The 56,405-nt window shown below is 64.5% G+C and carries 54 protein-coding genes and 1 tRNA gene (1 of these 55 running past the window's edge); 45 read left to right on the top strand and 10 right to left on the bottom strand.

Going from position 1 to position 56,405, the window contains the following annotated elements; all coding sequences use genetic code 11:
- The 9 genes from IE158_RS02730 to IE158_RS02690 all read left to right on the top strand — a co-directional run.
- Positions 1–248 carry the 3' portion of a hypothetical protein gene (locus IE158_RS02730; RefSeq protein WP_189642147.1) on the top strand. Its footprint begins 130 nt before the window's first position, so 248 of the gene's 378 nt are visible here — the last part of the coding sequence; its start codon lies beyond the left edge, outside the window; it ends in the stop codon at positions 246–248.
- A gap of 76 nt (positions 249–324) precedes the next feature.
- Positions 325–401 (top strand) — tRNA-Met (locus IE158_RS02725).
- Between the two features lie 120 nt (positions 402–521).
- Positions 522–1,070, top strand: a complete 549-nt coding sequence (gene msrA, locus IE158_RS02720) for a peptide-methionine (S)-S-oxide reductase MsrA (protein ID WP_189642146.1) — start codon at positions 522–524, stop codon at positions 1,068–1,070.
- A 170-nt stretch (positions 1,071–1,240) separates the two neighbouring features.
- Positions 1,241–1,900: an aspartate/glutamate racemase family protein gene (locus IE158_RS02715; RefSeq protein WP_189642145.1), complete on the top strand. Its 660-nt coding sequence runs from the start codon at positions 1,241–1,243 to the stop codon at positions 1,898–1,900.
- 221 nt (positions 1,901–2,121) lie between these two features.
- Complete coding sequence (gene pyrR, locus IE158_RS02710) at positions 2,122–2,736, top strand: bifunctional pyr operon transcriptional regulator/uracil phosphoribosyltransferase PyrR (protein ID WP_189642144.1); 615 nt, start codon at positions 2,122–2,124, stop codon at positions 2,734–2,736.
- Positions 2,733–3,674, top strand: coding sequence for an aspartate carbamoyltransferase catalytic subunit (locus IE158_RS02705; RefSeq protein ID WP_189642143.1), 942 nt, complete (start codon positions 2,733–2,735; stop codon positions 3,672–3,674). The genes pyrR and IE158_RS02705 overlap by 4 nt, the downstream gene beginning before the upstream one ends.
- A 137-nt stretch (positions 3,675–3,811) precedes the next feature.
- The gene (locus tag IE158_RS02700; RefSeq protein ID WP_189642142.1) at positions 3,812–4,087 is read left to right on the top strand and encodes a hypothetical protein; all 276 of its coding nucleotides are present in this window, start codon (positions 3,812–3,814) and stop codon (positions 4,085–4,087) included.
- Positions 4,088–4,333: 246 nt separating this feature from the next.
- The gene (locus IE158_RS02695) at positions 4,334–5,032 is read left to right on the top strand and encodes a hypothetical protein (RefSeq protein WP_189642141.1); all 699 of its coding nucleotides are present in this window, start codon (positions 4,334–4,336) and stop codon (positions 5,030–5,032) included.
- 34 nt (positions 5,033–5,066) lie between these two features.
- Complete coding sequence (locus IE158_RS02690; RefSeq protein ID WP_189642140.1) at positions 5,067–6,338, top strand: dihydroorotase; 1,272 nt, start codon at positions 5,067–5,069, stop codon at positions 6,336–6,338.
- 225 nt (positions 6,339–6,563) lie between these two features.
- On the opposite strand, the gene IE158_RS02685 is transcribed toward IE158_RS02690, so the two are convergent.
- Positions 6,564–7,949: an L-cystine transporter gene (locus IE158_RS02685; protein WP_189642139.1), complete on the bottom strand. Its 1,386-nt coding sequence runs from the start codon at positions 7,947–7,949 to the stop codon at positions 6,564–6,566.
- 376 nt (positions 7,950–8,325) lie between these two features.
- Between IE158_RS02685 and IE158_RS02680 the strand changes: the two genes are divergently transcribed.
- The 6 genes from IE158_RS02680 (at position 8,326) to IE158_RS02655 (ending at position 11,236) form a co-directional block, all read left to right on the top strand.
- Entirely contained in the window at positions 8,326–8,643 is a 318-nt protein-coding gene (locus IE158_RS02680; protein ID WP_189642138.1) for a hypothetical protein, read from the top strand.
- An 84-nt stretch (positions 8,644–8,727) separates the two neighbouring features.
- Positions 8,728–9,273: a phosphoribosyltransferase family protein gene (locus tag IE158_RS02675; RefSeq protein ID WP_189642137.1), complete on the top strand. Its 546-nt coding sequence runs from the start codon at positions 8,728–8,730 to the stop codon at positions 9,271–9,273.
- A gap of 3 nt (positions 9,274–9,276) precedes the next feature.
- On the top strand, positions 9,277–9,900 hold the full coding sequence (locus IE158_RS02670) for a class I SAM-dependent methyltransferase (RefSeq protein ID WP_189642136.1): 624 nt from the start codon (positions 9,277–9,279) through the stop codon (positions 9,898–9,900).
- A gap of 48 nt (positions 9,901–9,948) precedes the next feature.
- Positions 9,949–10,230 carry an acylphosphatase gene (locus tag IE158_RS02665; protein WP_189642135.1) on the top strand — a complete coding sequence of 94 codons (282 nt, stop codon included), beginning with the start codon at positions 9,949–9,951 and terminating at the stop codon, positions 10,228–10,230.
- Between the two features lie 5 nt (positions 10,231–10,235).
- Positions 10,236–10,832, top strand: coding sequence for a molybdenum cofactor guanylyltransferase (gene mobA / locus IE158_RS02660; RefSeq protein WP_229838853.1), 597 nt, complete (start codon positions 10,236–10,238; stop codon positions 10,830–10,832).
- A 140-nt stretch (positions 10,833–10,972) separates the two neighbouring features.
- The gene (locus IE158_RS02655; protein WP_189642134.1) at positions 10,973–11,236 is read left to right on the top strand and encodes a c-type cytochrome; all 264 of its coding nucleotides are present in this window, start codon (positions 10,973–10,975) and stop codon (positions 11,234–11,236) included.
- 74 nt (positions 11,237–11,310) lie between these two features.
- Here the strand turns inward: IE158_RS02655 and pgm are convergent, their stop codons facing one another.
- Complete coding sequence (gene pgm / locus IE158_RS02650; protein ID WP_189642133.1) at positions 11,311–12,951, bottom strand: phosphoglucomutase (alpha-D-glucose-1,6-bisphosphate-dependent); 1,641 nt, start codon at positions 12,949–12,951, stop codon at positions 11,311–11,313.
- Positions 12,952–13,273: 322 nt separating this feature from the next.
- On the opposite strand from pgm, the gene IE158_RS02645 reads away from it, so the two are divergent.
- Both IE158_RS02645 and IE158_RS02640 read left to right on the top strand, forming a co-directional pair.
- Complete coding sequence (locus tag IE158_RS02645) at positions 13,274–14,116, top strand: phage holin family protein (protein WP_229838852.1); 843 nt, start codon at positions 13,274–13,276, stop codon at positions 14,114–14,116.
- Complete coding sequence (locus IE158_RS02640) at positions 14,113–14,865, top strand: hypothetical protein (RefSeq protein WP_229838851.1); 753 nt, start codon at positions 14,113–14,115, stop codon at positions 14,863–14,865. Before IE158_RS02645 ends, IE158_RS02640 begins: the two co-directional genes overlap by 4 nt.
- A 182-nt stretch (positions 14,866–15,047) precedes the next feature.
- Here IE158_RS02640 and IE158_RS02635 read toward each other — a convergent pair whose 3' ends face one another.
- The gene (locus tag IE158_RS02635) at positions 15,048–15,908 is read right to left on the bottom strand and encodes an alpha/beta hydrolase (RefSeq protein ID WP_189642131.1); all 861 of its coding nucleotides are present in this window, start codon (positions 15,906–15,908) and stop codon (positions 15,048–15,050) included.
- A 58-nt stretch (positions 15,909–15,966) separates the two neighbouring features.
- On the opposite strand from IE158_RS02635, the gene IE158_RS02630 reads away from it, so the two are divergent.
- The 7 genes from IE158_RS02630 (at position 15,967) to IE158_RS02600 (ending at position 22,664) form a co-directional block, all read left to right on the top strand.
- Positions 15,967–16,800: an undecaprenyl-diphosphate phosphatase gene (locus IE158_RS02630; RefSeq protein WP_189642130.1), complete on the top strand. Its 834-nt coding sequence runs from the start codon at positions 15,967–15,969 to the stop codon at positions 16,798–16,800.
- 124 nt (positions 16,801–16,924) lie between these two features.
- Positions 16,925–17,311, top strand: coding sequence for a nuclease inhibitor (locus IE158_RS02625; RefSeq protein WP_189642129.1), 387 nt, complete (start codon positions 16,925–16,927; stop codon positions 17,309–17,311).
- Between the two features lie 69 nt (positions 17,312–17,380).
- Positions 17,381–18,460, top strand: coding sequence for a tRNA (adenosine(37)-N6)-threonylcarbamoyltransferase complex transferase subunit TsaD (gene tsaD, locus IE158_RS02620; protein WP_189642128.1), 1,080 nt, complete (start codon positions 17,381–17,383; stop codon positions 18,458–18,460).
- Between the two features lie 9 nt (positions 18,461–18,469).
- Positions 18,470–19,492, top strand: coding sequence for a PIN/TRAM domain-containing protein (locus tag IE158_RS02615; protein WP_189642127.1), 1,023 nt, complete (start codon positions 18,470–18,472; stop codon positions 19,490–19,492).
- Between the two features lie 161 nt (positions 19,493–19,653).
- Positions 19,654–20,526: a phytoene/squalene synthase family protein gene (locus IE158_RS02610; RefSeq protein ID WP_229838850.1), complete on the top strand. Its 873-nt coding sequence runs from the start codon at positions 19,654–19,656 to the stop codon at positions 20,524–20,526.
- A 57-nt stretch (positions 20,527–20,583) separates the two neighbouring features.
- Positions 20,584–22,269 carry a phytoene desaturase family protein gene (crtI, locus tag IE158_RS02605; RefSeq protein ID WP_189642125.1) on the top strand — a complete coding sequence of 562 codons (1,686 nt, stop codon included), beginning with the start codon at positions 20,584–20,586 and terminating at the stop codon, positions 22,267–22,269.
- Positions 22,266–22,664 carry a hypothetical protein gene (locus tag IE158_RS02600; RefSeq protein WP_189642124.1) on the top strand — a complete coding sequence of 133 codons (399 nt, stop codon included), beginning with the start codon at positions 22,266–22,268 and terminating at the stop codon, positions 22,662–22,664. Before crtI ends, IE158_RS02600 begins: the two co-directional genes overlap by 4 nt.
- Positions 22,665–22,703: 39 nt before the next feature.
- On the opposite strand, the gene IE158_RS02595 is transcribed toward IE158_RS02600, so the two are convergent.
- From IE158_RS02595 to IE158_RS02570, 6 genes are all read right to left on the bottom strand, one after another.
- Complete coding sequence (locus IE158_RS02595; RefSeq protein ID WP_189642123.1) at positions 22,704–23,258, bottom strand: type I phosphoribosyltransferase; 555 nt, start codon at positions 23,256–23,258, stop codon at positions 22,704–22,706.
- On the bottom strand, positions 23,258–26,029 hold the full coding sequence (locus IE158_RS02590) for an AAA family ATPase (RefSeq protein ID WP_189642122.1): 2,772 nt from the start codon (positions 26,027–26,029) through the stop codon (positions 23,258–23,260). The genes IE158_RS02595 and IE158_RS02590 overlap by 1 nt, the downstream gene beginning before the upstream one ends.
- Positions 26,026–27,231, bottom strand: coding sequence for an exonuclease SbcCD subunit D (locus tag IE158_RS02585; protein WP_189642121.1), 1,206 nt, complete (start codon positions 27,229–27,231; stop codon positions 26,026–26,028). The genes IE158_RS02590 and IE158_RS02585 overlap by 4 nt, the downstream gene beginning before the upstream one ends.
- A gap of 98 nt (positions 27,232–27,329) precedes the next feature.
- Positions 27,330–28,379 carry a hypothetical protein gene (locus tag IE158_RS02580; protein WP_189642120.1) on the bottom strand — a complete coding sequence of 350 codons (1,050 nt, stop codon included), beginning with the start codon at positions 28,377–28,379 and terminating at the stop codon, positions 27,330–27,332.
- Positions 28,380–28,498: 119 nt separating this feature from the next.
- Positions 28,499–29,677, bottom strand: coding sequence for a hypothetical protein (locus tag IE158_RS02575; protein WP_189642119.1), 1,179 nt, complete (start codon positions 29,675–29,677; stop codon positions 28,499–28,501).
- Between the two features lie 91 nt (positions 29,678–29,768).
- On the bottom strand, positions 29,769–30,563 hold the full coding sequence (locus tag IE158_RS02570; RefSeq protein WP_189642118.1) for an alpha/beta hydrolase family protein: 795 nt from the start codon (positions 30,561–30,563) through the stop codon (positions 29,769–29,771).
- On the opposite strand from IE158_RS02570, the gene IE158_RS02565 reads away from it, so the two are divergent.
- The 8 genes from IE158_RS02565 to IE158_RS02530 all read left to right on the top strand — a co-directional run bounded on the left by IE158_RS02565 (position 30,562) and on the right by IE158_RS02530 (position 40,241).
- Positions 30,562–31,089, top strand: coding sequence for an NUDIX domain-containing protein (locus IE158_RS02565; RefSeq protein WP_189642117.1), 528 nt, complete (start codon positions 30,562–30,564; stop codon positions 31,087–31,089). The genes IE158_RS02570 and IE158_RS02565 overlap by 2 nt on opposite strands.
- 54 nt (positions 31,090–31,143) lie before the next feature.
- A complete protein-coding gene (gene recD2, locus IE158_RS02560) occupies positions 31,144–33,279 on the top strand; it encodes an SF1B family DNA helicase RecD2 (RefSeq protein ID WP_189642116.1) in 2,136 nt (711 codons plus the stop codon).
- Positions 33,280–33,375: 96 nt separating this feature from the next.
- Positions 33,376–33,783, top strand: coding sequence for an endonuclease domain-containing protein (locus IE158_RS02555; protein WP_268248056.1), 408 nt, complete (start codon positions 33,376–33,378; stop codon positions 33,781–33,783).
- Positions 33,784–33,883: 100 nt separating this feature from the next.
- Positions 33,884–35,311, top strand: coding sequence for a threonine synthase (gene thrC, locus IE158_RS02550; RefSeq protein ID WP_189642115.1), 1,428 nt, complete (start codon positions 33,884–33,886; stop codon positions 35,309–35,311).
- Positions 35,312–35,510: 199 nt separating this feature from the next.
- Positions 35,511–36,395: a 4-hydroxy-tetrahydrodipicolinate reductase gene (gene dapB / locus IE158_RS02545; protein ID WP_189642114.1), complete on the top strand. Its 885-nt coding sequence runs from the start codon at positions 35,511–35,513 to the stop codon at positions 36,393–36,395.
- Positions 36,396–36,607: 212 nt separating this feature from the next.
- Complete coding sequence (dapA, locus tag IE158_RS02540; RefSeq protein WP_189642113.1) at positions 36,608–37,537, top strand: 4-hydroxy-tetrahydrodipicolinate synthase; 930 nt, start codon at positions 36,608–36,610, stop codon at positions 37,535–37,537.
- A gap of 107 nt (positions 37,538–37,644) precedes the next feature.
- Entirely contained in the window at positions 37,645–38,910 is a 1,266-nt protein-coding gene (locus IE158_RS02535) for an LL-diaminopimelate aminotransferase (RefSeq protein WP_189642112.1), read from the top strand.
- 89 nt (positions 38,911–38,999) lie between these two features.
- The gene (locus tag IE158_RS02530; protein WP_189642111.1) at positions 39,000–40,241 is read left to right on the top strand and encodes a diaminopimelate decarboxylase; all 1,242 of its coding nucleotides are present in this window, start codon (positions 39,000–39,002) and stop codon (positions 40,239–40,241) included.
- 17 nt (positions 40,242–40,258) lie between these two features.
- On the opposite strand, the gene IE158_RS02525 is transcribed toward IE158_RS02530, so the two are convergent.
- Positions 40,259–41,590 (bottom strand): GGDEF domain-containing protein, encoded by a 1,332-nt coding sequence (locus IE158_RS02525; RefSeq protein ID WP_189642110.1) that lies wholly within the window; start codon positions 41,588–41,590, stop codon positions 40,259–40,261.
- A gap of 185 nt (positions 41,591–41,775) precedes the next feature.
- On the opposite strand from IE158_RS02525, the gene IE158_RS02520 reads away from it, so the two are divergent.
- From IE158_RS02520 to sufD, 13 genes are all read left to right on the top strand, one after another.
- Positions 41,776–42,939: a class I SAM-dependent methyltransferase gene (locus tag IE158_RS02520; RefSeq protein WP_189642109.1), complete on the top strand. Its 1,164-nt coding sequence runs from the start codon at positions 41,776–41,778 to the stop codon at positions 42,937–42,939.
- 194 nt (positions 42,940–43,133) lie between these two features.
- On the top strand, positions 43,134–44,570 hold the full coding sequence (gene rpoD, locus IE158_RS02515; protein ID WP_189642108.1) for an RNA polymerase sigma factor RpoD: 1,437 nt from the start codon (positions 43,134–43,136) through the stop codon (positions 44,568–44,570).
- Positions 44,571–44,658: 88 nt separating this feature from the next.
- On the top strand, positions 44,659–45,117 hold the full coding sequence (locus IE158_RS02510) for a PaaI family thioesterase (RefSeq protein WP_189642107.1): 459 nt from the start codon (positions 44,659–44,661) through the stop codon (positions 45,115–45,117).
- Between the two features lie 124 nt (positions 45,118–45,241).
- Positions 45,242–46,681 carry a DUF4129 domain-containing protein gene (locus IE158_RS02505; protein ID WP_189642106.1) on the top strand — a complete coding sequence of 480 codons (1,440 nt, stop codon included), beginning with the start codon at positions 45,242–45,244 and terminating at the stop codon, positions 46,679–46,681.
- Entirely contained in the window at positions 46,678–47,550 is an 873-nt protein-coding gene (locus IE158_RS02500; protein WP_189642105.1) for a hypothetical protein, read from the top strand. The genes IE158_RS02505 and IE158_RS02500 overlap by 4 nt, the downstream gene beginning before the upstream one ends.
- A complete protein-coding gene (locus IE158_RS02495) occupies positions 47,519–47,830 on the top strand; it encodes a DUF4129 domain-containing protein (RefSeq protein WP_189642104.1) in 312 nt (103 codons plus the stop codon). The genes IE158_RS02500 and IE158_RS02495 overlap by 32 nt, the downstream gene beginning before the upstream one ends.
- Positions 47,831–48,204: 374 nt before the next feature.
- The gene (locus IE158_RS02490; protein WP_189642103.1) at positions 48,205–49,428 is read left to right on the top strand and encodes a DUF4129 domain-containing protein; all 1,224 of its coding nucleotides are present in this window, start codon (positions 48,205–48,207) and stop codon (positions 49,426–49,428) included.
- Positions 49,425–50,441, top strand: coding sequence for an AAA family ATPase (locus IE158_RS02485; RefSeq protein ID WP_373295816.1), 1,017 nt, complete (start codon positions 49,425–49,427; stop codon positions 50,439–50,441). Before IE158_RS02490 ends, IE158_RS02485 begins: the two co-directional genes overlap by 4 nt.
- A gap of 4 nt (positions 50,442–50,445) precedes the next feature.
- Positions 50,446–51,585 carry a DUF58 domain-containing protein gene (locus tag IE158_RS02480; protein ID WP_189642102.1) on the top strand — a complete coding sequence of 380 codons (1,140 nt, stop codon included), beginning with the start codon at positions 50,446–50,448 and terminating at the stop codon, positions 51,583–51,585.
- A gap of 190 nt (positions 51,586–51,775) precedes the next feature.
- The gene (sufC, locus tag IE158_RS02475) at positions 51,776–52,531 is read left to right on the top strand and encodes a Fe-S cluster assembly ATPase SufC (RefSeq protein WP_189642101.1); all 756 of its coding nucleotides are present in this window, start codon (positions 51,776–51,778) and stop codon (positions 52,529–52,531) included.
- Positions 52,532–52,642: 111 nt separating this feature from the next.
- The gene (gene sufB, locus IE158_RS02470) at positions 52,643–54,049 is read left to right on the top strand and encodes a Fe-S cluster assembly protein SufB (protein ID WP_189642100.1); all 1,407 of its coding nucleotides are present in this window, start codon (positions 52,643–52,645) and stop codon (positions 54,047–54,049) included.
- A gap of 381 nt (positions 54,050–54,430) precedes the next feature.
- Complete coding sequence (locus IE158_RS02465; RefSeq protein WP_189642099.1) at positions 54,431–54,886, top strand: P-loop NTPase family protein; 456 nt, start codon at positions 54,431–54,433, stop codon at positions 54,884–54,886.
- Positions 54,883–56,235, top strand: a complete 1,353-nt coding sequence (gene sufD / locus IE158_RS02460) for a Fe-S cluster assembly protein SufD (RefSeq protein ID WP_189642098.1) — start codon at positions 54,883–54,885, stop codon at positions 56,233–56,235. The genes IE158_RS02465 and sufD overlap by 4 nt, the downstream gene beginning before the upstream one ends.
- Positions 56,236–56,405: the final 170 nt, after the last annotated feature.

Below are 56,405 nucleotides of genomic sequence, written 5' to 3'. Positions count from 1 at the left end.
ATCAGGGTGACCTGCGGAACCTCTCGGTGGTGGCGCCCACGTCCGACCCGGTGGCAGCCGTCAGGCACGCAGCTGAGTTCGTGGCGGCCAAGGGCAACGTGTATTCGGCCAGCGAGGCGCGGCTGCGCTGGACCCACGCCCAGCTGCACACGGAGCAGGACGCCTTGGAGCGCGACCTGGACCTGGAAGATGAGTTCTTTGATGCCTTTGAGGAAGTGCGGTTGGAAGTGCTGGACCGCCTCAGCTGAAGCGGTCGGCGCTGACCTTGACTTGACAAAATGCCCGCCCAGGCTTATTCTTTTTGAGCGCTGGAAACAGCAATGACGCAGGGTAGAGCAGTCTGGTAGCTCGTCGGGCTCATAACCCGGAGGTCGCAGGTTCAAATCCTGTCCCTGCAACCAAATGAACAGCCACTCCGTACAGGGGTGGTTTTTTTATGTCTTCTTGAGCCCCTCAGTTCTCTGCCTCTGTTTGGTGAGGTGCGGCAGTGTTGGCCTGCTTTGCTGGCGGCATCATGACGTATGACCCAAGCTCAACAGACAACCGAACAGGCCATCTTTGCTGGTGGCTGCTTCTGGTGTACCGAAGCGGTAATGCTGCGCGTGCGTGGCGTGCAGCGCGTGGAAAGCGGCTATATCGGCGGCCAGCGTCCCAACCCCAGCTATGAGCAGGTTTGCACGGGCGTCACCGGCCACGCCGAGGCTGTGCGCGTCACCTTCGACCCCTCGCAGGTGACCTACCGCGACCTGCTGCATATCTTTTTCGGGACGCATGACCCCACCACCCTGAACCGTCAAGGAGCAGACCGGGGCACCCAGTACCGCAGTGCCCTGTTTCCACTGACGGACGTCCAGCGTGCCGAGGCCCAGGCGGTGATGGAGGAGCTGAACGCCAGCACGTTTGGCGGCAGCATCGTGACCAGCATCGAAGATGCCAGCGAGTTCTATGTGGCTGAGGATGACCACCAGGACTATTACGCCAACAATCCCCAGAACCCTTACTGCGGCGCAGTGGTTGGCCCCAAAGTCGCCAAGTTGCGCCAGAACTACGCGCAGTTTCTGAGCGAATAGAGCATTTGACAAAAAGACGTTATGTCTTTTTGTCGAGCGGAGCGAGTACAAAACAAAGAGCAGGACGGAGAATGGAGCTATGTGGAGTGAGGTTCTCCGCATAGCGTAATTCGGAGAACTGCTCTAGGGCCAGGCTGCCGAACACGGGCTTTGCTCTGTTATGTTGAGCCATGCGAACTGTGGCTGTCATCGGAGGAAGCCCGCACGATACCCGCCTGGGAGCTGAGATTTTGGCGCGGCTGGCCCCGGAGCTGAGCCTGGTGGAGCGGCCCGTGTCCGAATCGCCACGCGCGCAGACCCTGTTTCAGAATGCGGAGCCAGCGTCGCGCCAGCGCCACATGCGGGAAGTGCTGCGCAGTGTGCAGGCCCAGGGCGCAGCTGGAGCCTACATTTACTGCAACTCGCTCAGTGGGGCCACCGACCTTCCCGCTCTGAGTGCCGAGCTGGGGTTGCCGCTGGTGACCCCGCTGCACGCCTACCGCGAGTGGGCACACCGTTACCGCGCGCTGGGCGTCATGGCGGCCAACGCCAGCGGTCACGCAGGGATTGAGCGCACCCTGCTGCACGCCAACCCGCAGCTGCGGCTGGTGCAGTTTGCCCAGCTGGACCTGGCTGACGCGGTTGAAGAAGGCCGCTCTGCAGAGGCCATTGTGCAGGCGTTCGCTTTGGCGGAATTGACGGCGCTGCTCGCGCGCCTGGGGGCCGAATCCATCGTGCTGGGCTGCACCCACTTTCCAGCGTTCGCGGACGCTCTGGCTCCGCTGAGCCCCGTACCGTTGCTGGACCCAGCAGAGGAGATGTGGCGGCAACTGCAAGCGCAGCTGGCCTGAGCTGACCGTCCGGACACCCCGCTGCCCTGCGCCACGCGTCTGTTATGCTGCGGAGCAGTGGACGGAAAGGCCGTCCCGAATTTTTCCCATCCTTTTTTCCAGCAGTCCTGTGAGGCTGCACCCGCCCCGTGAGGCAGGAGAAGGAGACGCCATGAACCAGACCGAGACGAGCCGTCAGCCCACGCTGAGCGGTGATTTTTTTTGTGTGCTGGAGGCTAAGTATGCCTGAAACCGCGCAGCCCAAAGCCGTGATTCTGGACAGCCACGAAGTGCGCCGCGCTATGACCCGCATCGCCCACGAGATTATCGAGCGCAACAAGGGTGCGGAGGGTCTGGCCCTGATCGGTGTTCATACACGCGGCATTCCGCTGGCCGCCCGCCTGGCCGCCAAGCTGAGCGAGCTGGAAGGGGTGGATGTGCCTACCGGCAGCCTGGACATCACCCTGTACCGCGACGACCTGAGCGAGGTGGCCCGGCAACCCATCATCCGTGAGACCGAGGTGCCGTTTGACCTGGCGCAGCGCCGGGTGATTTTGGTGGACGATGTGCTGTTTACTGGACGCACGGTCCGCGCTGCACTGGACGCCCTGATTGATATCGGGCGGCCCACGGGCATTCAACTGGCCGTGCTGGTGGACCGGGGGCACCGCGAGTTGCCCATACGTGCCGACTACGTGGGCAAGAACCTGCCCACCGCTCAGGACGAGGTGGTCAAGGTGAAGTTGCAGGAAACCGACGGCACGGACAGTGTAGAGCTGTGGGACCGACCCGCTCTGGACCGGGAAGTTGGTATGGACCGGGAAAGCCGAGCAGAAGGGGCAGGTGAGGGCGCATGACCGCCGCTGGAATAGGAGGCCGCCCCCGGCATCTGCTGGACTTTCAGGACTGGGCCCCGGAACGCCTAAGCGCCTTGCTGGACGGTGCCGACACCATGCTGAACGTGCTGTCGCGCCCGGTCAAGAAGGTGCCGGCCTTGCAGGGGCTGACCGTCTGCACGGCCTTTTTTGAGAACTCTACCCGCACTAAAGTGAGCTTTGAGCTGGCGGCCCGCCGTATGAGCGCCGACGTGGTCAGCTTTGCGGCTGGGGCCAGCAGCGTGAGCAAGGGCGAATCCCTACGCGACACCGTCGAAACGCTGACCGCCTACCAGATGGACGCCTACATCGTGCGGCACTCCGCCTCAGGGGCAGCGCACCTGGTGGCCCGCTATTCGGGCAAGCCGGTGATCAACGCGGGCGATGGCCGCCGCGCCCACCCCACCCAGGCGCTGCTGGATGCCTACACCATTCGCCAGGAATACGGTGACCTGAAGGGCAAAAAAGTGGCGATTATCGGAGACGTGCTGCATAGTCGCGTGGCCCGCTCCAATGCCGAGCTGCTGCCCAAGCTGGGCGCGGAAGTGACCCTCTGCGGCCCGGCCACGCTGCTGCCACTGGAACTGGGGCAGATGCCGGGCGTGACCCTGATCACCGACCCCCGCGAGGCCGTGCGCGGCGCTCACGCCGTGATGGCGCTGCGACTGCAACAGGAGCGGATGCAGGGCGGCTACCTGGCGTCCATGCAGGACTACGTGAACACCTATCAGGTGAACGAAGCCCTGCTGGCCGAAGCCGAGGACGGCGCCATTGTGCTGCACCCCGGCCCCATGAACCGCGACCTGGAAATCAGCGGTGACGTGGCCGACGGCGAGCGGAGCCGGATTCTAAAGCAGGTCAGCAACGGGCAAGCGGTGCGGATGAGCGTGCTGTATCACCTGCTGGTCGGGCGCGACTGATGGTGCGCAGTTCAACTTCCTGCCTCTGCCGGGTGCAGCGTTCTTGTGTCCTCTTGCTTCTCTTTACGGTGGGGCTGAGTTCGGCTCAAGCTTCGCAGGGGCAGCCCCTACAACTGCTACATGCCAAGCAACGTGTGATGTTGACCGAAGCCAAAGCCTATATAGCTGGGCTGCGGCTTGGGGCCAGCCTCTGGACAGATGGGCAGGGGACCTTTCCTTGCAGCGACCAGCGCCTTGCTGACTTTGTCATTGTGGTCCCCCAGGTACCGCCAAAGACTTGTCAGGTCCGGATTGAGGAGGGTGGCCGTTTCACCATCGCGGCTGAATTTCAGGGTGGACTGGCCCTGATAGGGACAGAAGATGAGATTCGGCAGGTGTTGCCTGCTGAATTGCCCAAGCTGAGCCTCAAATAAGCCGTCCGCCAAAAGGACTGAAGACCAATGAATGATGTTTTGCGCGAAAACTACGTTGAGCCCGCCCGGTGTGGGGCGCTGCCTGGCCGCCCTGGGCCTCAGCTTGGGGGCCGCATGGCGCAGAACTTCACTGCTTTGGGGCCGGACTTCTCGCAGTTGCCAGGAGCTCAGTACAAAACGCCTCCGGGCCGACTGGGCTGGCGCACTACAGTGCTTTTTCTGACGCTTGCGCTGCCCTCAGCGGCATTGGCATGCAGTCCGTCGCTGCCCACGATTCCCTGGGAGACCGGCGCAGCCCCGGAGCACTGGCAGACCCGCTCCTGCGCTCCCGACTGGCAGGCAAAGGCGGGCGAGTTCGGGCAGGTGTCCTGCTACCGCCTGCCAGCGGGCACCTCGGCCACACGGATAATCCAAGATGCTTGGCATACCGCGCCCGATCAGCTGCTCAGCAAGCGGCTCGGCCCGCAGCACCTGCGACTGACCCGCACTTTTGGCTCGGAAGAGATGCTGGACATTCACGACAAGGGCCGTGCAGGAGTGTTTGTCAACTTTCTGCAACGCGGCTCGGCGCAGGAGTATGTGCGCAGGCAACTGCGGCAAGTGGCCCTCAAGGCCGAAAGTTCCGGTACAGCGGTGGGGCCACGTCACGCCTGGCTGCGCCTGCTGCTGGGCGATGAGCGCCCCGATTGCCGCGAGTTTGCGCCGCTGGATACCCGTCTGGTGGCCGACTGCCGAGTGGAATGGCGGTCAATGCGCTCGGAAGATATGACCGGCGGGGGCATCACCGAGAAAACTGCGCCCTTGCTGGTGTTCCGCTGGCAACCCTCGGTACAGGCCATGAACCGCCCTCCTTACGCTGCCTACCTTGCGGACTCGGGCGTTTGCGGCAGCATTAGCGTATTGGGGCTGCGCCCGCAGGACTACGCCGAAGTCTGGCCTCTCTAATATTCTCTATCTACCAACCTACAAGGAGTCAAAAATGAACCTCACCATCACCAACGTCAAGCGCCTCGGCAGTACAGAGCGCGAAAGTGTGACCATCGAAGACGGAATCATCAAGGGCTGGAACCTGCCCGAAGAGGGGCACGGCGAAACAGTAGACGGCCAGGGCGGGACCATCATCCCTGCGCTGATTGAGCCTCACGCTCACCTGCGCGAGCCGGGCCAGACCGAAAAAGAAGACCTGGCTTCGGGCCTCGCGGCAGCGGCGGCGGGCGGCTACGGCAACGTGGTCTGCATGCCCAACACCTCCCCGGTGATTGATGATCCGGCCATCGTGCGGGCCTTGCAGGAAAAAGCCGCCGGTCTGGGGCTGGCGCGGCTGCACGTGGCGGCGGCACTGACCCAGGGTCAAAAGGGCGAGCAGCTGGCCGAGCTGAGTGCGCTCAAGGAAGCGGGCGCGGTGATGTTTACCGACGATGGCCGCACCAACGAGAATGCCCGCGTGCTGCGGCTGGGGCTGGAATACGCGGGCAGTCTGGATATGGTGGTCAGTGTCCACGCCGAGGACGCCACTCTGCGTGCCGACGGCGTGATGAACGAAGGCGAAGTGTCGCAGGCGCTGGGCGTGCCGGGCAATCCCACAGCCGCCGAAGCCGCCCGCATCGCCCGCGATGTGGAAATCGTGGCCTGGCTGGCGGAGCGTGGCAACCGTCCCCGCCTGCATGTGCAGCACCTGTCCAGCGCCGCTGGTCTGAACCGGGTGCGCGAAGCCAAGCGCCGGGGCCTGCCGGTCACCTGCGAGGTCAGCCCACACCACCTCACCCTGACCGACGAGAAGCTGCGGTCCTTTGACGCCCTGTATAAAGTGGCTCCACCACTGCGCACGCAGGCCGACGCCGACGAGCTGTTCGAGGGGTTGCTGGACGGCACGGTGGACTGCATCGGCACTGACCACGCGCCGCACACCCAGGCCGAAAAGGAGCGCGACCTGCTCGAAGCGCCCTTTGGCATTCCCTACATTGAGGTGGCTTGGCCGGTGATGTACACCCGCTTTGCCGAAAAGCTGGGCGTGGAAAAACTGGTGGACCTGATGACCGCTGGCCCCGCCCGCGTGCTGGGCTGGCCCGAGCCGAGCCTGGAAGCTGGTGCCCCCGCCGACCTGATGGTCTTTGACCCCGAAACCGAGCGCAAAGTTAACCCCGCAACCTTCCAGAGCAAGGCCAAATTCTGCCCGTACTCAGGCGAAACGCTGAAAGGCTGGCCGGTGCTGACCGTGGTAGGCGGCGTGGTGGCGTACAGCGCCGAGTGAAGTAGAAAGCAGTCAAAGGCAGAGGGTGGGTTTTGCCTTCCGCCTTTGGCGGCTTGGTTGGACTTTGTTGGGTGGTGTACGTTACGGGCACTTGCGCACCCAGCACGTTTAGCCCCGCGCCTGCGCTAAGCGTGCTGGGTGCGCAACCCACTTTTCCTGAATCCGAGCAACTGTGTGTTGAGGTATGAAGGCCGCCTAGCTTGAGGTGGCTTCAGCCGAGGTCGCTTAGTCCCCGGCTGGGGCCAAGCCTGCGCCCGTATAACGCTCCCGGTCCAGGGTGCCTTCGCTGCGGCTGGTCAGCAGGCCCGCCACCATGCTGCCGCTCACGTTCAGGGCCGTGCGGCCCATGTCAATCAGCGGCTCTACCGAAATCAGGATGCCCGCCAGCGCTACCGGCAGGTTCATGGCCGACAGCACCAGAATGGCCGCGAAGGTGGCCCCGCCGCCCACGCCCGCCACCCCGAAGGAGCTGAGGGCCACCACGCCCATCAGTGTGAGGATAAAGTCGGGGGTCATGGGGTTGATGCCCACGGTGGGCGCGATCATGAAGGCCAGCATGGCTGGGTAGACGCCCGCGCAGCCGTTTTGGCCAATAGAAATGCCCAGCGAACCGGCCAGGTTGGCGGTGCCTTCTTCCACACCCAGTTGCTCCCGCTGCGCCTGCACGTTCAGCGGCAGCGTGCCAGCGCTGGAGCGTGAGCTGAAGGCGAACAGCAGTACTGGCGCGGCTTTGCGCAGGTAGGTGACGGGGTTCAGGCCAGCCAGGGCCAGGGCAGCCAGCTGGACCAGCAGCATCACGCCCAGGGCAATGTAACTGGCGACCACGAAGCGGCCCAGGTCCAGCACGGCTGCGTAGTTGGTGGCCGCGATGGTCGAAGCCAGGATGGCCAGGACGCCGTAAGGGGTCAGGCGCAGAATCAGGCTCACCAGCCGCATGATGACGGCATGCAGGGCATCTACCCCGGCGCGGAAGCCAGCCGCCTCAGCGGGCTTTTTCTCGGCGATGCCCAGGTAAGCGATGCCCAGCAGCGCCGCAAAGATGACCGTGGCGATGGTGGAAGTAGGCCGCGCCCCGGTCAGGTCCAGAAACGGGTTGGTGGGCAGCAGCTCCAGCAGGCGCTGCGGTACGGTCTGTTCGCCCACCGTACCCGCCTTTTCTACGATGCTGGCCCCACGCTCTATCTCGGCCTGCCCCTGCACAATCTGCGAAGCGTCCAGGCCAAACAGCGCCACGCTCGCCATGCCGACCAGGGCCGCAATGGCGGTTAGGCCCACCAGCCAGGCGATAATGCGCCCAGCGGTCCCGGCCAGGTTGCGCCGGGCGTCCATCCGGGTCAGCGCCGCCAGGATAGAGATAAAGATCAGCGGCATGGCGATCATTTGTAGCAGCCGCACGTAGCCGGTCCCGGCCAGTGAATACCAGTCGCGCACCTGCGCGAGCACCTCGGTGTTCCCACCAATCAGGAGGTGCAGCAGGCCGCCCAGCAGCAGCCCGAGCCCCAGAGCGGCAAAGACCCGGTGAGAAAACGAATAGTGCTGCCGGTCCATCCAGCGCAGCAGGGCAAAGAGGGCCAGCAGCGCAGCGACGCTCAGAAGAACGGGAAAGGTCATAACGGCTCCTTATGCAAGTTGGGTGAGGCGTGAAAGTAGGCAGGGGCAAACTCAAAAAAGACAGGGGCCTGTGCTGCTCACCGGGCGGGGCGGGAGGGACAGGGCCTGTCTCAGATGGGACTGCGGCTTAGGAAGTCAGCGCAGAAATGAGGGAGAACAGTGGCCCTGTCCCTAGCCCTGCCCAGCGGTCATGGCCGGGAGGCAACACAGAGAACAGAGACACGGCTTCATGCCTGAACTCTAGGCGTGAGCCGGCAGAGATGTCAAGAGTCTGAATATCTTTCTTCGGCTTTACTGATATCTGCGCTTTCGGGTCCGGTTGGTGTTTCCTTGAGGCAGCCTGGCCGGGGCGGGGGCCGGAGGTATCCTCCCAGGCATGACCCCAGACACGAATGGCCCAGACACGAATGACATGGACATCAACATCGGTGAGGACGTGCAGGTGGATGACACCCGGCCCGAAATCCTCGGCGAAAAGCTGGAAAATGAAGACATCCTGCGTGGCAATACCGCTGAGGAGATGAGCAATCCCAACGATGAGCCGGGGTTTGGCGATGGCCGGCGCGGCGGTTGGGACGGCGAAGACCGCCAGGGTGACCCCAACTCGCTCACAGGCAGTGACCTGGAAGGCGAAGTGAAGGGCGGCGCAGGCACGGGCACGGGTGGCGGCATTGACGGTGGCCCCCAGGGCTGAGCCTGAATTCAGTTTGCCCCGGCTCTTTCCTGCGGGAAGGAGCTGTTTTTCTTTTGTGCCGCGCCCGGCGCTACACTGCGCCCTATGACCGATTCCGCCGCTCTCACCACCCACCGCGTTCAGATTGGGGCGCTGACCCGCGACTTGCCGGTCGTGCCTGTCTCCGACACCACCCGCGTGGCCCTGTTCAACATGCTGGGCGACACCGAAATCACCGAGGAAGCTGGCAAAGAGCTGGCGAAGCGGCTGCCCGCCGATATCAAAGTCCTGGTCACGCCCGAAGTCAAGGCTCTGTCGCTCGCGCATGTGATCAGCCGTGAATCTGGCATCCCTTATATCGTGGTGCGCAAGGGAACCAAGCCCTATATGGTGGACCCAGTGGTGCGCGAGGTGGTCAGCATCACCACCGGCAAGCCGCAGACCCTGGTCATGGACGGCCTGGACGTGCAAAAGGTCCGGGGTCAAAAGGTCGCCATCGTGGATGATGTGGTGTCCAGCGGCGGCACCCTCAACTCGCTGCGCGAAATCATCGAAGAAGTGGGCGGTGACCTGAGTGCCGTGCTGGCCGTTTTTACCGAGGGTGCAGAGCGCCCCGAAGTGACGGCACTGGGCCATTTGCCGCTGTTCTGACCGATGCTGACCCTGGCCCAGTGCAGTAACTTTCTGCTCCCGGTGGCCTGGGGGTATCACACCTGGCGGAGGGCGTCACTGACCCTGCTGAGTGGTCAGCCCTTCTCGCTTGGCCGCGAGACACAGCTGTTCCTGGGCCACGCCCGCCCGCAGCCTGGTGATGCCTGGCTGGATATCGGCACCAGCACCGGCTTTTATGCAGGAGTGCTGGCGGCTCAGGGCTGCCGGGTCACGGCCACCGACCTCAGCCCCGCCATGCTGCGGGCAGCGCGGGGCCGGGTGCCGGGAGGGGGCGTGACGTGGGTGCAGCAGGACAGCGAATCCTTGCCGCCGCAGTGGGCAGGTCAGTTCGCGGGCGTAACCATCGGAGCCACGCTCAACGAAACGGCCCGCCCAGAAGCGCTGCTGCACTCAGCCTCAGCGGCCCTGCGTCCTGGCGGTGGCCTGTGGCTGATGTACCTGCGGGAGACGGGCGGGCCTGTGCAGCGGGCACTCACCCGGCCCATACTCAGCGGGCTGAATTTCCCCCAGCCTTCGTGGGTGGCCGCACACCTGCCCGGTTGCCCGCTGGTGATGGCCGCACAGTTCGGGGCGGTGCGCTTCGAGTGGCGGGTACGGGAAACTTAAGGAATGAGCGCACCTTGAGCCATGGCCTCATCCTTTACTCTGAGCCTCATGACTGAGCATAAGCAACAGCGCCTGACCGCCCTGGTGTCGGGGCAGGTGCAGGGGGTGGGCTACCGCTACTTTGCGCAGCGCCGCGCCCGTGACATGGACCTGAGCGGCTACGCCGAGAACCTGAGCGATGGCCGGGTTGAAGTGGTGGCCGAAGGCTGGCCCGAAGACCTGGACCGGCTGGTGCACTGGCTCAAGCAGGGTCCGCCACACGCCCGCGTGGACGGCATCGAGTCGCAGCTGAGCGAGGCGACTGGTCTGCGGGGCTTTCATATCTATTAGTGACCGTGCCTATCCAAGTCCTTGACCTGACCGCCGTCATTCTGGCGGGTGGGCAGTCGCGCCGCTTTGGAACCGACAAGGCGCTGGCGCAGTTGGGCGGCCAGCTGCTGTTGGAGCGGGTGGCCGCCAGCCTGGCCGAGTGCCCGCGCCGATTGGTGCTGGCCCCACCCGGGCGCTACGCCCTGCCTGGGTGGACGGTGCAGCCAGAGCGCCGCCAGGGTGAGGGCCCACTGGCCGGTCTGGAAACGGCCCTGGCCTGGGCTGAAGCGCAGGCCGGACCCGGCTGGGTGGCCCTGAGCGGTGTGGACTATCCGCTGCTGACCCCGGTGGTGTGGCAGGTGCTGGCGGCGGCAGTGCAGCCGGGCGAGCTGGCGACTGGATTTCTGGGAACAGACACCCGCCCTGAGCCCATGCCCGCGCTGTATCACACGGCGCTGCGGCCCAGGGTGACAGCGGTGCTGGACACCGGCGAGCGCCGACTGCGCCAACCCTGGCTGGCAGACGGAGGCACTTGGCTGGACCCGCTGGCCGCTGGCTTGCTGCCGGGCATCCTGGCCGACGCAGACACACCTGCCGCGCTGCAGGCGTTGGACGGCCAATGATGAGGCGGCGACTCTATGCCGCGCTGATTTCCGGCTTCCTGCTGGCGGGCTGCACAGAACACTCGGAGGAACAGATCATACCTGCCTCCTCGTCAGCTGCCGTCACGGGTTCCGGGCCAGCGGGCTCTGCGCAGAGTGCGGTGCCCAACCCCACCCAACTGGCTGCCGGGAAGCGGCACTATACCCTCCACTGCGCGGGCTGCCACGGCCCGGAGGCTCAGGGAGAGTTCGGCCCAGCCCTGTCCGGGAGCAAAGTCAGCACCCTGGCCTATTTTGAGCAGGCTGTCCGCGAGGGGCAGACCGCTGAGGGCGAACTGCTGTCCAGCATGCCCCGCTTTACCCCTGACCTGCTGCCGGACCAGGCGCTGTCCGAACTTCATTTGTATTTGCAGTCGCTGGACTGACCGCCTTCATCACTCTGGTCTGGCTTTGCTGGTCATGGCCAAGCCGCCGCTAGATGGGAGTGCGGCGGCTGGCCTCAGAGCATCACACTCGCCACCACCTGCTGCGCCTCGGTCAACACTTGCTGGAGGTGCTCCTCGCCCCGGAAGCTCTCGGCATAGATTTTGTAGATGTCCTCGGTGCCGCTGGGACGGGCCGCAAACCAGGCATTTTCGGTGGTCACTTTTAGTCCGCCGATAGGCTGGTCATTGCCCGGAGCGCGGGTAAAGCGCCCGGTAATGGGGTCGCCAGCCAGCGTACTTGCCTGCACCGCTTCAGGGCTCAGCGCACCCAGCATCTTTTTCTGCTCGGCACTGGCGGGGGCGTCCTTGCGGGCATAGGCCGTGGTGCCGTAGCGCTCACTGAGTGCAGCGAACCGCTCGGCGGGGTTCTGCCCGGTGCGGGCGGTCATTTCGGCAGCCAGCAGACCAGCGATAATGCCGTCTTTGTCGGTGCTCCACGGGCGGCCATCCATCCGCAGAAAGCTGGCTCCAGCCGACTCCTCGCCGCCGAAGCCCAGCGAGCCGTCCAGTAACCCTTCTACGAAATACTTGAAGCCCACTGGCACTTCCACCAGGCGGCGACCCAGACCTGCGGCTACGCGGTCAATCAGCGCCGAGCTAACCAGCGTCTTGCCGATACCGGCGTCCGCGCGCCAGCCGGGGCGATTCTGAAACAGATAGTCAATCATCACTGCCAGGTAGTGGTTGGGGTTCATCAGGCCCTGCGGTGTCACGATGCCGTGGCGGTCAGCGTCCGGGTCGTTGCCAATCGCTACATCAAAGCGGTCCTTGTATTCCAGCAGCCCGGCCATCGCGTAAGGGCTGGAACAGTCCATACGGATTTTGCCGTCTTTGTCCAGCGGCATGAAGGCAAAGCGTGGGTCCACTTCACGGTTCACGATATTCAGCCCCAGCTGCCAGCGCTCCTCGATGGCTTCCCAGACCGGCAAGCTGCTGCCGCCCAGCGGATCCACCCCAATGCGTACACCCGCCGCCCGGATGGCGTCCAGGTCAATCACTTCGGGCAGCGTCTCCACATAGGGCGCAATAAAGTCAAAGACCTCTACCCGGCTCAGCGCCTCTTCCAGCGAGACGGTCTTCACGTCCCCAAGGCCACTTTCTAGCAGCTCGTTGGCACGCGCCTGAATCTGGCCGGTCACGTCGGTGTCGGCGGGGCCGCCGCTGGGCGGGTTGTACTTGAAGCCGCCGTCCTGCGGAGGATTGTGGCTGGGTGTGATCACGATGCCGTCGGCCTGCTCTGCGCCGCCCGCATTGTGCGTCAAGATGGCGTGACTGATCAGCGGCGTGGGCGTGTACTGCCCCGGCGTAGCCCGCACCTGCACGCCACAGGCAATCAGAACCCGCAGCGCACTAAGGAAAGCTGGCTCGCTGAGCGCGTGGGTGTCTGCGCCCAGGTACAGTGGCCCGGTGATGCCAGCCCCGGCGCGGTACTCGGCGGTGGCCTGACTGATGGCCAGAATATGCGGCTCATTAAAGGAACCGTCCAGCGAAGTCCCTCGGTGCCCACTGGTGCCGAAGCTCACCCGCTGCCCAGCTTGCCTGGGGTCCGGGCGGCGCTCGTAGTAGGCGGCCACCAGGTGAGGAATGTGGCTCAACTGGTCCAGAGGGGCACGCTTGCCCGCTTGTGGATGGGTGCCCGCTTGTGGATGGGTCATGGCCGGAGTCTAGGCCAGAATCGGCCCGCGCCCCTTGCACCCTTAAGGAAAGGGCCTGGCCTTACGGGGCTGAGGAGTTTTTACGCGGGGTTTTCCGCAGTGCTGGGCGGTGAACCTGAAGCGGCGGGCTGCCCAGAGCAGGGTGGTACAGTAGAAACTGGAAATGCACCTATAAGGCGGCAAAATCCGGTTGAGAATTCCTTTGGTTCTGACTGGCGGCTGCCGCCTAGCGTTTATGCTGCTAAGCATATCGTGTGCCCAGTTCTGGAGAATTTGGGCACGTCTTTCGGAGGACGGAATGCAAGAAGAACGGAAAACATCTATGGGCAGTGCGATCGTTGATGTCTTTGACGCTGGGGTCGCCCTGGTCAAAGCTGAAATCAACTCGCTGTCTCACAAAGTCGGCGAGCTCGCCAAATCTAAGGGCATCGGCGTCATCCTGCTGCTGGCTGCGCTGGTGCCGCTGGCGCTGGCTGCCATCTTCCTGATCCTGGCTGTGTACTTTGGCCTGGTGGCCCTGGGCCTGCCCTGGTGGGCTGCCGCCCTGGTGATGTTCCTGGGCAGCCTGCTGCTGGCGGGCGTGCTGCTGGCGTTGGGTGTCAGCAAGCTCGGTGAGGGTGTCGGCCAAGATCACCGCGCCCTGACCGAAGACGAGCGCCTGGAAGCCGAGTATCTGGCCGAGCAGCGCCGTCAACGCAATGAAGGCGGCGTTCCCGTCGGCGGCGCTGTGGTCGCTACCGGTGTACCTGTGGCTGTCGGTGTTCAGCGGGCTGCGGCTCACTATGACCGCAGCAACCAGCATGATCACGGCGCACAGTACGGTCAGAGCTACACCACTGTGGTGAGCAGCGCCCCCCGCGTGGAGCACGCCGTGGCGGGCACGACGTTCCAGGATGGCGCGGCCAGCGGTATGGTGCAGCCCAGCGTGGCAGACGCTCACGCTATTCCCGTATACGAAGCCGATGCTGATGGGCGTCCCCAGTACTACAGCCAGGGGCTGAATGAGAAGCTGGACCGGGCGAACCACCATGACAGCCACGGCCACGACCATGATCCCAACGTGGTGCACCCCGAAGTGCTGGAAGGTGCGCCTGAAGTGCGCGTGAGCACGCAGCCCACCTACGCCGAGGACATACGGCGCGCTGATGGAGGAGAGCGAAAATGAGCGATAACAGGCCCAAAGCCGAACCTGTCGTGTTGCAGGCCCCTTCCGATACGGGCACCCGCTACGAAGAAGTGCGCCTGCCCCTGAGTGAAAAGGAACTGGCCCGTGAGCGTCTGCGCGCCAAAGTGGATGTGCTCACCGAGACCGCCAGCCTCAAAGGCCAGATGCAAATGGAACCGCTGAAGATGCTGGGCGGAGCCTCAGCGGTAGGTGCGGTGCTTGGTCTGGCGCTGGGCAGCCGGATGAAGCGCACCAAAAAGGTCTACGTGGACGCCAACTCGCCTGCGAAGTACCAGAAGGCCCTGCTCAAAGCCCAGCAAAAGGAAAAGGGTGGTGACCTGGGCGGCGCTCTGGTGGCGACCCTGGTGACCGTAGGTGCCCGTGCCCTCAGCAACAAGCTGGTCCGTGACCGTCTGCAACACCTGGCCGAAGACCTGCTGACCAAAGCCGGTCAGGAGCCGCAGCGCAGCACCCAGGCTGGCGCTTCCCGCACTACTGCCAAGTCGGCCCTGGCTGCCGCTCCGGCCCGTGCGAGCACCGCCGCAGTCAGCAGCAACCCCGCCGTCAGCCGCTTTCTGAAGCAGGAACCTGGGCAGCCGTCAGCCGCCACGGCTTCTGCTGGCAGTGTCGGGTCAGTCGAGGCCAGTGGCCCCGTGCGCCACGCCGAAGTGCCCGGCAGCACGGTAGAAGCTTTGGCCGATGGTTCTCCTATTGAGCGCGGCGAGATGAAAAACCCCAACGCGGGCTGAACCCTGCTGGTCTGACCTCGCTCTAGCAAAACAACGTGATAGAAGATGCCCTCAAGCCTTGCGGCGGAGGGCACTCTTTGTGGTTTCGGTCCGGTGGCCCCGTGTCCACGTGTACTTTACTTGGTGAGGTTGCGCTTGGTGCGGCTGCCGCAGCACTGACCTGCTCTCTGGGCGGGTGGACTTTAGGAGCCGCCCAGCTGCTGGGGCGCACGCTCATCGAGCCACTCCAAGATCACCTGAGCGGTCTGTGCGCCCGCTTCATCGTTCAGCAGTTCGTGATAGCCGCCTTCGACGCGGTGCAGCGTTTTGTCTTCACTGGCGATGGTCTCCATGAACCGCTGACTGCCAGCAGGATCGGTGATCTGGTCGCTGCTACCATGAATCACCAGGGTGGGCAGTTTGATGCTGGGATACAGCTTCCAGCCCTGCCGACTGGCCTGAAGCATGCTGGACGCCGTGAGGGCAGGGACCTTGCCCTGATAGACCTGCGGGTCGCTGCGGTAAGCGCTCACCGCTTCGGGCAACTGGCTCAGGTCGTTGGTGTCCAGCGCCGTGACCGGCAGTGAGGGGGCCAATCGGGCCAGCAGGGGTGCAGCGCGGCGCAGCAGCGCGGGCTGGTCTTCCCCAACCAATAGCGCGGGACTGCTCAGAATCAGGCCGCTCAGCCCGCGCGGATCGTGCGCCGCGCTGAGCGCCGTGACCAACCCACCCAGCGAATGCCCCAGCGCATAGACCGGTAGGGTCTGGCGGCGCAGCTGCTCACGGGCGGTCAGGTGGTCGCGGACCAAGGTGTCTACATTCACCACTGCACGCTTCCCCATGGACTGACCGTGTCCGCGCTGATCGTAGCCATAGACATCAAAGCCGAGGCCCACCAGTGCAGGAATCAGACCCTGGTAGTGCGAGACGTAGCGGCCCAGATATTCCCCGAACCCGTGGGTCAGTAAAATGGCGGCGCGGGGGTTGGCGGCCTTCCAGGTGCGGCCCTCAACCGGGGCACCGGTGGCCCAGACATGGGCAGACACATTCACGTGCCTCAGCATAGCAGCGCCTGCTCTGCACACTTCGCCGTGCTGCGCACCGTCTGATAAGGTTGGGCGCATGGACTGGCTGTACGCGCTCATCTACGGGGTGGTTGAAGGCATCACCGAATTTCTGCCCATCAGCTCAACGGGGCACCTGATTGTGACGGGTCACCTGATGGGGGTGCCCTGGACCAAGGAGGTCAAAGACACCTTTGAAGTGGTGATTCAGGGCGGGGCGATCCTGGCAGTGCTGGTGTACTACTGGAAAGATTTCGTGGCGCAGGCCCGTGCGCTGGGCCAGGGTGGAGCCGCCGCGCAGGACACCAAAACCCTGTGGCTGGGTGTGTTGGTGGCGTGCTTGCCCGCAGCCGTGCTGGGCTTGGCCTTTAGCGATGTGATCAAGCAGTACCTGTTCCGCCCCAGCGTGGTGGCCTGGGCCCTGATCGTGGGCGGACTGATCATCTGGTGGCTGGAAGAGCGCCGCACTCAGCCCACCGTACACGCCATCGAGAAGATTGGGGTCAAGCGCTCACTGATTATCGGCGCGGTGCAGTGCCTGGCGATGCTATGGCCTGGATTCTCCCGCTCGGCCAGCTCCATTCTGGGCGGCATGCTGACCGGCCTGGACCGGCCTACAGCCACCAAATTCAGCTTCTATCTGGGGATTCCTACCCTGGGCGGCGCAGCCCTGATTGATCTGCTGCGGAGCCTGGACCAGCTGTCCGAGATTGGCCTGGGCACGGTGGCGCTGGGGGCCATCACTTCTTTTGTGGTGGCTTATCTGGCCACCGGCTGGCTGCTGCGCTTTGTGGCGACCAACGACTTCAAGCCGTTTGCGGTCTACCGCATCATTGTGGGTGTGCTGATTCTGGCACTGGTCTACAGCGGCAACTTGACCAACGCCATCTGAGCTGGGAAGCTGCCCAGCTGCGGGCTTGCTGGAGACCGTGAAAGACCTTGTTTTCTAAAGAAAAGATGCGAGCCTTCCCTCCTGAAGCGGCTCGGCCCGCGCATAGCATGAGCAGGTGCTTGATGTGTTTTCCCAGCCGGCCAGCGGCATCCAAGACGCCCCACACGACCCCCGGCTCAGTGCTGCCGGTCATCAGGTGGGCCTGCGGGCCGTGCGCCTGAACTGCGCGGTAGACCGCCGCACGCTGTCGCAGGAGCTGATGCTAGGGCTGTCGGTGCCGCTCGAAGCTACCGGGAGCTGGGACGCTCTGCTGACCGAACTGACCGCCGCGTCTCAGCCGGACCGGTTCGGCATTCTGCTGCTGGGCTACCGCGATTTCCGCCACCGCTTGCCCCAGCTGAGCGATGAGCTGGACAGTACCCTGGTTGCTGCTCAGCAGACATTGGCCGCGCAGGGCAAGTCCCTGTATCTGCTGGCGGCCTACTCGGAAGCTGACCCGACCCATTTCTGAACTTCCGCTGGGCTCCCTATGGTCTGGCGAAGCGGCGCGGTCCCGGGTGCTCTGGGCTATGCTGCTCGGGTGAGTGCCGCCCCTCCTGCTCAGCCTGATCCCCACACCGACGCGCCGACTTTTATCCTGGGCATAGATACGTCCTGCGACGACACTGGCCTGGGTGTGGTGGCGCTGACTGCGGCGGGGCCACAGGTGCGCTCGAATATTGTCTGGTCGCAAACGGTCCACGCGGAGTACGGCGGCGTCATGCCCGAACTTGCCAGCCGCGAGCATGTAGAGCGCATAGACACGCTGCTGCCCCGCGCACTGGCAGAGGCCGGTATTGCATTAAGCGACTTGGATGTGGTGGCCGCCACCAGCGGACCGGGGCTGATGGGCGCCCTGCTGGTGGGATTGATGTATGGCAAAGGGCTCGCGCAGGCACTGAAGATTCCTTTTTATGCGGCGCACCACCTGGAAGGCCATATCTATGCGGCGGCCAGCGAGGAAGGGTTGCAGCCGCCCTACCTGGCTCTGGTGGTGTCGGGCGGACATACCCACCTGTTTGATGTGACTGGCGGTGGCGAGTACCGCCTGGTCGGAGCCACCCGCGACGACGCCGCTGGCGAAGCTTTTGACAAAGTGGCGCGGCTGGCCGGTCTGGGGTATCCCGGTGGACCTGCCATCAGTGCAGCGGCTGAGCGCGGCGACCCGCTGGCTGTGCCGTTCAAGACGCCGTTGCAGGGGCAGCAGGGGTTCGAGTTTAGCTTTAGCGGCCTCAAGACAGCGGCGCTGCTGGCCTTTCAGCGTGGAGCCCGCCCTGAGGACCTGGCAGCTGGATTTCAGCGGGCAGCGGTGCGCTCACTGGTGGACACCGCCGTGCGGGCGGCTGAGGCGCTGGGCCGCGAAACCCTGGTGGTGTCAGGTGGCGTGGCCGCCAACCGGGCGCTGCGCGACGCTTTTGGCCAGACTGGTCTGCGGGTGGCTTTTCCAGCTGGGGGCCTGAACACCGACAACGGCGCCATGATCGCGCTGGCAGGGGCGGCTGCGCTGCGGGACGGGCAGCCGCCCAGCTCGCTGGATGGGGGAGCCGCCGCCTACCTGCCTTTGGCCCCACTGCCGGACCTCCCGCATTTCGGCACCTCGGCCCGGCGAAAGGCGCGGTAAAGTAGAGCCGTGCTGGTGTTCAGGCTGCTCATGATTCTGGTGGGGTTGGTGGCGGGCTACGCGGCTGGCCAAGCCCTTTCGCTGACCCAAAATGGCGGCGAAATGGCCCTGGTCAACAGTGTTAGCCTGATGCTGGCCGGGGCCCTGATCGCTTTTCTGGTCAGCCCCCGGCTGGAGCCCCTGCTGGGCCGCGCTTTCGGGCAGCTGAACCGCTGGTACCGCTCGCTGGCCCCCCAGACGGTTGCGGCAGGCACCTTCGGACTGATTGTGGCGCTGCTGCTGAGCGTGCTGGTCTCGAACCTGCTGGCGGGCCTGCCCATCTACTCATGGCCGATCAGTGTGCTGGTCACGGCGGCCCTGGCCTGGTTTTTCGTGAACTACTCGGTGCAGCACGCTGACGCTTTTGGCCTGCTGGCCAGTCAGCAGGTGCGCCGCAGCCGGGGCAGCAAGATTCTGGACAGCAATGTGGTGATTGATGGCCGCATCGTGGAACTGGTCAAGTCCGGCTTTCTGGAGGGAGACCTGCTGGTGCCAGGGTTCGTGCTGCGTGAGTTGCAACTGCTGGCCGACCACACCGACCCTCAGCGCCGCACCCGTGGCAAGCGTGGTCTGGCGGTGCTCGAAGAGTTGCAGGAACTGCGCCCGCTGCGTGTAGACGACTGGGACGACGTGGCCCTGGACAAAGTAGACGACAAGCTGATTCGCTTTGCGCGTGAAACCGGCGGCAAGCTGGTCAGCAACGACAACGCCCTGAGCCGTATCGCCAAGCTGCAAGGCGTAGAAGTGCTGAGCATTCACGAAGCGGCGGTGGCCCTGCGCCCGCAGGTGCAGGCAGGTGACTACCTCACCATCACCGTCAGCAAGGGTGGGCAGCAGCAAGGGCAGGGCGTGGGCTACCTCGAAGACGGCACCATGGTCGTGGTCGAAGGCGGCCTGAAATTCAAGGGCAAACCGCTGCGGGTGATGGTCGTGAACAACGTGCAGACCAACGTGGGCCGCATGATTTTTGCCAAGCCAGACGAAGCGGCCTGAAAGTTGCCTGCCGCGAGAAAAAATCCGCCGCTCTCTAAAGGTTTTCGCAGTCCAGAACGTCCAGGGAGATGCGGCGCAGGGGCTAGGCTTGAGGTTCAAGGGGTGCTCCATTGCAGATTCAGCCAGCCATGAGTCCACAGGTCAGGGAGGCTTGTCGGCAGATGACACGCCGCCACAGCCAGACGTTTTACCTGGGCTCGCTCTTTTTTCCGGCCTCTCAGCGTCCGGCGGTCTGGGCGGTCTATGCGGCCTGCCGCGAAGTGGACGATCTGGTGGACGAACCTGGCCGTGACCCGGCAGCCGCCGTGGAAGACTGGTGGGCGCGGGTGCAGGCGGCTTTTGCCGGCCGTGCTCAGCCCGGTGACCTGGTCGGTGCCGGGCTGGCGTGGGCGGCGGCCCGCTATCCGCTGGACCTAGCTGCGTTTGCCGACCTGCGCGCCGGAATGGAGCTGGACCTGCGGATGGACGGCGGGCATCACCGCTACGCTACGCTGGATGAGCTGGACCATTACTGCTACTGCGTGGGCGGCGTGATTGGACTGATGATTGCGCCGATTAGCGGCTACAGCGGCGGTCAGGAAACGGTGCAGCGGGCGCTGCGGCTGGGGCGGGCCATGCAGCTGACCAATATCCTGCGCGATGTGGGCGAGGACTGGGGCCGTGGCCGCCTCTATCTGCCGCGTGACCTGCTGGACCGCTTTGGTGTGAGCCAGGACGAGATTGCCGCCGGGCAGGTGACGCCGCAGTACCGCGCCCTGATAGCACATCTGAGCGCCCGCGCCCGGCAGGACTACGCCTATGGATGCGCCGGGTTGGCGCAGCTGCATGGGCGTGGCCGCTGGGCCGTGGCCGTGGCCGCCGACCTGTACGAAGGCATTCTGGACGAGCTGGAGCGCCGGGGCTACGACAACCTGAGCGGGCGGGCGGTGGTGGGCCGGGGGCGCAAGCTGCGGCTGACCGCCCGCGCTGCCCTGCGCCAGAGTATTCCCCGGCGCTCCAGTGCCCGTAAATGCGGGACCCGCTCGCCGCTCTAGCCGCTTTTCCCCACCTGTTCTCTGCCCCCTTTCCCTTCTCCCTTCCTCTGAGGTGCCATGACTTCTCCGCATGTTTCTGCCCGCCCCGCCATTCGCAAGACTGCCCTGATCATCGGCTCCGGAATAGGGGGGCTGAGCCTGGGGATTCGCCTGCAAAGTTTGGGCTTTGATACCCAGATTCTCGAACGGCTGGACGCTCCTGGTGGCCGCGCCTACCAGAAGCGCACGCCGGACGGTTACGTGTTCGATATGGGTCCGACTGTGCTGACCGTGCCGCACTTTATTGAGGAGCTGTTTGCGTTGGAGCGGGACCAGGCCGCGCTGGCAGCGGCGGACTATCCGCCCTCTACACTGCGCGGCGAGCGGGTCAAAGAAGGCGTGAGCGGCGGCCCGCGCACGGGCGATTACGTGCAGCTGGTGCCGATTTTGCCCTTTTACCGCATTTACTTTGATGACGGCACCTTCTTCGACTACGACGGCGACCCGGAGCATACCCGCCAGCAAATTGCCGAGCTGGCCCCGGAAGACCTTGAGGGCTACGAGGAGTTTGACCGCGACGCACGCGCCATCTTCGAGCGGGGGTTCCTGGAACTGGGCTACACCCACTTTGGCGATCCGGCCACCATGCTCAGGGTCGTGCCCGACCTGCTGCGGCTGGACGCTGTGCGCACGCTGTTCAGCTTTACGTCCAAGTATTTTGCCAGCGACAAGATGCGGCAAGTGTTTTCGTTCGAGACGCTGCTGGTGGGCGGCAATCCGCTGAGCGTGCCTGCCATCTACGCCATGATCCACTTTGTTGAGAAAACCTGGGGCATTCACTACGCTATGGGCGGCACTGGAGCACTGGTGCGGGCGCTGGTCCGCAAGTACGAGGAACTGGGCGGGCAGATTCGCTACGGCGCGGGCGTGGAGGAGATTCTGACCGTGCCCCGGCCCGGGCTGCTGGGCAAGCCAGCGGCGCAGGGCGTGCGGCTGGAAAGCGGTGAAGAACTGCGCGCCGACATTGTGGCGAGCAACGGCGACTGGGCCAACACCTACCTCAAGCGGCTGCCGGCGGCGGCCCGGCGGGTCAACAGTGACCTACGCGTGAGGGCTGCGGCCCAGAGCATGGGCCTGGTGGTGGTGTACTTCGGGTTCCGGGATGAGGGCTACGCACCGCTGGACCTGCGCCACCACAACATTATCCTGGGCCCACGCTACGAGGCACTGCTGGGTGAGATTTTCAGCGGTGGCGTGCTGGGGGAAGACTTTAGCCAGTACCTCCACATTCCCACGCTGACCGATCCCAGCCTGGCCCCCGCCGGGCACCACGCCGCCTACACGCTGATTCCGGTGCCCAACAAGTCCGGGCGCGGCGCAGCGCTCAACTGGGAAAAAGAGGGCCCGGAGCTGGTGCGCCGGGTGATGGAATTCCTGGAGGAGCGCGGCTACATTCCCCATCTGGCCGAGCGCCTGACCCACCTGGAGTGGATCACGCCCGACTACTTTGACCAGACGCTGGACAGCTATGTGGGCAACGCCTTTGGCCCCGAGCCCAAGCTGATTCAGAGTGCCTATTTCCGCCCGCACAACCGCAGCGAGGATGTCGCGGGGCTGTACATGGTCGGGGCCAGCGCCCAGCCTGGTGGCGGCACCCCCAGCGTGATGATGTCCGCCAAGATGACGGCGCGGCTGATTGCCGAGGATTTCGGGATTCACCCGGAGATTGCAGAAGGGGTGCCAGCGGGCTACCCTACAGAATGACCTCCCGACCCTCCCCCGGCAGCCAGACCCCAGAAGAAGCCGTGGCCGAGCTACGCGCCTGCCTAAAGCAGGCTGACGCAGCTCAGGCACACCGGGGCCGACACACGGAGCTGGAACCGCTGACCCCGGAGATGGTGGCCGACACCGCTGCCGACTACGCCCGGTTGCTGGAAGCGGTGCGCCTGCTGGCTGACCGCTACCCGGACGGCGAGGCGCTGGCGGCCGATTACGACGTGTTTGCTGGGGCCCATGTGCTGCTGCGGGCTGCGGCCATTTCGGCGCTGAACTTGCTAGATACGCCCTGGCCCAGCTTTCCGCGCTTGGGCATCAGCGACAGCTTCGAGTATGAGGGGAGTGGGGCGGGGTTCGTGAGGGTGAAAGTGTCTGGGGGCTGAGCGGTGGCCGTGGCCCCTGCGCTTACAGGGGCCCGCCGACTACTCCCGCACTCCCTCAAAGATCAGCGGCTGACCCTGCTGGCACAGTGGGCAGTGGTCTGCCGGGTGGTTTTCAAACGGAGCGCTGGTGAGTGTGAGCAGGGTTTCGCCTGCCAGCGGTGTGTGGCTAAGCCAGGCGCTCACCCCTAAGGCGACATGCTTCTCATACCGCAAAAAGGCCAGCACGCGCCGCGCATCGCGGCCAGTGCAAATCAGGTCGTCTACATAGACGGCGCGTTGACCGGCTTGAGGGCAGTGCATTCGGTGCCAGCCTATGTCCTGACCAGTGACGGCGAAGGCGACTGGAAGTCCCAGCTCCAACCCCACAAACGAGGCCAGCACTGCCCCGCAAGCGGGCGCGCCAACAATCAGGGTGGTCTCCGGCCAGTGCTGAGCAATCTGCTGTGCCTGCTGCTGCGCCAACTGTTGAAGCAGGTCGGGCCTGCGGACAATTTCGCCTTTTTCCAGCCAACCCCCTGAATGCAGGCCGTTTTTGAAGGCGGTGTGCCCCTCCCGGAAACACCCTTGCACCTGCAGAAAAGACAGGACATTCATCAGCTCTCCAGCCGCATGACCGTGCTTCCGGCGATGCTCTTGCTAACCAGCAGCTGCGTGGGCAGGCGCTCGCTGAGGCTCTCGACGTGCGTGACCACGCCCACCATGCGGCCCTGCGTGCGTAGGTTTTCCAGCGCTCCGGCCACCGCTTCCAGCGCCTGCGGGTCCAGCGTGCCGAAGCCTTCGTCCAGAAACAGTGCGCCCAGAATGCGGTTGCCGGCCAGATAATCACTCAGAGCGATGGCGAGGCTGAGGCTTGCCAGGAACGTCTCGCCGCCCGACAGCGTCTTGACGCCGCGTGTCTCGCCGCCATTCCAGAGGTCCTGCACCGCGTAGTCCCCGCCGTCCAGCGTGAGTCGGTAGCGCCCGTCGCTGATGTCATGCAGGATGTGCCCGGCTCCGGTCAGCAGGTTGGCCTCGACTTCGGCCAGCAGGAATTGCTGGAATTCATTGGCCTTGAGGCTGTTGGCCAGCGTCTTCCAGGTGTCCATCCGCTCGCTCAGGCCGACGGTCTGGGCTTCAATCTCTTCTTTGCGGGCCAGGCGCTCGGCGGCGCTTTTTTCATGGGCTTCCAAGCGGCCTGCCTCACTGCGCCCGGCAGCAATCTGGGCGTCCAGCGTGTGCAGGCGGGCACTGAGGCCTGGCAGCGCCTGTGGGTCGTATTCGGCTCCCGCCAGCGCGGCGCTTAGCTGCTCGCTGAGGGCCGCTTCCTGAGCGGACAGCGTGTCCAACCCGGCCTGCCAGCTCTGGGCGGCCTGCTCCAGCGCGGTGATTTCGCTCTCGGGCAGCGCGGCGGCCTTGGCGGCTTCGCTGCTCAAGCCCGAAGCCTGAAGCGCGCTGCTGAGTTCCTGCGCGGCTTCTTGGGCTTCGGCGCGGCGGGCGGCAGCGTTGGCCTCTGCCGAGCGGAGCGTGGCCTGGGCTGCAGCGGCGGCGCTGCTCGCTTCGGCCAGCGCCTGGGTCGTAGCGGTCAGACTGCGGCGAATGTCGGTGATGTGGGCCTGGGCTTTCTGGCGCTCGGCAGCGGGATGGGGGCCAAAGGACCGCACCTGCTCGGCCAGCCCAGCCAGCAGGCGGGCCACCTGCTCGGCGGGGTTGCCAGCGATGCGCTCCGTGGCGGCGCGGTTGTCCTGCTCACGCTGCTTGAGCTGAGCTTCCCAGTCGGTCAGGTCGGACCGCCGCTTTTCGGTTTGCGCGGTCAGGCTCTTGATTTCTTCCTTGAGCGCGGCAAATTCTCCCCGGCGCTCCACCAGATCGTTTTCGAGTGCCTGAACCTGCCGCGCCTGCTCGTCCAGCTGCCGACTGAGATGTTCTGGTGATGGCGGCAAGGCATGTACGGTGCTGCCACACAGCGGGCAAGGCTCGCCTTCTTTGAGGGCCGCGTGATAGGCCGCCAGCCCCGCCTCAGTTCTGAGCTGTTCCAGCCGTGCTTTGGCGCTTTTGAGGGTGTCGGCCCTCTCTAGGCCTTCTTCTTTGGAGCGCTCCAGTTCGGCTGTCCGCCGCTCCAGCAGGGCCAGCTCAGCTTTCTGGCGTTCCTGATCGGCCTGCCAGCTGACCTGCTCAGCTTTGAGCTGCACACTTTCCAGCCGGAGTTTGTCCAGGCGGTCGGCGTCGGCTTTGGCGGCGGCGTGGGCGTCTTCGTCCCAGGGCAGCGGCTGGGGGTGGCGGTGCTCCGGCGTGCCCCCAGCACGGTGCAGCCGGGCGGCCAGGGCTTCGGCGTCGCGCAGAGCTTCGGCGCGGGCTTCCAGCTCGGGAATCTGCGCTTCGGCGGCCTGTGCCTGCTGCTGGGCTGCCTGTGCCTGCGCGGCGGCCTGCTCTGCTTGCTGGGCCTGCGCCTGCGCCCCTTGCCATTCGCTTTCTTCGCGCTCCAGGGCAATGCGGGCGCGGCCCTCGCGGTCAATCAGGGGCAGAATCCCGGCCACCCGGCGGGCCTGGGCGGCGCGCTCGGAGCCGCGCTCCACCTCGGCCTGGCGGCCCTGCTGCACACTCAAGCGGCGCTGAAGGTCCTCACGCGACTGCCACAGCCCGGCGATGTTCTGCCAGCGCGTCAGGCCCGCCATGACTTCTTCGCGCTCGTCCTGCCAGGTATCCAGCTTCTCGGCCAGCGTGGCCCGCGCCCCCCGCAGTTCCCGCACACTCGCAGGGCTGACCCCGGCGTATTCGTTTTCCAGCAGGGCGTGCAGGCTGCTCAGCTCAAAGCTCAGCGCTTTGGCCTGCTCGCCCGCGTAGCGGTGCATGGCCCGCACACTGTCCAGGCCCATCAGTTCGCCCAGCAGGTCCTGGCGCTCCTTGCCAGTGCCGTGCAGCAGCCGGGCAAACTCGCCCTGGGGCAGCAGCACCGAGCGGGCAAAGGTGCGGAAATCCAGCCCCAGCAGCTCCTGAATGCGGGCGCTGACCACCCGCTGCCCGGCACCGGGGGCCAGGTCTTTCCAGCGGCCATCCGGCTGCCGGTGTTCCAGCCGGGTTTCGTTCTCGGCGGTTTTGCGGCCTTTGGAACGGGCCACCCGGTACACCTGCGGCCCCGTTTCGGCCGGCAGCTCAAAGGTGAGCGACACCGACAGCGCCCGCTCGCCCTGCGAAATCAGCGCGTCCAGGCCAGTGGCCCCCAGCCGCGCAGTCTGCCCGTACAGCGCAAAGGTGATGGCGTCCAGCAGCGAACTTTTGCCGCTGCCGGTTGGCCCGACCACCGCGAACAGGTCCAGTCCTTCAAAGTCCAGCTCGGTGTGCTGCCGAAAAGCCGTAAAGCCCGACAGGGTCAGATGAAGCGGCCTCATACGGCTTCCTCCGCTTCGGCCGCTTCAACGTGGCTCTGCACCGCTTCCTGCGCCTGTTTGAAGGCAGCCCGCTGCTCCTCCGGCAGCTCGCCGCGCCGCTCGCGCCAGTAGCGCTCGTACAGTTCCAGCAGGCTGAGGCCTTCGCGCCGCAGTTCCGGCAGGGCCAGGTCTTCCTGGGTGGCGCTCAGCTCCACCGCCAGCGCCCCTGGCAGCAGCCGCAGCACCCGGTCTTTGAGGCCAGCGGTGGCCGTGCCCTTGGGAGCTTCGACCAGCACTTTGAGCAGGGCACTTCCTGCCGCCGCCTGCTCGCGTTCCAGCCGCGCTTCGACCTGGTCCAGCGGCACGCGCAGGGTCCGCAGCTCGCGCCCGCTGCTGAGCGGAATAGGCGTCACGCGGGCGGGCTGGCCGGGGGAGACTTCGACCAGATTCACTTGCTTTTTCTCGCCGCCTTCACCGAAATCCAGCTGGATGACGCTGCCGGGATAGTGCGCCAGTGGTGCGTCGGACGCCTGCTGGGCCTTGTGGATGTGGCCCAGCGCCACGTACTGCGCGCTGGCCGGCAGCTGCTGCTGCGAGATGGTGTAGGCGTTGTCCAGGTGAAACTGCATCGTCTTTTCCGAGCCGCTCGGCTGGGCGCCGTCCAGTGTGGCGTGCAGCATCAGCATGTTGACGTGGCCCGGCTGGAACCCCTGGGCCAGTCGCCCTAGAAAAAAGTCCATGCCCTGGCGGTACTTTTGCCGCCACTCGCTCACGTCGCCGCCCAGCAGGTCCGCGCCGCGAATCAGCCGCCGCTCCGAGAGGTAGGGCAGTGCGCCCACCGTCAGCGTCTCGCCGCTGCGGGTCGGCACATGGCGAATCAGCGCGGCGGGGTCTGCCGTCACTTCGGCCACCAACTGCACGCCCACCCAGCCCAGCAGCTCCGTGACCGAAGCCAGCCGCGCTGCCGAGTCGTGGTTGCCGGCAATCGCCACGCTGGGGATGCCCGCCGAGCGCAGCCGCAGAAAAAAGTCGAACACGGCTTTTTCGGCGTCGGCGCTGGGGTTGGCGGTGTCGAACAGGTCGCCGCTGACCAGCACGGCATCTGCCCGCTCGGACTTGGCCAGCTCGGCAATCTCGGTCAGGGCCGCGTGGATTTCGGGGGTCCGGTCAAAGCCTCTCAGCACGCGCCCAGCGTGAAAGTCGGCGGTGTGCAGTACGCGCATAACAAAAAAGATACCCCGCCCGCCGCCTGCGCGCAGGGCAAAGGCAACGCCCAGGGGGCAAGCAGAAGAAGTGCCGGGACACTGCCCGGCCAGGCTGCTTACTCGGCCCGCAGTGTGGTCACGCGCTGGTGGCGCATGGTGATGCTCAGGTGGCCATCCATTTCGCCTTTTGCGCTGCCTTCTGCGCTGAAGACCAGCTGCACGCGGCTGTCCGAGGAAGACCGTTCGCCTATCTGCACGCCGTCGGGGCGGTAGGTCAGCACCGAGGGCTCGGTGACCAGGTCGGTCACAGTCAAGCTAAAGCTGTAGCCCACCTCGCTGTCTGGCAGCTTGCCCCTGAACGTCCAGGAGGTCGGCGGAGACTGCGTAAGCACCTCAAAGACATGGTGGCCCGCCGCGTCTTTGCCCCGGTAGGTGGTCGTGCGGGTGACGGTGACCGGTGCAGAGTCCACCTCTTGTACCTGGCTCATCATCTCCGCCACTTGCTCGGTGCTCAGGCCTTGCTGCTGGGCGACCAGCGGTACAGCGGCGTTCAGCAGGTCAGGGGCAAACAGGTTGCCCAGGTCCACCGAATAGGTTTCGGTCACGCTGTGGCCGGGAATCAGGGGAAAGGTGTGGAGGTTGCTGCTGTCCGCTTCAGCTGCTGCCCCTTCTTCGCTCGTTGCCAGCATGGTCTCCAGCAAGTCCTGAAACTGAGGGTTGTCGGACTGCACCTGAAGGTCGGTACTCCGTCCATCTGGGTAGATCCGCTCGGTGAAATAGATATTCACTTGTTCTTCGCCAAGTGCCGTACTCACCTGCGTGACCAGTTCGCGGGAGCCGTCAGGGAACACCTGGCCCACCGTCATCACCGTCTCATCGCCGGGCTGCTCGGTCCACTCTGCTTGCGTGTGCTCTGCCCGCAGTCGGCGCAGGTCGGCGGGAGAAAAGGTCTCGGCAAACAGGCCACTGACCTCAATATCTTCTACCTCGGAACGGACCTGCACCGTCTCGCGCAGCTTGATGTGCGTGCCACTGGGCGCGGTGAACAGGAGCTTGGGCGCTTCAGCGGGTGTCATGACGGGCGCGGGAACCGGCACCGGGGGGGTAGGAGCGGCGCTGCCCGCCCCTGCCAAAGTCAGCAGGGCCATCACCATGAATTTTCGCATGAGCAAAGTGTAGCGACAAAGCGTGTAGCGACAAAGCGTGCTGAAGGTGGCCGGACCTGGGGGCTTTGGCATAGCAAACCCCCCGCCACACGGACGGGGGGCAGAGCGGCGGGTGATTCTTACTGGCCGACTTGCTCGCTTACCGAGTTCATCTTCATGCGGAAGGTCATGGACATGGTGCCGCCGTCCATCGCCACGTTGGTCTTCATGCGCATGGTCATGTCGTCCTCCATCCGGACCGGCAGACCATCGGTGCGGTAGGCAGCCCGCTGGGCCGACACCATATCGGTCAGCTCCATCTCCATGTTCATGGCGTCGCTGCCTTCGCCCAAGTCCATGCTCAGCTTCCAGGGCTGGGCGGCAGAGTCGGTGCGGAACAGGTGGTGGCCCTGCGCGTCGGTGCCGGTGTAGACGACCTTGGTGGTGGAGACCAGCGGAGAAGACTTGATGCCGTTGGCAATCTCGGTGGCTACGGCCTGCGACTCATCCTCTTCGGCCATTCCCGCAACGATACCGGCCATCACGCCGCCCATCAGGGCCTGCATGTCCACTTCGCTGGTGTTGGTCTTGCTGAAGCCGGGGGTCAGCTGCATGCCGTAGACGTTGGCGTCATTCATCCCCATGCTGCTCAGGTCCAGGCCGTCCATGCTCTCAAAGGCAGCCTGCATTTCGGCGTCGTCGCTCTCGAAGCGGGTGTCGCTGATGCTACCGTCGGTTGCAACACGCTGAATCACGCGGATGGTAAAGTCGTCCATGCCGCTTTCGGCGGGCATCTCGGTGGTGGTGGACATCACCAGTTCACGCGAACCGTCCGCGAACACTTCGCCTACCGACATCACCATTTCGGTGGGCTCGGCGGGCATGTCGCTCATCTCAGCGAACATCTGGCGCAGCTCTTCGATGTCGGCTTTGGTCATTTCCTTGGCTGCGCTGCCGGTCACCTGCACGTCTTCCAGTTCCATCTGCATCTTGACGGTCTGGCGCAGGGTCACGCTGGTGCCGCTGGGCGCGGTCAGCAAGAAGACCTGGGCCTGAGCTGGAGTCATGGTGACAGGGACAGGCTGAACGGGTGCGGGCGCAGTTTCCATGGGGGCAGGCTGGCCCGGCGTAGGCTCACCCACCGCAATGGTGCTGGGCGCACGCGGGGCTGGGCTACTCAGTGGCAGCGCCGGAATGCGGATAGGCGCATTGCCCGACATGACCGGCGTCGGCGCAGGCACACTGACTGGGGCCTGATAACCGCCGGCCATGGCCATGGGCGAGGAGACCAGCAGGGCACTCAACATTAGCTTTTTCATATCTCAATGCTACGGTGACGCGGCGCGGCGCGTTCCCAGATGGGCAGCTGGATGAACAGTCGGTAAATGTCATGCACCCTAAATGTGCCCACTATTTGCGCGGCGTGGCTGGCAGCTCGGCGGCCAGTGACTCGCCCAGCAAGAAGCGGCGGCTCAGGTCATACAGGGTCTGGAGGTGTGCGAGGTTGTCAAAGGTATGGCCCGCGTCTTCAATCAAGGCCAGCTCGGTGCCGGGGCCTAGGGCCTGCGCGTACTGCTCGCCCCAGGCAGGCGGGCAGCTCTCGTCGGCGTCACCGTGCATGACGGCGGCCACACCGCCCCAGCCCCGCGCTGCTTTGAGTGGGTTGAGGCGCAGCACCCCTTCCAGAAAGGGCCGGCCCAGCGGCCAGCCACCGAGATCCTGCACGCCAGCGGGGAGTTGCCCGCCGGGCAGGTGTTGCAGGAAATAGTCAGGCAGGGCCGGGGACCACAGCAGCAGCCGGTGCGGGGCCACGTCCGGCGCACTCTGCGCGGCCAGCAGACCGCCCAGCGAGTGCCCCAGCAGGCTCAGGCGCTGTGGGTCGGTGTCCGGGTGGGCCCGCAACCACCCCGCAGCGGCCTGAACATCGGCCAGTTGCCGCGCCGGAGTCACGTCTGCAAAGTCGCCCTGCGAGTCGCCGTAGCCCCGGAAGTCAAAGCGCAGCGCCACCATACCCCGCGCTGCCATCTGCCGGGCAAAAAGGGTGTGCAGCCGGTGCTCGCCGGACTTGTGCCCGGTGAAGCCGTGCAGCATCAGCAGGGCGGGCCAACCCTGGGCGGGGCGCTCGCCGGTGGGCAGGTGCAGCAGCCCGACCACTTGTTCGCCTTCGACCTGAAAACGGACCGGTTCTTCGTGCAGCAGCGTCATGGGAGACAGTCTCGCAGATGCGGTGCGGGCAGATAAGCTGACCGGCATGAGAGCTACGCCACTGGCGCAGGACGGCGAAATCATCTTTTGGGATGTGCTGTGCGCGCCTGAAACTGAGGCTGCCCGCTACCAGCCGCTGACCCATGCCGTGGTCGGCGTGCGGCACGGAGAAGATCTCCTGATGCTAAAAGCCGTCCGCAAGGGCACCTGGGAGTTCGCGGGCGGGTTTATTGACGCGGGTGAAACGCCCCGCGAGGCGGCTGGGCGCGAACTGTACGGGGAGACGGGCCAACTTTCTGGTGAGCTGCGGTATGTCGGAGTTATGCACTACGACCTGGGCACACTGAACATTGCTGGGCAGACGGGCGAAGTGTACGGGGCACTGTATCTGACTGAGGCCGAGAGCCGGAGCGTGACGGTACAGCAGGCAGAGCATGACGCTTTTCGCTGGCTGGCCGCAGGGGCACCGCTAGACGAATTCGACCCGTTCACAGCCGCGCTGGTCCGGGTGATGCGCGGCGCGTAGGTTTCCGTGTCTATTCTGCCCAGGGCGTAGTGCCATGCCGTACACTTGAGGGCAATGACCGCTGACCTTCCCACCGAGCCGTTCGACATTCAGGGCGCGGTGCAGCGCGTGAGGTTTCGGGCTGACAGCGGCTTTACGGTGATGACCGCCGACATCACCGGGCCATACGGCGAGGACGACGGCGCGGCTGTGGTCGGCCTGATGCCTCCGCTGGACGCGGGCGACGGCTTCAAGGCGTTGGTCAAACTGGAAGAACACAAGGAGTACGGCTACCAGTACCGGGTGCTGAATCTGGTGCTGTCCGCGCAGCCCGCTGACCTCTCGGAAGAAGGGGTGGCCGCCTACTTGCAAGCCCGCGTGGGCGGCGTGGGCAAGGTGCTGGCGGGGCGCATCGCGGGGGCGTTCGGGGCCGCCACCTTCGACGTGCTGGAAAGTGATCCAGAGAAGCTGCTTCAGGTGCCGGGCGTCTCCGCCTCGACCCTGCACAAGATGGTCGCCAGCTGGGGCGAGCAGGGCCAGGAGCGGCGTACGCTCGCCGCGCTTCAGGGGTTGGGCCTGAGCATCTCGCAGGCGCAGCGGGCGCTGAAGCACTTTGGCGAAACCGCCGTGGAAACCTTGCAGGCCGACCTGTACACGCTGACCGAAGTGGACGGTATCGGCTTTCTGACCGCCGACAAGCTGGCACGTGAGCGCGGCATGACCCTGACCGACCCACGCCGCCTGACGGCAGCCGCTGTATACGCGCTGCAACTGGCGGGCACGACGGGTGGGCACTCTTACCTGCCCCGTGCCCGCGCGGAAAAGGGCGTGGTGTACTACACCCGCGTATCGGAAGAGTTGGCGCACGAGGCGGTCAGCCGCGCCCTGGAACTGGACCGCCTCCGGGCCGACTACAGCCAGGAAGGGGAGGAGCGTATCTATCTGCCCCATGCCCTGCGCGCCGAGAAAAAGCTGGCCCGCCTGATCCGCACCCTGCTGGCGACCCCACCACAGGAGGAGTGGGACGTTCCTGCAGGCGCAGGCATCGGCCTGAGCGAGGCGCAGAGCAGCGTGCTTGAACTGCTGCGGGAGCAGCGGCTGGTCGTGCTGACCGGCGGCCCCGGCACTGGCAAAAGTACGGCGACGAAGGCCGTGGTGGAGGTGGCCGAGGAGCTGCGCTTGGAAGTGGGGCTGTGTGCTCCCACCGGCAAGGCGGCGCGGCGGCTGGGCGAGGTGACGGGCCGCGACGCCCACACGGTTCACCGGCTGCTGGGCTACGGCCCGAACGGATTTCGCCACAACCACCTGGAACCCGCTCCCTACGATCTGATCATCGTGGATGAGGTGTCCATGATGGGCGACGCACTGATGCTGGCCCTGCTGAGCGCTGTGGCCCCCGGTGCCCGGCTGCTGCTGGTGGGCGACACGGACCAGCTGCCTCCGATTGACGCGGGCTTGCCGCTGAATGCGCTCACGCAGGCGGCCACCACGGTGCGGCTGGACAAGGTGTACCGCCAGGCCGCCGAAAACCCCATCATTGGGGCGGCCCACCGGCTGCTGCACGCTCAGCCCCCGCAGTGGCAGCGCGTGGGCGATGAGGATGACGCCCGTGGCCAGCTCAGCCTGACCGAAGTGGATGCTGATGCAGGGGCCCGCCGGGTGGCCTTGCTGGTGCGCGATCTGGGCGGCCCAGCGCGGGCGCAGGTGCTGTCGCCCATGCGGCGCGGTCCGCTGGGGGTGGAGCGGCTCAACGCGGTGCTTCAGCAGACCTTCAACCCCGGTGAGGGCGGCGTGCGGGTCGGCGGCGACGGTCTGGCCCGTGCAGGTGACGTGGTGGTGCAGACCAAGAACGACTACGACAACGAAATCTTCAACGGCACGCTGGGCACGGTGCTGGAAGAGCGCGGCTCCCGGCTGCTGGTGGACTTTGACGGCAACATTGTCGAGCTGGGCGGCATGGAGCTGTTCAACTTGCAACTCGGCTACGCGCTGACCGTGCACCGTGCCCAGGGCAGCGAATGGCCCGCCGTGGTAGGCGTGCTGCACGAGGCGCACATGCCGATGCTCTCGCGCCCGCTGGCCTACACCGCCCTGACCCGCGCCCGCGAGGAGTTTCACGCGGTGGGTTCGGCTTCGGCCTGGGCGCGGGCGGCGGCTTCGCAAAAAGAAGAGCGGTACACGGCGTTGCTGGAGCGGGTGCGGGGGCGGTGAAGGTAGTGTGTCAGTCAGGAACTCCTCAGTCAGCTGCGCTGACGGCTCCTCTGGGAGGGAGCGGGGCAGAGGAGACAGGCAAGGTGAAGCTGCACGGTGAGGCGTGAATATAGTCAGCACCTGATAGGCCGTGCCCGTGAGATGCGGGCTAACCCTACGCCCGCTGAACATCGGCTGTGGTCGGGGTATCTGCGCCGTCACGCGATAAAGTTCAGGCGGCAAGTGCCCCTGTGTGGCTACATTCTGGACTTCTATGCTCACGTGGCCCGGTTAGCCATTGAGCTGGATGGTCCGACGCACGACACCCCTGAGGCCCAGGCTTATGATGCCGAACGAACGCGAGTGCTGGAAGCCGCAGGTCTTCGGGTTCTGCGTTTTCAGAACCGCGAGGTGATGGAGAACTTTGCGGGAGTCTGTGCGGTGATTGATAAGCGGCTGACCTCTGCAACCCCTCCGACCCCTGCGGGGCCACCTCCCCTGTCATGGGAGGAAAGGAGTGAGTAACTTCTTCCTTGCTGCTCCCCTTCTACGGGAGCTGTCAGCGCAGCTGACTGAGGGGTTCCTGATTGAGAGATGACCAAGCTAGAACGCTACAATCCTCTCCATGCAGTACGTCTCCACGCGCGGTCACCAACGCTTAGGCACTTTCACGGACGTGCTGCTCTCCGGCCTCGCGCCCGACGGTGGCCTGGCGATGCCGGAGCAGATTCCCACCTTCAGCGCTGCTGAGCTGGAGCGGCTGCGGGGGCTGCCCTACACCGAGCTGGCCTATGAGGTGATGCGGCCTTTTATCTCCGATATTCCAGAAGATGACCTGCGCGGGCTGCTGCGCCAGACTTACCGCGCCGAGGTGTTCGGCAGCGAGGAGATTACGCCGCTCACCGCTCTGGGCGATTCGGGACTGTACCTGCTGGAGCTGTCGGGCGGCCCTTCGCTGGCCTTCAAGGACATGGCGATGCAGTTTCTGGGCCACGCTTTCGAGTATGTGTTGGAGCGGGATGACCGCCGGGTTAACATCCTGGGCGCGACTTCGGGTGACACCGGCAGCGCCGCCGAGTACGCCATGCTGGGCAAGGAGCGGGTGAATGTCTTTATGCTGTCGCCGCATGGCCGCATGAGCCGCTTTCAGCAGGCGCAGATGTACTCGCTGAACGAACCCAACATCTTCAATATTGCCATTGAAGGCGTGTTCGACGACTGCCAGGACCTGGTCAAGGCGGTCAATGCCGACGCCGAGTTCAAGGCGCGGTATGACATCGGAGCCGTGAACTCCATCAACTGGGGCCGGGTGTTGGCGCAGGCGGTGTATTACTTTAGGGCCTACTTCGCCCTGGGGCTGCCTGCCGGGGCCGAGGCGGATTTTTGCGTGCCCAGCGGCAACTTCGGCAACGTGTTTGCGGGTTACCTCGCTAAGGCGATGGGCCTGCCGATTGGGCAACTGATGGTGGCGAGCAACGAGAATAGTGTGCTGCACGAGTTCTTCAGTGGTGGCGTGTATCACGTCTGGCCTGCCGAGCGGGTGGCGCAGACCAGCAGCCCCAGCATGGACATCGGCAAGGCGTCCAACTTCGAGCGCTTCCTGTATCTGGTGGCAGGAGGGGACGCCGTGCAGACCGCCGGCTGGTGGGCCGAGGTGGGTGCGGGCCGCCCAGTGGACCTGAGAGGCACAGTGCATTGGGACGCGGTGGCGGCCAGTGGCCTGCGCGCGGGCCGCAGCACGCACGCTGACCGCCTGGCGACCATCCGCCGTGTGGACACGGAGTTTGGCCGCCTGATTGACCCTCACACTGCCGACGGGGTGCTGGTTGGCAAGCGGTTTCAGCGCCCTGGTGTGCCGATGGTGTGCCTGGAAACGGCCCTCCCAGCCAAGTTTGGCGAGACGGTGGAGGAAGCGGTGGGCCGGCTGCCGGAGCGCCCGGCGCAGTTTGAGGGCATCGAGGACCGCCCCCGCCGCTGCGAGGTGCTGCCCAATGACGTAGACGCACTCAAGGGCTTTATCGCGGGGCAGTTGGACATTAAGCGTAGGGGCTGAGACTGCCCGAGAGATCCTGCCCAGCCGTTGCAGTGGTCAGCATCTGAAACGGTGACGAACGTATACGTATCTGGACGTACCGAAAAAATTCATTGCCTGAGCCTTGTCTCCAGATGCTGGACGAGGCTAGACAGTTCCGCCCGACCCGCCTATACTGCGCCAACTTGGCTGCATAGCTATGCAGCTTGCCAGGAAACTGATGACCCAGCCCCAGTCTGCCACCAGAGAACCGGCCCAGCGCTCCTTGCGCCTGGGGCTGGTGGGTTATGGGCGAATGGGCCGCGCTGTTCATACCGCCGCCGAGGGGCGGGGGCACCGCGTGACTGTCATTGTGGACCCGCACGCGCCGGGTGCGACGGCTCCGGCACTGACGCCTGATTTGGCCGGGCAGGTGGACGCTGTTATTGATTTCTCGGCACCGGCCACCGCGCAGGACCACCTTCTCTGGTATGGGCGCAGTGGAATTCCGGCTGTGGTCGGGACCACTGGCTGGTACGAGCATTTGCCCACCATCCAGGCAGAGCTGGCCGGGCAACCTGCCGCCATCATCTGGTCGGGCAACTTTTCTATCGGGGTGCGGCTGTTTACCCGGTTGGTCGCGCAGGCCGCCGCCCTGTTTGCGCCTTTTGCCGACTACGACGCCCTGCTGCACGAGTTCCACCACGCGGGCAAGGCCGACAGCCCCAGCGGCACTGCCCTGGAACTGGCCCAGGCTGTGCAGGGTGAATGGCAGCGCCAGCCTGAACTGCATACCGGACGCCTGGACCGCCAGCGCCGCCCCGAAGAACTGCACCTGTCCAGCACGCGGGGTGGGTCTATCCCCGGCACCCACACCGTCATCTTTGACAGTCCTGCCGACACCGTCGAGCTGACCCACCGCGCCCGCAGCCGCGAAGGCTTTGCGGCTGGTGCGGTACAGGCCGCCGAGTGGATTGCGGCTGGACGTCAGGGCTTTTTTACCCTGGACGAGCTGCTTGACGATGTGTTTGCGGCTCAGCCTGGTTCGGGCCAGGCTGTGTCGGCACAGGCCGGACCACAGCCCAAACACAAACCTTCTCCGGATACCGCTGCGCGAAAACGCTAGAGGCTATCCGGAGAATCTCTGATGTCCCTTTGAGAGAGGGGCCACCCGGCCTAAGCGCCGAACAGACATTCTTTCTCGGGCGGTGCGCTGACCCTGGATAGTCTCCTTCCCCAACTTCCGGCTTCTGACCTTTGCGCCAGAGCCGGGGCCTGCGGCCCCTTGTTCGCCCGCTACCACTTGTCCCATGACTTGTCCCAAAGGAGAAAGAAACCATGACCGACCCTCTGCATCCCCTTGACCTCAGCGGCGTGTACACCGCGCTGATTACGCCGTTTACCCGTGACGGCTGGGTCGATGAAGCTGCCCTGGCCGACCTGATTGAGTACCAGATTGAGTCGGGTGTCAGCGGCCTGGTGCCCTGCGGCACCACCGGCGAAAGCCCCACCCTGACCCACGCAGAGCACGACCACGTGGTGGATTTCACCGTGCGGCAGGCTGCCGGACGCGTGCCGGTGATTGCTGGCACCGGCTCCAACTCCACCGCCGAGGCGGTCCAGCTCAGCCAGCACGCCGAAATGAGTGGTGTGGACGGCGTGCTGCTGATCAACCCCTACTACAACAAGCCCACCCAAAAGGGCCTGTACGAGCATTTCCGCGCCGTGGCGGAGGCGGTCAACATCCCGGTGATTCTGTACAACATCGCCAGCCGCACCGCCGTGAACATCGAAACGCCCACGCTGGTGCGGCTGGCCCAGGATTGTCCCAACATCGTCGGGGTCAAGGAAGCCAGCGGCAGCTTGACGCAGATGGCCGACGTGATAGGGCAGCGCTTGCCCGGCTTTCAGGTGGTCAGCGGCGACGACAATATGGTGCTGGGCCTGATTGAAGCGGGCGGGCACGGCGTAATTTCGGTGGCGAGCAATCTGATTCCCGCGCAGATGGCCGAACTGGTACGCCTGGCCCGCGCCGGGCAGATGGAAGAAGCCCGCGCCCTGCAAGCCACGCTGGAGGCCTTTTTCCGGGCCTGCTTCGTAGAAACCAATCCCATCCCCATCAAGACGGCGCTGGCCGAGTACGGCTGGTGCGAAGAAACCTTCCGCCTGCCCATGACCACCCTTGAAGACGAGGCGCACAGGCGCGAGATCCTGGCGGCGCTGTCCGGGCTGGACGTGCGCAGAGGCGGGAAAGGTCTAAGCGTCTAAATGTCTAAGCGTCCCAAGGTCTGAGGGAGGCCTGCGTGCAGATGTCTCCGCTTCCCTCACTTGCTTCCCCCGTCCCTTCTGTTCCTGTCCTCTCAAGGAGTATTCACATGGCAAAACTTAACCCCAACTACCGCAAGCTTTCCGCTGGCTACCTGTTTCCCGAAATCGCCCGCCGGGTGCGCGAGTACAGCGCCGAGCATCCCGACCAGACCATCTACCGCCTTGGCATCGGCAACACCACCGAGCCGCTGACGCCGACCATCTTGCAGGGCCTGCATGACCGGGTGACGGCGCTGGGCGAGCGGGGCACCTATACCGGCTACGGTGACGAGCAGGGCGAGGCAGAGCTGCGTGACGCCCTGGTCGCCTACTACGCGCAGCGCGGTGTGACGCTGGACCCCGGCGAGATGTTTGTGAGCGACGGAGCCAAAGCCGACGCCGCCAACATCCAGAACCTGTTCGCGCAGGGCAGCGTGATGGCGATTCAGAACCCCGCCTACCCGGTGTATGTGGACAGCAACGTGGTGGCGGGCCGCACCGGCGAGTACGACGCCGCAGCTGGGGCTTACGCGGGCCTGCGGCTGCTGGAAGGCAGCCCGGACAACGGCTGGTTCGCCGCGCCTCCCGGACCTGAGCAGGACGAACAACTGGATGTGGTCTACCTGTGCAGCCCCAACAACCCCACCGGAGCGGTGGCGACCCGTGAGCAGTTGCAGGCGTGGGTGGACTATGCCCGCCAGCACCGGGCCGTCATCATCTTTGACGCTGCTTATGCCGAGTTCATCGCGGACCCGGAGCTGCCCCGCTCCATCTATGAAATCGAGGGGGCCAGAGAATGCGCCATTGAGCTGACCTCATTCAGCAAGTTCTCCGGCTTTACGGGGGTGCGCCTGGGCTGGGCGGTGGTGCCTTATGCCCTGCGGACCGAAGACAGCGAGCAAGGCGAACTGAACCGCATGTGGAACCGCCGTCAGAGCACCTTTTTCAACGGTGCCAGCAACATCGCGCAGTCGGGCGGCGTGGCAGCCCTGAGCGAAGCCGGGCAGCGTGAAAGCCGCGCCCTGGTCGCCTACTACATGGAAAACGCCCGCATCATCCGCTCGGCACTGCGTGAGCTGGGGCTGGACGTGACCGGCGGTGACAACGCGCCCTACCTGTGGGTGAGGACGCCCACCGGCCCGGACGGTCAGCCCCTGGGCAGCTGGGACTTCTTTGACCAGTTGCTGCGTGAGGCGCAGGTGGTTGTCACCCCCGGCGCGGGCTTTGGCTCGGCGGGGGAGGGCTACGTGCGCTTTTCGGCCTTCGGGCACCGCGAAAACATTGAGGCAGCGGTGCAGAGCATCCGGGGGAAGCTGCGACTGCCTGAACGCTAAAAGCTGAACGCTGAAGGCAGAAAAGCTTGCCATCTGCCTTCTTCCATCCCCATCACCTCTCAACCATCAACCATCAACGAGGAACTTCCATGACCAAGACCCTTCCCACCACCGAACAGCGTCTCACCGAACTGGCCCACGAACTGCCTACGCCCTTTCATCTGTACGACGAGCGCGGCATCCGCGAGAATGCCCGCGCCTTCGTGCAGGCGTTTGCCTGGGCACCGGGTTTCCGCAACTACTACGCGGTCAAGGCGGCTCCCACGCCCGCGCTGCTGCGGATTCTGGCCGAAGAAGGCTGCGGGGCCGACTGCTCCTCGCTTCCCGAGCTGGAACTGGCGCAGCGCGTGGGCATCACCGGCGAGAGCATCATGTTCACCTCCAACGACACCCCGCCCGAGGAATTCCGCCGGGCCTACGAACTGGGCGCAGTGATCAACCTGGACGACATCACGCACATTCAGGCGCTGGAAGACGCGGTAGGTGGGCTGCCCGAGCTGCTGTCGTTTCGCTACAACCCCGGCCCGGAGCGTACCGGCAACGCGATTATCGGCAACCCGGTAGAGGCCAAGTACGGCGTGACCAGCGACCAACTGCTGGACTGCTACCGCGCCGCTCAGGCGGGGGGCGTGCGGCGCTTTGCCCTGCACACCATGGTCGCCAGCAATGAGCTGGACCCGGCCTTTATCATCGAGACGGCGCGGATGCTGTTCACGCTGGCCGTGCGCCTCAAGGATGAGCTGGGCATCGAACTGGAATTCGTGAACCTGGGCGGCGGCATCGGTATTCCTTACCGCCCAGAGCAGCAGGCCATGAGCTACCAGGAAGTATCGGACAGCATCCGGGCGCTGTACGACAGCATCATCAAGCCCGCAGGGCTAGACGGCCTGCGCCTGAGCTTCGAGTGTGGCCGGGTGATGACCGGGCCTTACGGTGTGCTGGTGTCGCGGGTGCGCCATGTGACGCGCAAGTACAAGGACTACGTGGGCCTCGACGCCTGCATGGCCAACTTGATGCGCCCGGCCATGTACGGCAGCTATCACCACATCACCGTGCTGAACAAAGGCGAGGGTGCGCCCACGCAGATGGTCGATGTGACCGGCTCGCTGTGCGAGAACAACGACAAATTTGCCATTGACCGCGACCTGCCAGTTATGCAGAGCGGTGACGTGGTGGTGATTCATGACGCGGGAGCGCACGGGCATAGCATGGGCTTTAACTACAACGGCAAGCTGCGCAGCGCCGAGTATCTGCTGCGTGAGGACGGCGGCGTAGAGATGATTCGCCGCGCCGAAACCTTGGATGACCTGTTCGCCACGCTCAGTTTCTGAAGGCTGGCCGCCCGCGCTTAGCGCCCCCGGCCACTTCTGGCTTTGGCGCTGTACATATCGTGGTCGGCCAGGCCCAGCAGGGTTTCGTAGGCCTGCTTGCTGCGGCCTAGTGCGTAGCCAACTGAGGTGCCTACGCTGAGCTGCTGTCCTTGGTGCAGCAGGGGAGTACGGATATTCACGGCGATGAAGCGGGCCAGAGCTTCGGCTTCGGCCCCACGCTCTACGCCGGGCACCACGATTACGAACTCGTCGCCGCCCCAGCGAAAAATGCGCCCTGGAGCGGCGACGGCCCGCTTGAGCTGCTGTGCGGCGTGGCGCAGCATCCGGTCACCGACCGCGTGGCCGTGGGTATCGTTGATCTCTTTAAACCCGTTGAGGTCAAGCGAGAAAATGGCGTAAGGTTCGTTCGCCTCCATGCCGTTTTCAAAAAAGTGCGTAAAAGCGGCGCGGTTGGGGAGCCCGGTCAGCACGTCATGGTAGGCCAGATGTTCAAGTTCGCGGCGGCTGGCTTCCAGCTGGGCCTGCATCTGCCGGTTGGCCTGCGCGATTTTGATCTGGCGCAGCGTGAACAGTCCAAAGATGAGGACGGTGCCCACCGTGAGGCCCAGTTGCCGCTGGGGCCCATTCAGTGCGCCGACCAGCAGCAGGATGCAGCAGACCAGCACGGCGATGTATGGAAGGCGCCACAGCAGCTGTTTGAGCGCGGGCGACTTCAGGGCAGCGGGGCGCAGGGTCAGCCCCGTGTGCCCCACCTGCTCCATGCCCAAAGCCAGCAGAGCGATTCCCCAGACCCACAGCAGCGAAAGCCACCTCTCATCGGCGCTGCCCTGCATGACCACGGTGTACAGGTCGGCTGCGCCAAAACAGAGCAGGCCAGCTGTGATGACCCTCAGCACCTGATTGTGAATGCCGCGCAGCAGCAGCAGCACACTGAGCGAGATGATGAGAATCTGCGCTGTGGCGTAAGTGAGCAGCAGCATGGTGAGCGCTGGCTGGTCACTGATACCGGCCATGATTCGGTCTAGCCCCAGCACCCACACGCCCATTGCGGCAATGACGGCGGTCATCAGGGTGTCAAAGAGGGCCAGTTGCCCGGGCCAGCGTCCGTTTTCGCGCAGCCAGTCCACCACCTGCACCAAGGCCATGCCGACCAGCAGAAAGAAGGTGGTGTCGAGTGCCAGTCGGGCGGGCGAGTGGTGGTGAATCAGCTCGGTGATGCCAAAGCCGATATTCAATAGCGTTCCCAGAGCCTGAACACTGACGGCCGCGGCCAACCAGGCAGTCACTGTGGTGCGGCGCTGCCACCAGACCTGCACAGAGAGCAGCCAGGCAAAGGTGATGGCAGCCATCCAGACCCAGGACAGCGCCGCTTCTGCTTGACCCAGTGGAGCAGGAAGTCCCAGAGTCAGCGCTGTATAGAGCGCGGTGGCAAGCAGAAGCAGAGCAGGTAGAGGTGCCGGTATTTGGTTGGGTGAAGTCTTCATCTTGAGGAAGGGCCGCAGAGCGTATTAACTGTGGCAACTACACTGGCAGTATGACGCCTGTTTCCGCCGCCCGCCATGAGACTGATCCTGACCGCTACTTTCGAATTCTTCCGGCGCAGCTGCCACCCAATCTGCGAGAGTACGGTGTGCCGCCGACCAAGCCTGGCGTGCGTGGTTATCCCGGCGTGGACGACGCCCAACTGCTGCTGTTCCAGACCATGCTCAAGCGCAAGGCGCGTGGCCCGGTGCTGGATCTGAGTGCGATGGGCGGGCTCTTGGCTTCGCTACCGGGGGCGGAGCTGCGGCCCGTCGAAGGCTCAGCGGCGGCAATTGCGGCGCTGCGGGCCGATGGATTGGAGCCGCTGGTGGCTGCTCCGGGCGATGATCTGAGCGCGCACTTTGCCGAGCCGGCCCGTACGGTGGCCTGTGTGCTGGCCGGGGACCGGGGCACCGCTTATGCCCAGGCGCAGATCAGCTGGGCGCACGCCCACACGCCCCCTGGCGGCAAGCTGTATCTGGCGGGCGACAAGGCCAAAGGGTTTGACCGTTATGTGCGCGCCGCTTCCAAGGCGTATGGCACAGGCGAAACCATCGCCCGCGACGGCGGGATGCGGGTGGCCGTCCTCACCCGCCGCCCTGGCCCCACGCCCGCTCTGCCTGCCGCCGAAGGCTACGAGGACCACGGCGTGAAAGTGGTGGGCCTGCCAGGAGTGTTTAGTGCCGCCAAAGTGGACAAAGCCACCGATATCCTGCTGGATACGCTGGCTGGGCAACCGCAGCAGGAGTGGGCAGGCAAGTCCGTGCTGGACCTGGGCTGCGGCACCGGCCTGATCGGCGCTTGGGCAGCTCAGCGCGGCGCAGCAGTCACGCTGGCCGACGGCGACCTGCAAAGTGTACGCAGCGCCCGGCTCACCCTGGAGGCCAACGGCCTGGGCGGGGAGGCCGTCCATTCTGACGTAGACGCTGATCTGGGCGAGCGCCGCTTTGACGTGATCCTGACCAACCCGCCATTTCATGTGGGGCGCGGCGTGGTGCTGGATGTGGCCCGCGAGTTCATCGCCGCTGCCCGCCGCCGCCTGAATCCTGGCGGGCAGCTGATTCTGGTCGCTAATGATTTCCTGCCCTACGAAGCGGAGATGGCGGCCCACCTCGGCCCAGCCGAGCTGCTGACGCATGAGCGAGGCTTCAAGGTTCTGTCAGCACGTCGCCCTTGAAAGTCAGGGCGGAGCGTGCTCTTTGCGGTGCTAAAATACACTGTTAAGCTGCTCCGCTGTGTCTATTGGCCATCCGCGCCCTTTCCACGCCTCTAAGGCTGTGTTTTTCTCCTCAGCGCCGGGCAGTTCGTTGACTTTCTTTCCCGCCTTTCGTGGCTTTCCCGCCTTTCCTGGCCCATTTTCCTGGAGGACCCATGGCTGAAACCAAGACTGCCAAGACCAAAAAAGCTGCTCCCGCCAAGGCTGCCGCAGCCGAGAAACCTGCCCGCAAAGTTACCTCCCGTAAGGCCGCTGAAGCTGGCGCTGAACAGCCCGCTGCCAAGGCGACCAAATCTGCGGCCAAGGCCAAGAAGCCGGCCAAGCCAGCAGCCGACGCTGCGGCAGATGCGGACAAGCCAGCCCGCAAGGCCGACGGCTCAGACCGCGCTTACTACGCGCACCCAGCCATTCAGGAGCTGCTCAAGGGGGCCAAAGCCAGCGGCGTGGTGACCAGTGAGGAAGCGGCGGCGGCCCTCGCTACGGCGCTGGAAGCCGCAGGCATGGACCCCGATTCCAGCGACGAATTTGATGATCTTCAGCTATACCTGGCCTCCAAGAGCATTGAGGTGCAGGACGACGAAGACCCCGACGAAGACGAGACGGACACCGACAAGGACGACGAGGAAGAGGGCGAGGAGGAAGAGCGCTACTACGACGACATGCCCCGCGCCGTCTCCAACGATCCGGTGCGCCAGTATCTGCATGAGATTGGCCGGGTGCCGCTGCTGACCCTGGAAGAAGAGATTGCGCTGGCCCGCCGCATTGAAGACGGCGAGTTCGCGCGTGTGGAGCTGGAAGAAAAGGGCGAGGAGCTCGATGACCGGGGCCGCCGCGCTCTCCAGCGCCGCATGGAAGACGGGGCCGCCGCCCGCCAGGGCCTGATTGAAGCCAACCTGCGTTTGGTGGTGTCTATCGCCAAGAAATATACGGGGCGCGGCCTGAACTTTCTGGACCTGATTCAGGAAGGCAACCAGGGCCTGATCCGTGCGGTGGAGAAGTTCGAGTACCGCCGCCGCTACAAGTTCTCCACTTATGCGACGTGGTGGATTCGCCAGGCGATCAACCGTGCCATTGCCGACCAGGCCCGCACCATCCGTATTCCGGTCCACATGGTCGAAACCATCAACAAGCTGACCCGCACCGCGCGGCAGTTGCAGCAGGAGCTGAGCCGCGAGGCACTGCCTGAAGAAATTGCCGAAGCGATGGGACCCGGCTGGGATGCCAACAAGGTCGAAGAAGTCCAGAAGGTGAGCCAGGAGCCGGTCAGCCTGGAAACCCCGATTGGCGACGAAAAGGATTCGTTCTATGGTGACTTTATTCCTGACGACAACCTCGACAGCCCGGTGGACAACGCCGCCAAGACGCTGCTGAGCGAAGAACTGGAAAAAGCGCTGGGCAAACTGACCGAGCGTGAGGCGATGGTGCTGAAGTTCCGCAAGGGCCTGGTGGACGGGCGTGAGCATACCCTGGAAGAGGTGGGACAGCGCTTCAACGTGACCCGCGAGCGCATTCGCCAGATCGAGAATAAGGCGCTGCGCAAGCTCAAGTACCACGAGAGCCGCACCCGCAAGCTGCGCGACTTCCTGGAATAAGGGGTGCGCGTGCCTGAGCCCTGTGGGGACAGCACGCCAGCGGGGCCTCACCTGCGGGTGGGGTCCTACATTTTTGGCATAGTGCGGTATGACCCTTCCCGCTGACTCCCAGCAGCTGCTGACCTTTGCCAACAGCATCATCGCGCAGCAGAGCTTTTCGACCCTGATTGGGGCCCGCTTCACCGAGATAGGTGAACAGGGGGCCACCCTGGAAGTGCCGCTACGCGAAGACCTACGCCAGCACCACGGCTTTGCCCACGGCGGGCTGCTAGGGACCATGGCGGATATCACGCTGACCTTTGTGGGCGCTCTGCATCTGGGGCCACAGGTGCTGACGAGTGAATTCAAGATCAACTTTATTCGCCCGGCGGTGGGGGACAAGTTGGTGGCCCGGGGTGAGCTGATCGGTGGTACAGCGCGGCAGGCGGTGACCCGCTGCGGCATCTATGCGGTGCGCCCCGGCGAAGATGGGCAGCCTACCGAAAAGCTGGTTGCGGCGGCCCAGGGCACTATTGTCTTGCCTGACACCGCGCCGCGCACCGGCTGAGGCGGACGCTGGACGTGCGGGAAGGGTGAGCACTGACGGTCGGCAGGTGGGCCAGCGCAGCGGCCCCATCCGGGCCATAAAACTCTGAGCCGTAAAAATATACAGCCGCATTTATACTTGCAGCATGACCCAAGCTCAGCCCGCAGCCTGGCGTACGGCAGCCTTTGCGGCGCTGCCTCTGGTCCTGGCTGGCCTGTTGCCTGCGCTGCCGCTGTTGGGCCTGGTGGCCGTATTTGCCCTGACGGCCCGTGAAGACCTGCGGCTGTACCGCACCCAGCTCAGCCTGGGCGTGCTGGCTACGAACCTGCTGGTCACGCTGTGGCTGGCGGTGCAGGGCGGGGATCAGCGTTATATGGTGGCGGCTTTTTTCCTGATTGTGGCCCAGATGGCTCTGGCGTTTCTGGTGGTTCAGGCCGCCGAGCGGGCCGAGGAAGCGTGGGGTCATGCCTGGCTGTGGTTGTTGCCCGCTTTCGCGCTGGCCCCGCACCCGCTGGGGCTGGTCAGCCTGGGGGCAGCGGCGTTGCTGCGCCGCAGTGATGATGACCGCGCCCTGCCAGACCGCTGGCAAGCTGCAGGCCAGCGGCGGGCTTGGCCGTGGCTGGCTGGAGCCGCTGCGCTGGCGGTCTTGGCCGGGGTGCTGCTGCCCCGCGCCTCACTGTGGGAACAGGCGGCAGCCTACATGGGCGTGACCGAGCAGGTCACTGTGGTGAACGACTCCCCGCTGCTCAGCCGTCCAGATCTAGGTGAGGTAGGGGAGCGTGGTGGAGGGGAGACGCCCACCTTTTCACCGGAGGCACCGGAGGTCAATCAGACACTGAGCCGCGCCGCCGCCGTCTCCCTTGAGGTGCTGGGGGTGGCTGTCATGCTGGCCTGCATGGTGTACGCCGTGGTCATGCTCCGCGCCCAGCTGCGGCGTCCTGGCCTGCCTCCCCGCTGGCCGCAGGTCTGGCCCTTGCTTGCGCTGCTGGCCCTTCCGCTCACTCTGCTGGCGGTGGCCGTGGCCGCACAATTCCGGGCGCTGGACATCACCGTGGTGGATGGAGCGCGCACCCCTGCTCCGCCTCCACCAGACACCTTGCTGGAAGGCGCAGTGCAGCAAGTGGTGGCCCTGCTGGCCGCGACGCCGCTGGGCAACCTCAATCTGTACCATGCGCTGTTTTTACTGCTGGTCGCCCTTTTGCTGTTTACGCTGCTCGCCTGGGGCTGGCACCTGCTGACGTCCCGTCCGCAACCCACCTTCTCTGACGAAGTAGTCCAGGGGGCAGAACCGGTGCGCGCCGCTGGCCCAAGTTCCGCACCGCTGCACCGCGTCCGGCAGGCCTACGCCCAGGTAGAACGGCATCTGTCCGCCGCCGGTCAGTACCGCCGCGCTTCCGAAACCCCCGCCGAGTACCTGCGCCGGGTGGCTGGCGAGTGGCCGGAGGTGGCGGGGCCGCTGGCGACCCTGGGGACCACTTATGGTGCTGTGCGCTACGGGAGCGGGGTGAGCGAGAGACAGGCTGACCAAGCAGAGCAGAGTGCCGCCGCAGTGCTAGGGATGCAGTGGCCGGAGGTGAGGCGGTGAACTGGCGGGTGCTGGCTTACGCAGCGCTGCCGCTGGTGCTGTGGCGCATTCTGCCGGTCTGGGCTGTGCTGGCGCTGTGCTTGCTCTTTGGTGTGACAGCATGGCGGACTGGATTGGCTCCTATGCGTTTTGTTCTGGGCCTGCTACTGATCTTGGCTGTTCATTCGTCAGCGTTCTTGGAGGGGCTGTCTGGGGGCTGGCTAGCGGACCTCATCCCTCTCTTCGCGCTGATGGGTCTGGCGTGCCTGGCCCTTTGGTTGGTGGGCCGTGCGGCAGACGACGCCGAAGAAAAGGACAGCCGCTCGTGGCTTTTTCTCTTGCCACTTGCCTTGCTGGCTCCGCATCCTTTGGCCCTGGTCAGTTTGAGCAGCGCTCTCCTCCTGCGGCAAGGGCCAGATCTTCCTTTGCTCAGTGTTCAGACCGCAGCAACGGGAGAAAGGTCAGGTTGGCTGTCATGGGGTCCAGCGTTGGCGGTGGTATTTTTGCTCAGCTTCGCGCTGCCCTCGCAGTCTCTGTGGCAGGTGGCTGATCAGGCTCTATGGGTTCAGGCCGGTCTAGACCAGGGCGGCAAGCGAATTTACCGTCAGAATGTCTGCCGCCAGTTTTATAAGGATGGCACCTGGGCCATGTATGTAGGCAACGGCGACGGGCACTGGAAAGAGGTCAATCCTGCCAGCTGTACCGGTAGGAAGCCGGAGTCGCAGAGCACCCCAAAAGAAGAAGCCAAGTCCTTGCTGGGTACGGGCCACAGGCGCAGTCTGGCGGTGGTCGGGCTGCTGCTGTTGGCCTATCTGCTGGCTGCGTGGCCGCCTCCGTCACCGCCAGGCTGTGCCTCCTATGCAGAGCAGGCCAGCAGAGGGTGGGCTTGATTCGGCGCAGTTTTCCGCGCCCTCGCCGCTGCACCGCGTCCGCGCTGCTTACACCCGCACCGAAGCGCACCTGAGTGCCGCTGGCCTGCCGCGCAGAGACTCCGAAACCCCCGCCGAGTACCTCAGCCGCGTCGCTTCCCGGTGGCCGGAGATGGCCGGGCCGTTGGCAGCGTTGAGTGCAGCCTATGACCCGGTGCGGTATGGAGACGGGATAAATAACGCGCAAGCTGAGCGCAGCGCTGATGAGGTTTTGGATGTGGACAGGCCAAGCGTAAGCTAGTAGAAAACTGCACAAAAAATCTGCCCTACTTTGAAGGCAGATTCTGGTTTACACCCCTCCTGCTTAGCCCCAGCAAGGGTCATAAATACTGCAATAGCATGGTGTACGGTCGCATGGATCATACTCCCCATCAGGTGATGCTGTAGTCGCTAGAGCACTTGAGCAGAACAGAATTCCCGCAATGATGCCGATAAGCTTCTTCTTCATAATTTTCACCTCGCATCAATTGTAGGCTCGTGTATAATTATAAGTCAAGGCGATTTTTCACCAAGCATTAATAGACTGGATACTTGCCCCCTTACTGTACGGAGCTAGGATTCCGAGCTAGATACCATATACTGGGGCATATATAGGATTTTTCGAAAGGAGGCTAGATGCATTTTGATGCGAGATGGGGCACTTTAGCTTACGCTGCTTTACCCCTGATTCTCTGGCCCCTGCTGCCCGCCTGGGCGGTAGCGCTGCTGGCCGCTCTGTATGCTCTGGCCGCACGCTGGCCCCGGCTTCAGCCCTGGCGACTGGCGCTGGGCACGTTGTTGCTGACGGCGCTTTATCTTCCGGCCATCAGTGGCGTGCTGGCGGCGGGCGGCTGGTTGATTGACCTTGTGCCGCTCTTTAGCCTGCTGGTGCTGAGCGGGCTGGCCCTATGGCTGGTGGAGCGTGCTGCCGAGCAGGCGGAAGAAAGGGACAGCCGCGCTTGGATGTTCCTGCTTCCCCTGGCCTTGCTCTCGCCGCATCCGCTGGCGCTGGTCAGCTTGGGCGCAGCGCTGCTGCTGCGGCGTGGGGCGGATGATGTGGCCCTGCAAGGCCGAGGGCAGCCCTGGGGGCACAGGGCAGGCGGGCGGCAGCTGGCTTTAGCAGCGCTGATTGTCGTCGGCATTCTCCTGCTGAGTTTCGCGTTGCCGTCTCATTCGCTCCTGGGCCAAGTTCAGACCGCGCTTTGGCAGGCCAGCACCACTGAAAATCCGTCCTTGCCGGGCATCGGTGGGTGCGAACAGGCCAACTGGACCTTTGTCAATGGACAGTGGGTCAGTGACAACGGCTGCCAGCTCGGTGGGGGCGGCGCTCTTCAACAGGAAGACGGGCTCAAGACGGCCTCGCCACTGGTCGCGGCCCTGGGCGGCCCCACTGGGCGCTGGCTGGCCCTGCTAGGCGCAGCGCTGGCGGCGGGGCTGTGGTGGCGGTCTGCGCCGCGCCGTCCGCGCCGGGTTCAATCTGCTGCTGCGCTGGACTCCGAGCCGGATTTGGCAGACGCTGGCCTGTTCACTGCTCCCCAACCCCTGCACCGTGTCCGCGCCGCCTATGCCCACACCGAGGCCCATCTCGCGGTGGCTGGCCTGGTGCGGCAGGAAGCGGAAACCCCCGCCGAATACCTGCGCCGCGCTGCTGCTATCTGGCCCGCGCAGGCTTCAGCGCTGGCTACCTTGGCGGCTGCTTACGCCCCGGTGCGCTACGGTGGCGGCATCACCGAAGCCCAGTCCGATGCTGCCGAGCGGAGTGCTGCGCTCATCCTGGCTGGCAGCCTGCCTGCCGCTCCCGTATTCTCAGACCATTCCACAGCTGACCGCCCACGCTCAGAAAGGCAAGGCCTCACATGACCCAACCCGGCACGACCGCTTCCGACCCGCACTCTTCTGCTGCCAGCGCTGTGATGGAGCGCGTGCAGCAGAACGTGGCCCGCGTGCTGGTCGGCAAAGAAGATGTGACCCGCCTCGCCCTGGCCGGGATTCTGGCCGGGGGGCACATCCTGCTGGAAGATGCCCCTGGCACCGGCAAGACCATGCTGGCCCGCGCCCTGGCGGCCAGCCTGGGCCTGGACTTTGCCCGCGTGCAGTTCACGCCCGATTTGCTGCCCAGCGACGTGACCGGGGTCAGCATCTACCGCGAGGGGCAGTTTCAGTTCGTGCCTGGCCCGATTTTTACCGGGATTCTGCTGGCTGACGAAATCAACCGCGCCACTCCCAAGACGCAGTCCGCGCTGCTCGAAGCGATGGGGGAGGGGCAAGTGACCGAATCCGGCGTGACCCATGCGCTGCAGCAGCCCTTCGTGGTCATTGCCACCCAGAACCCCGTCGAGCACGAGGGCACCTACGCCCTGCCCGAAGCCCAGCTGGACCGTTTCCTGCTCAAGCTGTCGGTGGGCTACCCGGACCTGGAGCAGGAGGTGCAGATGCTGGGGCGGCTGCAATCGGCGCACCCGATAGACACGCTGGGGGCGGTGGCCGGTCCCGCCGACCTGCTGGCCGCGCAGCGGGCGGTACGTGAGATCACAGTCAGCCCCGATTTGCAGCGCTACCTGGCATCTATTGTCTCGGCCACCCGCACCCATTCACGCATCAGCCTGGGCGCAGGACCACGCGCTTCCTTGGGCATTCAGGCGGCGGCGCAGGCGCTGGCGTACCTGGCGGGCCGCGACTTTGTGACTCCGGACGACGTGAAGGCGGCGGCCCGTGGCGTGCTGCCCCACCGCCTGCTGCTGAATATCGAAGCGCGCATGGCCGATGTCAGCGCGGCGTCGCTGGTCGAAGAAATCCTGGGCACGGTGCCGGTGCCCGTTGAGGCTGTGAGCGCTGTGGCCCAGGCGGCCCCCGAACCCACTGCGGCAGGCTGAGCGGGTGAGCGCTGGCCTTATCAGTGCCCTGGTCTGGCTGCTGTTTCTGGCGGCGCTGGCTGGGCTTATCTGGTGGCTGTACCGCGAGCCGCCCCGCGTGCAGCTCAGCCGGGAGCTGCGGCCTTCTGGCCTGGTGGGTCAGCCACAGCCGCTCACTGTGACTGCCGACATTGAGACTCGCCTGCCCACCCGGCTGGTGCTGGAAGACCCGCCGCCCCGCGCTGTGGTGCCGGGCCGTCCGGTGGTGTTTGGCGGGCTGTGGCAGGGCCGCCACACAGAGAGCCTCAGCCTCACCATGCAGCCCAACCGCCGGGGCGTCTATGAGTGGGAAGGCGCGGTACTGCGCTGGGCCGATCCCCTCGGGCTGTTCTGGCGCTCGGTGCCGGTAGAAGTGCCTGCCCGCCTGGAAGCCTATCCGCAGACGCACGGTGTGCTGTTGCCGGAGCTACTGCGTCCGCTGCTTTCTGAAGGACAGCTCACACGCAATTTGGGCCTCAGCGACCCCATCAGTTTGCGGGGAGCGCGGCCTTACGTGCCGGGCGACGCACCGGGGCAGATTCACTGGAAGCTTTCGGCCCGCTCGCTCTCGGCAGGCGGCGCGGGCGGCGTCCCGATGATCCGCGAGCTGGAGCGCACGGCGGCCAGCTCGGTCACCATTTACCTGGATACAGGTGGGAACGCCACTTATCTGGAAAGTGCGGTGCGCCTCGCAGCCAGCCTGGCGGCGCAGGCCTGGGCTGACGGCCTACCCGTGTCGCTGGCGACAGGTCAGGGGCAGACTCCGCCTGGCCGCTCTGCCGAGGCCCAGCGAGCGGTGCTGCGTGCCCTGGCCGAGCTGGGAGGCAGCCAGGACCCGCCCGCGCTGCACCCGCCCCGCCCCGGCACCAACCTGCTGGTGATCACGCAGTTCGCGCCGCCGGAGCTGGTGGCCCAGGCCATGCGGGCGCGGGCCACCGCCAGCCGGGTCGCCATCATCGCGGTGCCCGAAGGCTTTTACCTCGAACCCGGTGAGAAACCGCGCAAGCAGTGGGCCGGTGCGCCTGACACGGTGCGGCAGCTGGAAAAGCAGGCCGGGGTGCTGGCCGAGCGCGGCGTGCTGGTGTTCGTGCTGCGCGGTAACCAATCGGTGCTACGCCTGGGCTAGAGGTTCAGCAGCGAAAACCGCCCTGCACTGCGGAACCCTGAGCCATAGCCCGCCCCACAATCTGCACCCGGTCACTCGGATTTAGAGGACCAAGCTGATACAATGGGCGCTGGACAGATAGGAATGATTCCTAACAAAATGGCAGCCAGCGCATGTCTGGTCTCCATGTCAAGTCTTCAGGAGGCAAGTTATGACCCATCAACTCGAAATCAAGAACCTGCACGCATCCGTCGGTGATCAGCCGATTCTCAAGGGCATCAACCTGACCATCCCGCGCGGCGAACTTCACGCCGTGATGGGCCCCAACGGCAACGGCAAAAGCACCCTTGCCAAAGTGATCGTGGGCGACCCCGAGTACACCGTTACGGAGGGCGAAGTGCTGGTGGACGGCCAGAACATTCTGGAGATGGAGCCCGACGAGCGTGCCCGCCTGGGTGTGTTCCTGGCCTTCCAGTACCCGGTGGAAATCCCCGGCGTGACCATCGCCAACTTCCTGCGCCTCGCCATGCAGGCCCGCAAAGAAGAGGGCGAAGAAGTCACCTTCACCGAGTTCTACGGCAAGCTGCAAAGCGCCCTGAAGACTCTGGAATGGGACGAGAGCATCGTGGAGCGCTACCTCAACGAAGGCATGTCCGGCGGCGAGAAGAAGCGCAACGAAATCCTGCAAATGCTGATGCTGGAACCCAACTACATCATCATGGACGAGACCGACTCGGGCCTGGACGTAGACGCCCTGCGGATTGTCTCGCACGGCGTGAACAGCCTGCGCGGCCCCAATCTGGGCGGCCTGATCATCACCCACTACCAGCGCCTGCTGGACTACATCGTGCCCGACAAGGTCCACATCATCGTGGACGGACGCGTGGTGGAGTCGGGCGGCCCCGAGCTCGCCAAGCGGCTGGATGCCGAGGGCTATGACTGGGTGAAGGAACTGGCCACCGCCTGATGGCGGTGTCGAAGGGTCAAAAGGGCTAAGAGTCTAAGCACTTAACTCGCTGGCCTTTGCCCTTGGACCCTTCGCCTCTTAGACCCTTAGATACTCCGGAGGAGTCAACAAATGACCGTAAACCCTGAAGCAGCAAGCATCAATACCGAATACGAATATGGCTGGAGCAATCCCGAGCGCTACGCCATCAAAGCGCCCAAGGGCCTGAGCCGCGAAGTCGTGGAGATGATCTCCAAGGCCAAGGACGAGCCACAGTGGATGCTGGATTTCCGTCTCAAAGCCCTGGACATCTTTCTGAGCAAGCCGATGCCCGAGTGGGGCGCGGACCTTTCGGGGCTGAACCTCGACGAAATCTACTACTACATCAAGCCCGAAGGCTTCAACGCCCGGTCCTGGGACGACGTGCCCGAGGACGTGAAGCAGACCTTCGAGCGTCTGGGCATTCCCGAGGCCGAGCGCGCCGCGCTGGCCGGTGTGGGCGCACAGTACGAATCCGAGATGGTGTACCACAACCTCAAGGAGGAGTGGGAAAAGCTAGGCGTGGTGTTCCTGAGCATCGAGGACGGTATGCGCGAGTATCCGGAACTGTTCCGCGAATACTTTGCCACTGTGGTTCCCCCCGAAGACAACAAATTTGCCGCCGTGAACTCGGCCGTGTGGTCAGGCGGTTCCTTCGTGTACGTGCCCAAGGGCGTCAAGGTGGACATCCCCCTGCAAACCTACTTCCGCATCAATGCCGAGAACAGCGGCCAGTTTGAGCGTACCCTGATCATCATCGAGGAAGGCGCGCAGGCCCACTACATCGAGGGCTGCACCGCACCTGCCTACAGCTCCGACTCCTTCCACTCCGGCGTGATCGAGATCATCGTCAAAGAAGGCGCGCGCTTCCGCTACTCCACCATCCAGAACTGGAGCCACAACGTCTACAACCTCGTGACGCAGCGCGCTGCCGTGTACGGAAACGGCGTGATGGAGTGGGTGGACGGCAACCTGGGCAGCAAGGTGACCATGAAGTACCCGGCCTGCTACCTGCTGGAAGAAGGCGCACGCGGTGAAGTCCTGAGCATCGCCATGGCGAGCCGGGGCCAGCACCAGGACGCCGGGGCCAAGATTGTTCACTTTGCGCCGCACACCAGCGGCAACATCGTGTCCAAGAGCATTTCTAAGGACGCGGGCCGCAGCAGCTACCGTGGTCTGGTTAAGATTTACGAAGGCGCACGCGGCTCCAAGACCAACGTGGAATGCGACGCCCTGCTGCTGGACGAGGAAGCCCGCACCGATACCTATCCTTACATCGAGATTGAGGAAAGAGACGCCTCTGTGGGCCACGAAGCCACCGTTTCCAAAATCAACGACGAGCAGATTCTGTACCTGCAATCTCGCGGCCTGAGCGAAGACGAAGCGGCGGGCCTGATTGTCCGAGGCTTCATTGAGCCGATTGCCAAGGAACTCCCGCTGGAATACGCGGTGGAACTGAACCGCTTGATTGAGCTGGAAATGGAAGGCAGCGTAGGCTAACCGTCTCAGTGCGGCAGTGTGGCGGTCTCTCACCGGCTGAGAAGCTTGCCACACGGGCCAGGGCGATGGCTGCAGAGCTGATCTAGGAAGAATGACTGACCAGGGTCCATTCAAGATGCTCTTCCTGCTGTGCGTTCGAGTGGCGGGCGTATTCGGAGCAGTTGGAAGCCCCCGAATTCAGTTCCTCCCGACCATTCCAGCCAGCCTGGGCCTCCCTTTGCGGGGGCTGGGAAACAGGTAAAGGAGCAGGTCATCACGATGGGTTACTCATTCAGACTGGTCAATATCCTGGCAAAGCAAAGGGGTATAACACTTTCTCAGGCTGTTGCGCCATATGCACGTTTATGCGCCAGGCTTTACTGCACTGATTTGTGCCTATCTGTGGATAACCGTCTTTACCGTCTGAATCTGGTCACTCCATACCATTCCCATGTCCAGGAACGTCAGATTTCTGTTTCACAAGAGACCGCCCTGAATTTCAGCGAACTTCAAGGCACATTTCACTCCCTATTTGACCCTGAATTCAGCCGTGAAGGTGTAGAGGAAAAGTATGCCCCGGAAGGGACTGTAATCTACGGTCCCTCTGGAAATGGCCCCAAGAAGCTGGACGCCGCCACAGCCTATTTTCTCAATGCCGACTGGTACGACATCCCACTAAGATTTCCACCTCTGCTACGGGAGTGGTTCAGGGAGTACCGATGGATCTTCCGGGCAGAGTACAACTCAGTGCGGTATGGAGAACGGCCCAGAAACAACAACAAAGCCACGACGGTCAATCTCGTCTTGCCAGACGGCGAACAAACGACGATAGACCTGATGGATAAGGAGCAACCATGACCAAATTCACCGAAGCATTACAGCAAGCGGGCGGCCCCGAGTGGCTGCGCAATAAGCGCCAGGAATCTCTGGCTCTATTCACGTCCCTGGAAGTGCCCACCGAGCAGGTGGAAGCGTGGAAATACACCCGCGTGGATGTGGATTTTGACAGCTTGCAGCCTCATCCCAAGCGGGATGCTGTGCAGGATGCATCGCAGCTGCCGCAGAGTGTACAGAAGCGCCTGAACAGCACCGACGCGGGGGCTTTTCTGGTATTTGACGGCCCCGACGTGGTCTACCGCACTGAGCTGCCCGCCGAGCTGACCGCGAAGGGCGTCATCTTCACCGACCTCAAAACGGCAGTCGAGCAGCACGCTGACTTGGTCCAGCAGTACCTCTATTCCGTGGTGCCTGCTGAGGTGCCCGATGACACCACCATTGCGGCCCCTGGCACCACGCCCAGCAAGTCGCCCGACCCCTCCGAAGGCAAGTTTTCGGCGCTGGCGGCGGCCCTGTGGACCAACGGTGCGTTTGTCTACGTGCCGCGTGGCGTGGAAGTGGAGCTGCCTCTGGCCTCGTTCCGTGTGATGAGTGCGGCAGACAGCTACACCGCCACCCGCACCCTGGTGGTGGCCGAGGACAATGCGGGCGTCACCCTGATTGATGAGCAGGACTCCGAGCCGCTCCAGAATGCCTACGCCATCGGCGCGGTGGAACTGGTGGTCAAGTCGGGCGCACGCCTGCGCTATGTGTCCATTCAGAACTGGGGCAAGGGCGTGACCCACATCCAGCGTCAGCGTGCTGATGTGGCCCGCGACGGCAAGCTGAACAGCCTGGTGGTGACAATGGGCGGAACGCTCTCACGCACCGAAATGCAGAGCTACGTGCGCGGCAGCGGTGCCGAGAGCGAAATGCTGGCCCTGTATTTTGCTGACGAGGACCAGCACTTTGACCACTACACCTTGCAGCACCATGCTGCGCCCAACGCCTACTCCGACCTGCTGTACAAAGGCGTGGGAGCGGATCAGAGCGTGGGTGTCTTCAGCGGCATGATCAAGGTGGACCTGGGGGCGCAGAAGACCGATGCCTACCAGAAGCACCGGACCATGATGCTCAGCAGTGAAGCCCGCAACTTCAGCGTGCCTCAGCTGGAAATCAATGCCAACGATGTGCGCTGTAGCCACGGCTCAACCACTGGCCCGGTGGGCGAGCAGGAGCTGTTCTACCTGCGTTCGCGTGGTATCAGCAAGGAAACCGCCGAGAAGATGCTGGTCACGGCCTTCTTGGAAGATGTGCTGGGCCGCGTGCCGCTGAAGAGCGTGACCGACTACATCGAGGGCATCATTGCCGAGAAGGTGGGCGCAGTCTAAGCTTCCGTCCCTTTCTCTGAGCGGTCAGCTTCCTCGGAGGATGGCCGCTTTTTCTATCTCTGCATGCAGCTCTTGGAAGGGAATTCTCCTCAGTCCTGCAGCCTCTAGAGCATTTGACATAATAAGAGGATGAAACGTGTTGGGGCGGCTGGGTATGGGAATGACTTGCG

It is taken from the genome of Deinococcus piscis (assembly GCF_014653275.1).
GTDB classification, from domain to species: domain Bacteria; phylum Deinococcota; class Deinococci; order Deinococcales; family Deinococcaceae; genus Deinococcus; species Deinococcus piscis.
The sequence above is the reverse complement of the archived record's forward strand: the minus strand, read 5'-3'. Positions and strand labels throughout refer to the sequence as shown.

Coding starts and splice junctions, on each gene's coding strand:
- sufD (WP_189642098.1), top strand. CDS start 54,883: ATGACCAAATTCACCGAAGCATTACAGCAAGCGGGCGGCCCCGAGTGG.
- IE158_RS02700 (WP_189642142.1), top strand. CDS start 3,812: ATGTTGACCGAAGCCAAAGCCTATATAGCTGGGCTGCGGCTTGGGGCC.
- IE158_RS02490 (WP_189642103.1), top strand. CDS start 48,205: ATGCATTTTGATGCGAGATGGGGCACTTTAGCTTACGCTGCTTTACCC.
- IE158_RS02495 (WP_189642104.1), top strand. CDS start 47,519: ATGCAGAGCAGGCCAGCAGAGGGTGGGCTTGATTCGGCGCAGTTTTCC.
- IE158_RS02505 (WP_189642106.1), top strand. CDS start 45,242: ATGACCCAAGCTCAGCCCGCAGCCTGGCGTACGGCAGCCTTTGCGGCG.
- IE158_RS02640 (WP_229838851.1), top strand. CDS start 14,113: ATGAGCGATAACAGGCCCAAAGCCGAACCTGTCGTGTTGCAGGCCCCT.
- IE158_RS02580 (WP_189642120.1), bottom strand. CDS start 28,379: ATGCGAAAATTCATGGTGATGGCCCTGCTGACTTTGGCAGGGGCGGGC.
- IE158_RS02675 (WP_189642137.1), top strand. CDS start 8,728: ATGACCGATTCCGCCGCTCTCACCACCCACCGCGTTCAGATTGGGGCG.
- pyrR (WP_189642144.1), top strand. CDS start 2,122: ATGCCTGAAACCGCGCAGCCCAAAGCCGTGATTCTGGACAGCCACGAA.
- thrC (WP_189642115.1), top strand. CDS start 33,884: ATGCAGTACGTCTCCACGCGCGGTCACCAACGCTTAGGCACTTTCACG.
- crtI (WP_189642125.1), top strand. CDS start 20,584: ATGACTTCTCCGCATGTTTCTGCCCGCCCCGCCATTCGCAAGACTGCC.
- IE158_RS02530 (WP_189642111.1), top strand. CDS start 39,000: ATGACCAAGACCCTTCCCACCACCGAACAGCGTCTCACCGAACTGGCC.
- pgm (WP_189642133.1), bottom strand. CDS start 12,951: ATGACCCATCCACAAGCGGGCACCCATCCACAAGCGGGCAAGCGTGCC.
- IE158_RS02685 (WP_189642139.1), bottom strand. CDS start 7,949: ATGACCTTTCCCGTTCTTCTGAGCGTCGCTGCGCTGCTGGCCCTCTTT.
- IE158_RS02705 (WP_189642143.1), top strand. CDS start 2,733: ATGACCGCCGCTGGAATAGGAGGCCGCCCCCGGCATCTGCTGGACTTT.
- IE158_RS02585 (WP_189642121.1), bottom strand. CDS start 27,231: ATGCGCGTACTGCACACCGCCGACTTTCACGCTGGGCGCGTGCTGAGA.
- IE158_RS02485 (WP_373295816.1), top strand. CDS start 49,425: ATGACCCAACCCGGCACGACCGCTTCCGACCCGCACTCTTCTGCTGCC.
- IE158_RS02565 (WP_189642117.1), top strand. CDS start 30,562: ATGGGAGACAGTCTCGCAGATGCGGTGCGGGCAGATAAGCTGACCGGC.
- IE158_RS02680 (WP_189642138.1), top strand. CDS start 8,326: ATGACCCCAGACACGAATGGCCCAGACACGAATGACATGGACATCAAC.
- recD2 (WP_189642116.1), top strand. CDS start 31,144: ATGACCGCTGACCTTCCCACCGAGCCGTTCGACATTCAGGGCGCGGTG.
- IE158_RS02600 (WP_189642124.1), top strand. CDS start 22,266: ATGACCTCCCGACCCTCCCCCGGCAGCCAGACCCCAGAAGAAGCCGTG.
- IE158_RS02520 (WP_189642109.1), top strand. CDS start 41,776: ATGACGCCTGTTTCCGCCGCCCGCCATGAGACTGATCCTGACCGCTAC.
- IE158_RS02670 (WP_189642136.1), top strand. CDS start 9,277: ATGCTGACCCTGGCCCAGTGCAGTAACTTTCTGCTCCCGGTGGCCTGG.
- sufB (WP_189642100.1), top strand. CDS start 52,643: ATGACCGTAAACCCTGAAGCAGCAAGCATCAATACCGAATACGAATAT.
- sufC (WP_189642101.1), top strand. CDS start 51,776: ATGACCCATCAACTCGAAATCAAGAACCTGCACGCATCCGTCGGTGAT.
- IE158_RS02590 (WP_189642122.1), bottom strand. CDS start 26,029: ATGAGGCCGCTTCATCTGACCCTGTCGGGCTTTACGGCTTTTCGGCAG.
- IE158_RS02575 (WP_189642119.1), bottom strand. CDS start 29,677: ATGAAAAAGCTAATGTTGAGTGCCCTGCTGGTCTCCTCGCCCATGGCC.
- rpoD (WP_189642108.1), top strand. CDS start 43,134: ATGGCTGAAACCAAGACTGCCAAGACCAAAAAAGCTGCTCCCGCCAAG.
- dapA (WP_189642113.1), top strand. CDS start 36,608: ATGACCGACCCTCTGCATCCCCTTGACCTCAGCGGCGTGTACACCGCG.
- msrA (WP_189642146.1), top strand. CDS start 522: ATGACCCAAGCTCAACAGACAACCGAACAGGCCATCTTTGCTGGTGGC.
- IE158_RS02690 (WP_189642140.1), top strand. CDS start 5,067: ATGAACCTCACCATCACCAACGTCAAGCGCCTCGGCAGTACAGAGCGC.
- IE158_RS02525 (WP_189642110.1), bottom strand. CDS start 41,590: ATGGCTGCCATCACCTTTGCCTGGCTGCTCTCTGTGCAGGTCTGGTGG.
- IE158_RS02535 (WP_189642112.1), top strand. CDS start 37,645: ATGGCAAAACTTAACCCCAACTACCGCAAGCTTTCCGCTGGCTACCTG.
- IE158_RS02645 (WP_229838852.1), top strand. CDS start 13,274: ATGGGCAGTGCGATCGTTGATGTCTTTGACGCTGGGGTCGCCCTGGTC.
- IE158_RS02630 (WP_189642130.1), top strand. CDS start 15,967: ATGGACTGGCTGTACGCGCTCATCTACGGGGTGGTTGAAGGCATCACC.
- IE158_RS02510 (WP_189642107.1), top strand. CDS start 44,659: ATGACCCTTCCCGCTGACTCCCAGCAGCTGCTGACCTTTGCCAACAGC.
- IE158_RS02595 (WP_189642123.1), bottom strand. CDS start 23,258: ATGAATGTCCTGTCTTTTCTGCAGGTGCAAGGGTGTTTCCGGGAGGGG.
- IE158_RS02610 (WP_229838850.1), top strand. CDS start 19,654: ATGACACGCCGCCACAGCCAGACGTTTTACCTGGGCTCGCTCTTTTTT.
- dapB (WP_189642114.1), top strand. CDS start 35,511: ATGACCCAGCCCCAGTCTGCCACCAGAGAACCGGCCCAGCGCTCCTTG.
- IE158_RS02635 (WP_189642131.1), bottom strand. CDS start 15,908: ATGCTGAGGCACGTGAATGTGTCTGCCCATGTCTGGGCCACCGGTGCC.
- IE158_RS02570 (WP_189642118.1), bottom strand. CDS start 30,563: ATGACGCTGCTGCACGAAGAACCGGTCCGTTTTCAGGTCGAAGGCGAA.
- IE158_RS02715 (WP_189642145.1), top strand. CDS start 1,241: ATGCGAACTGTGGCTGTCATCGGAGGAAGCCCGCACGATACCCGCCTG.
- IE158_RS02665 (WP_189642135.1), top strand. CDS start 9,949: ATGACTGAGCATAAGCAACAGCGCCTGACCGCCCTGGTGTCGGGGCAG.